39 protein-coding genes (1 of these 39 running past the window's edge) are annotated in these 57671 nt (G+C 49.1%); 16 read left to right on the top strand and 23 right to left on the bottom strand.

The features are described 5' to 3' along the window. Both menD and menF read right to left on the bottom strand, forming a co-directional pair. Positions 1-444: the beginning of a 2-succinyl-5-enolpyruvyl-6-hydroxy-3-cyclohexene-1-carboxylic-acid synthase gene (gene menD / locus PSI17_RS02395; RefSeq protein ID WP_273550425.1), read on the bottom strand. It extends 1230 nt beyond the left edge of the window; the window shows 444 of its 1674 coding nt (coding positions 1-444); the start codon lies at positions 442-444; its stop codon lies off the left edge, out of view. A 121-nt stretch (positions 445-565) separates the two neighbouring features. Continuing rightward, the gene (gene menF, locus PSI17_RS02390; RefSeq protein ID WP_443255989.1) at positions 566-1903 is read right to left on the bottom strand and encodes an isochorismate synthase MenF; all 1338 of its coding nucleotides are present in this window, start codon (positions 1901-1903) and stop codon (positions 566-568) included. 821 nt (positions 1904-2724) lie between these two features. On the opposite strand from menF, the gene pgaA reads away from it, so the two are divergent. The 8 genes from pgaA (at position 2725) to PSI17_RS02350 (ending at position 12994) form a co-directional block, all read left to right on the top strand. Then, a complete protein-coding gene (gene pgaA / locus PSI17_RS02385; RefSeq protein ID WP_273550424.1) occupies positions 2725-5223 on the top strand; it encodes a poly-beta-1,6 N-acetyl-D-glucosamine export porin PgaA in 2499 nt (832 codons plus the stop codon). Positions 5224-5264: 41 nt separating this feature from the next. Next, positions 5265-7271: a poly-beta-1,6-N-acetyl-D-glucosamine N-deacetylase PgaB gene (gene pgaB, locus PSI17_RS02380; protein ID WP_443255992.1), complete on the top strand. Its 2007-nt coding sequence runs from the start codon at positions 5265-5267 to the stop codon at positions 7269-7271. Further along, positions 7264-8595: a poly-beta-1,6-N-acetyl-D-glucosamine synthase gene (pgaC, locus tag PSI17_RS02375; protein ID WP_273550422.1), complete on the top strand. Its 1332-nt coding sequence runs from the start codon at positions 7264-7266 to the stop codon at positions 8593-8595. The genes pgaB and pgaC overlap by 8 nt, the downstream gene beginning before the upstream one ends. Beyond that, a complete protein-coding gene (gene pgaD / locus PSI17_RS02370) occupies positions 8592-9047 on the top strand; it encodes a poly-beta-1,6-N-acetyl-D-glucosamine biosynthesis protein PgaD (RefSeq protein WP_273550421.1) in 456 nt (151 codons plus the stop codon). The genes pgaC and pgaD overlap by 4 nt, the downstream gene beginning before the upstream one ends. A gap of 315 nt (positions 9048-9362) precedes the next feature. Then, positions 9363-9959: a YfiR family protein gene (locus tag PSI17_RS02365; protein WP_273550420.1), complete on the top strand. Its 597-nt coding sequence runs from the start codon at positions 9363-9365 to the stop codon at positions 9957-9959. 5 nt (positions 9960-9964) lie between these two features. Further along, positions 9965-11227, top strand: a complete 1263-nt coding sequence (locus PSI17_RS02360; protein ID WP_273550419.1) for a diguanylate cyclase domain-containing protein — start codon at positions 9965-9967, stop codon at positions 11225-11227. Continuing rightward, positions 11224-11709, top strand: a complete 486-nt coding sequence (locus PSI17_RS02355; protein WP_273550418.1) for an OmpA family protein — start codon at positions 11224-11226, stop codon at positions 11707-11709. The genes PSI17_RS02360 and PSI17_RS02355 overlap by 4 nt, the downstream gene beginning before the upstream one ends. A 361-nt stretch (positions 11710-12070) precedes the next feature. Beyond that, positions 12071-12994, top strand: coding sequence for a cyclic diguanylate phosphodiesterase (locus PSI17_RS02350; protein ID WP_273550417.1), 924 nt, complete (start codon positions 12071-12073; stop codon positions 12992-12994). 177 nt (positions 12995-13171) lie between these two features. On the opposite strand, the gene PSI17_RS02345 is transcribed toward PSI17_RS02350, so the two are convergent. The 3 genes from PSI17_RS02345 to PSI17_RS02335 all read right to left on the bottom strand — a co-directional run bounded on the left by PSI17_RS02345 (position 13172) and on the right by PSI17_RS02335 (position 15235). Continuing rightward, positions 13172-14413 carry a type II toxin-antitoxin system HipA family toxin gene (locus tag PSI17_RS02345; protein ID WP_273550416.1) on the bottom strand — a complete coding sequence of 414 codons (1242 nt, stop codon included), beginning with the start codon at positions 14411-14413 and terminating at the stop codon, positions 13172-13174. Then, complete coding sequence (locus PSI17_RS02340) at positions 14406-14681, bottom strand: helix-turn-helix domain-containing protein (protein ID WP_273550415.1); 276 nt, start codon at positions 14679-14681, stop codon at positions 14406-14408. The genes PSI17_RS02345 and PSI17_RS02340 overlap by 8 nt, the downstream gene beginning before the upstream one ends. An 89-nt stretch (positions 14682-14770) precedes the next feature. Continuing rightward, the gene (locus PSI17_RS02335; protein WP_273550414.1) at positions 14771-15235 is read right to left on the bottom strand and encodes a hypothetical protein; all 465 of its coding nucleotides are present in this window, start codon (positions 15233-15235) and stop codon (positions 14771-14773) included. 247 nt (positions 15236-15482) lie between these two features. Here PSI17_RS02335 and PSI17_RS02330 point away from each other — a divergent pair, with 247 nt between their 5' ends. Genes PSI17_RS02330 through PSI17_RS02320 form a run of 3 tightly spaced genes read left to right on the top strand, consistent with a single transcriptional unit; the run spans position 15483 to position 16713 of the window. After that, positions 15483-15842 (top strand): ArsR/SmtB family transcription factor, encoded by a 360-nt coding sequence (locus PSI17_RS02330; RefSeq protein ID WP_273550413.1) that lies wholly within the window; start codon positions 15483-15485, stop codon positions 15840-15842. A gap of 1 nt (position 15843) precedes the next feature. Next, positions 15844-16266: a YeeE/YedE family protein gene (locus tag PSI17_RS02325; protein WP_273550412.1), complete on the top strand. Its 423-nt coding sequence runs from the start codon at positions 15844-15846 to the stop codon at positions 16264-16266. A 21-nt stretch (positions 16267-16287) separates the two neighbouring features. Beyond that, on the top strand, positions 16288-16713 hold the full coding sequence (locus PSI17_RS02320) for a DUF6691 family protein (RefSeq protein WP_273550411.1): 426 nt from the start codon (positions 16288-16290) through the stop codon (positions 16711-16713). 71 nt (positions 16714-16784) lie between these two features. Here PSI17_RS02320 and betT read toward each other — a convergent pair whose 3' ends face one another. The 15 genes from betT to hexA form a co-directional block, all read right to left on the bottom strand. Beyond that, positions 16785-18779, bottom strand: coding sequence for a choline BCCT transporter BetT (betT, locus tag PSI17_RS02315; protein WP_273550410.1), 1995 nt, complete (start codon positions 18777-18779; stop codon positions 16785-16787). Positions 18780-19185: 406 nt separating this feature from the next. Next, a complete protein-coding gene (gene nuoN, locus PSI17_RS02310; protein ID WP_273550409.1) occupies positions 19186-20643 on the bottom strand; it encodes an NADH-quinone oxidoreductase subunit NuoN in 1458 nt (485 codons plus the stop codon). 6 nt (positions 20644-20649) lie between these two features. Then, positions 20650-22170 (bottom strand): NADH-quinone oxidoreductase subunit M, encoded by a 1521-nt coding sequence (gene nuoM / locus PSI17_RS02305; RefSeq protein WP_273550408.1) that lies wholly within the window; start codon positions 22168-22170, stop codon positions 20650-20652. 19 nt (positions 22171-22189) lie between these two features. Continuing rightward, a complete protein-coding gene (gene nuoL, locus PSI17_RS02300) occupies positions 22190-24034 on the bottom strand; it encodes an NADH-quinone oxidoreductase subunit L (RefSeq protein ID WP_273550407.1) in 1845 nt (614 codons plus the stop codon). Then, positions 24031-24333, bottom strand: coding sequence for an NADH-quinone oxidoreductase subunit NuoK (gene nuoK, locus PSI17_RS02295; protein ID WP_273550406.1), 303 nt, complete (start codon positions 24331-24333; stop codon positions 24031-24033). The genes nuoL and nuoK overlap by 4 nt, the downstream gene beginning before the upstream one ends. Beyond that, a complete protein-coding gene (gene nuoJ / locus PSI17_RS02290) occupies positions 24333-24863 on the bottom strand; it encodes an NADH-quinone oxidoreductase subunit J (RefSeq protein ID WP_273550405.1) in 531 nt (176 codons plus the stop codon). Before nuoJ ends, nuoK begins: the two co-directional genes overlap by 1 nt. A gap of 12 nt (positions 24864-24875) precedes the next feature. Beyond that, positions 24876-25418 carry an NADH-quinone oxidoreductase subunit NuoI gene (gene nuoI, locus PSI17_RS02285; RefSeq protein WP_045958195.1) on the bottom strand — a complete coding sequence of 181 codons (543 nt, stop codon included), beginning with the start codon at positions 25416-25418 and terminating at the stop codon, positions 24876-24878. 14 nt (positions 25419-25432) lie between these two features. Next, on the bottom strand, positions 25433-26410 hold the full coding sequence (gene nuoH / locus PSI17_RS02280; protein ID WP_273550404.1) for an NADH-quinone oxidoreductase subunit NuoH: 978 nt from the start codon (positions 26408-26410) through the stop codon (positions 25433-25435). Continuing rightward, entirely contained in the window at positions 26410-29133 is a 2724-nt protein-coding gene (nuoG, locus tag PSI17_RS02275; protein WP_273550403.1) for an NADH-quinone oxidoreductase subunit NuoG, read from the bottom strand. Before nuoG ends, nuoH begins: the two co-directional genes overlap by 1 nt. A 60-nt stretch (positions 29134-29193) precedes the next feature. After that, positions 29194-30573 (bottom strand): NADH-quinone oxidoreductase subunit NuoF, encoded by a 1380-nt coding sequence (gene nuoF / locus PSI17_RS02270; protein WP_273550402.1) that lies wholly within the window; start codon positions 30571-30573, stop codon positions 29194-29196. Continuing rightward, on the bottom strand, positions 30570-31115 hold the full coding sequence (gene nuoE, locus PSI17_RS02265) for an NADH-quinone oxidoreductase subunit NuoE (protein ID WP_273550444.1): 546 nt from the start codon (positions 31113-31115) through the stop codon (positions 30570-30572). The genes nuoF and nuoE overlap by 4 nt, the downstream gene beginning before the upstream one ends. 2 nt (positions 31116-31117) lie before the next feature. Next, on the bottom strand, positions 31118-32917 hold the full coding sequence (nuoC, locus tag PSI17_RS02260; RefSeq protein ID WP_273550401.1) for an NADH-quinone oxidoreductase subunit C/D: 1800 nt from the start codon (positions 32915-32917) through the stop codon (positions 31118-31120). A 76-nt stretch (positions 32918-32993) separates the two neighbouring features. Beyond that, positions 32994-33668, bottom strand: a complete 675-nt coding sequence (locus PSI17_RS02255; protein ID WP_273550400.1) for a NuoB/complex I 20 kDa subunit family protein — start codon at positions 33666-33668, stop codon at positions 32994-32996. Positions 33669-33683: 15 nt separating this feature from the next. After that, the gene (locus PSI17_RS02250; protein WP_273550399.1) at positions 33684-34145 is read right to left on the bottom strand and encodes an NADH-quinone oxidoreductase subunit A; all 462 of its coding nucleotides are present in this window, start codon (positions 34143-34145) and stop codon (positions 33684-33686) included. A 719-nt stretch (positions 34146-34864) separates the two neighbouring features. Next, on the bottom strand, positions 34865-35857 hold the full coding sequence (hexA, locus tag PSI17_RS02245; RefSeq protein ID WP_273550398.1) for a transcriptional regulator HexA: 993 nt from the start codon (positions 35855-35857) through the stop codon (positions 34865-34867). A 795-nt stretch (positions 35858-36652) separates the two neighbouring features. Here hexA and PSI17_RS02240 point away from each other — a divergent pair. Further along, positions 36653-37867 (top strand): pyridoxal phosphate-dependent aminotransferase, encoded by a 1215-nt coding sequence (locus PSI17_RS02240; RefSeq protein WP_273550397.1) that lies wholly within the window; start codon positions 36653-36655, stop codon positions 37865-37867. A 194-nt stretch (positions 37868-38061) separates the two neighbouring features. Then, the gene (gene yfbR, locus PSI17_RS02235) at positions 38062-38643 is read left to right on the top strand and encodes a 5'-deoxynucleotidase (RefSeq protein WP_273550396.1); all 582 of its coding nucleotides are present in this window, start codon (positions 38062-38064) and stop codon (positions 38641-38643) included. Positions 38644-38657: 14 nt separating this feature from the next. On the opposite strand, the gene PSI17_RS02230 is transcribed toward yfbR, so the two are convergent. The 3 genes from PSI17_RS02230 to yfbV form a co-directional block, all read right to left on the bottom strand. Further along, positions 38658-40487 carry an SLC13 family permease gene (locus PSI17_RS02230; RefSeq protein ID WP_273550395.1) on the bottom strand — a complete coding sequence of 610 codons (1830 nt, stop codon included), beginning with the start codon at positions 40485-40487 and terminating at the stop codon, positions 38658-38660. A gap of 109 nt (positions 40488-40596) precedes the next feature. Then, positions 40597-41256 (bottom strand): sugar phosphatase, encoded by a 660-nt coding sequence (locus tag PSI17_RS02225; RefSeq protein ID WP_273550394.1) that lies wholly within the window; start codon positions 41254-41256, stop codon positions 40597-40599. An 89-nt stretch (positions 41257-41345) separates the two neighbouring features. Beyond that, complete coding sequence (gene yfbV / locus PSI17_RS02220; protein WP_273550393.1) at positions 41346-41801, bottom strand: terminus macrodomain insulation protein YfbV; 456 nt, start codon at positions 41799-41801, stop codon at positions 41346-41348. Positions 41802-42066: 265 nt separating this feature from the next. Here yfbV and ackA point away from each other — a divergent pair, with 265 nt between their 5' ends. The 3 genes from ackA to PSI17_RS02205 all read left to right on the top strand — a co-directional run bounded on the left by ackA (position 42067) and on the right by PSI17_RS02205 (position 57519). Continuing rightward, positions 42067-43269 carry an acetate kinase gene (gene ackA, locus PSI17_RS02215; RefSeq protein ID WP_273550392.1) on the top strand — a complete coding sequence of 401 codons (1203 nt, stop codon included), beginning with the start codon at positions 42067-42069 and terminating at the stop codon, positions 43267-43269. A 76-nt stretch (positions 43270-43345) separates the two neighbouring features. Continuing rightward, positions 43346-45490 (top strand): phosphate acetyltransferase, encoded by a 2145-nt coding sequence (gene pta / locus PSI17_RS02210; RefSeq protein WP_273550391.1) that lies wholly within the window; start codon positions 43346-43348, stop codon positions 45488-45490. A gap of 311 nt (positions 45491-45801) precedes the next feature. Next, positions 45802-57519, top strand: coding sequence for a non-ribosomal peptide synthetase (locus PSI17_RS02205; RefSeq protein ID WP_273550390.1), 11718 nt, complete (start codon positions 45802-45804; stop codon positions 57517-57519). Positions 57520-57671: the final 152 nt, after the last annotated feature.

Here is a 57671-nt window from a genome sequence, read left to right as displayed (position 1 = left end):
CAACCAACTGGCCGGAATATCGGTGGTTGGCCGCGGCAATGCTAACGTTCGCGTGGGATGTGAAGCAAAAATACCTGTCTGGCGGATCGCCTGATTCGCACCACAATCCATCAGTTCGGGTGGCCTGTCTGCGGTGAGAAACACCAACCGCTCCCCCGTCAATCCCGCTTCAATCAAAGCAGGATACAAATTAGCCACGGCCGTTCCAGACGTCACAATCACCGCAACAGGCGCTTTGGCCGCTTTTGCCAGCCCCAACGCCAAATGCCCCAGTCCACGTTCATCAAAATGGGTATGACAGTGCAACTTAGGGTGTTCTGCGGCAGCCAATGTCAAGGGAGTCGAACGAGAGCCGGGGGCAATGCAGGCATGACGCAATCCGTGGCGGGTGAGTGCTTCCAATAAAAGTTCCGCCCAACGGCGGTTAAGTGCGCTGTTTGACATATCATGCCCAAAAACGTTTCTTTAAAAATGACGCCAAAGGATAAGCGATAATGATATAAGGCAGTTTTAATCTTAATGCGTGTAAAAACAATTTCCTTATCTTAGTTCAAGGAATTGTCATTTACCCATTAACCCTACTGGTCAATAAGGTTCGCAATCCTGCCGCTTTATTTTCTATTTCCAGCCACTCCTGCCCTGGATCTGACCCTGCAACAATCCCTGCACCGGCGTACAACGCCAACACGTTGTGGTGAATACAGGCACAGCGCAACGAAACCGCAAACTCGCTCTGATCCAGCCCCAAATACCCCGCAGAGCCTGCATACCAATCACGCTTGAAAGGCTCATTGTTTGCCAAAAATTGCCGTGCCGCTTCACGTGGCAGCCCGGCAACCGCAGCCGTTGGCTGTAAACGACGCAGGCAATCACTATCACAAACGTGATTCAGTACGCCACGAATCAGCCTGCGCAGGTGCTGAACTTTTCTCAGGCGGATCACATCAGGCGGGGCAACATCGACTGAAATGACACCGCCTTGCAAACGCTGGCAGATATCGTCAACAACAATGCGATTCTCATGCTGATTTTTTTTATCTTCCAGCAACCACTGCCCCAATTCAGCCGCCCGTTGATCATCTTCGGCATTTGTCACTGTCCCGGCCAGCGCTTCGGTATAAAACTGTAACTTATCCCGGTAGTAAAGCCGCTCTGGGGTCGAAGCAAGAAAGGCGTGATCGGCACTAAACGCCAGCATAAAATGATAACAACCATGATTCACGCTACGGCTGGCGGCCATTAATTGTGCCGTGTGCAATGGTGCATTCAGCGTCAATTCCGTTTTCCGTGCGATGACAACCTTTTCCATTTTGTTTTGGCTAATGGCATTGAGTGCCTGTTCCAACAAACGATGCCATTGACCACATTCAGGCGTATGCTTTGCCCTCAGGACGGCTGTCTGTAACGGCAGCAGAGGTTGACCCGGAAGAAGTTGTTGCAGGAACCGGCGGGCATTTTCGAGATCGGCGTTGCCATCCACATGGATATACAAACGATTTTCCCCACGATGGCGGCGTAATTCTAACCTCGGCAGAAACAGATAGCTTTCCCCGCAAATGACATCTTCATTTTCATGACGGGAAGGATAAAAATTGACTTTATCCCAAGCATTCAGACCCCATAAACGCATTCGTGCTGATTGACGATCTTGCTGTAGAAATGTCTCCGCGTCAGTCACCTTGTTAAACAGGCGAACTTGCCCACAAGCCACTACTTCTTCATGACCTTCTCTGTGTCGCCAGTAAAATTGTGGGTAATGGGGCTGGGCAGATAACCATTCCAACCAATGGGCGTCACTGTCAACCGGTAATGCGAAAGAGAATGATTGAATCCCCGTTTCGCTAACGCTTTCGGTATTAAGAGACTCGCAGATATCAGCGATGATATTGGTCATTTGGTTCACATCTTTCCCCATTAACGATATCGATTAACAGCATGATAAAAAACAGAATTATACGAACCACCAAGAATTATGAAAGCACTTATTATTTATGAGGTTTTTTTAGCCTTTTTGTCAGTGACGGCTTGATGGGGAGTCAAGCGCCATGCTGTTAGGCTCTGTCTTATATTGGCGCCCATTTTTTAATGTAAAACCCATTAGCTTTACATTATTCATTATAAATAGCGTTTCAAAATGATAGGAGTAAACCTTGTCCCCCGCGGCGCGGGGGACAAGGTTACAAACTCTCACTATTATGAATATTTATTTATATTAACGATAAAAATAGCATTTAATTTCGAAATATAGTCACAACACGACAAATAAACCCTATTTTTACACTGAAAAACCCCACCAATTTAACCACACCAATCCATTTCAAATAAAAAATCGCAAATAATCAATATTCCCCCTCGGCAATAAAAAATATTTATACTCAATTTAAATATTTTTTATTGAAACCAGCCACAGCACTAAATATTATTTTTTAACCCGTTAAATTCATAAGGTAATTATCTCAATACCTTGATTTTAAATAAATAAAATCATCACATAATAATAAAATAATCAATGGGTATTATATTTATAAAATACAATACCCATGTAAAACCAAATAATCGCCATTATTTTGAGAAATTTCCCCATTGATATAAATCCACACAGTACGTATTATTCTGCCTCTTCAAAAATGAAGGCTGTAAAAAATCATCTTAATCTAAATTAATTTCAATTCCGTCTGGTCCTGCTATTTGTAAAACCAATAGGCAGTATAAAAAGGGGATAGTGTGTCATATCTTTATTTCCGTCCGATGGGCTTCCATAGATATCGGTATAAACTGTTATCGTTATTTATTTCACTAAGTTGTTTAATCACAACAGAATCTGCCCAGGCAGATTACGATGCGTTAATTCAACAAGCCAGAAAGGGTAATACCACCCCCATGCTCGAATATATTCGTCAGGAAGAGAAACAATATCGTCTTTCTTCCTCGCAAATTGCTGATTGGTTGCAAGTTGCGGGCTGGGCCGGATATGACGATGAGGTCATTTCTCTCTGGCAACGCTATCGCACAATGTCCATCCCCGCCAGAGGGATCTCGGCGGTTGCCAAAGCCTATCGCAACCAACGCCAATGGCCGCAGGCAATCCAGATGTGGCGCACCGCCCTGATTTTGGAGAAACAGAACAGTGACATCAGGACCGGCCTTATCATGACGCTCGCTGATGCCAGACAAGACCAAGAGGCGCGCCGTTTGGCAAAAGAGTTACTGGCCCGCCAACCCAATGCCGCCAATTACCGTTTGATGGCTTATGTTGATCACGCTGCCGGCCGGATATGGCATGCCATGCAAATGCTTTCTATTGCGCATGACCGGTTTCCCGATGATAAAGCAGTCACCCAAGATTACCTGTCCAGCCTCAAGAACAATCGGGTCAATGGCTCTGCATGGCGTCTGGGACAACAACATTCGGCACAATTAACCTCCGGGCAACTGCGCAGGCTGGAAGCCGACGCCGCCGCAGAACTGGTCCGCCTGTCCATGATGCCGAATCATAGCGAAAAAGAGCGGTTTGATATTGCTGACCGGGCACTTGCACGTTACGAACACATCCTTAATCAGTGGCACAATTTGTCTGATGCCCGACAAGATTACCAGCAGGCACGCATTGATCGGCTTGGTGCCCTGCTTTCCCGTCATCGGATGCAACATGTCATTGATGAATATCTCGCCTTGCAACAACAAGCCGAGCAGAAAAAAGGCCAGCCTGTTCCGGAATATGCCCGGAAATGGGCAGCCGCAGCCTACCTGAATCTGCGCCAGCCAGAAAAAGCCCGGGCTATTCTGCGATCCCTGAATTATCCCCATGAAAATCTTTCGGTGCCGGGGAAAACAGCACAATCCAACATCCCGCTTGAGGATGATATTGTCCTTTTCTATGCGGATGTAGAAAGTGAGCATCTGGATGCAGCCCGACAGCTTGCTGACAATATCAAGCAGCGTAGCCCCTATATGCTCAATGTTTTTGGATCGCCCGTTCGTGTGCCTAATGATGACTGGCTACAAGGACAGCAATTTCTGGCGGAGTCTGCGCAACTGCGGGCAGATTTTCCCGCAGCAGAAAAACGCTTTACTCATTTAGCCCGCACCGCGCCCGGCAATCAGAAATTACGCACTGATCTGGCGGCTATCTGGCTGGATCGCGGTTGGCCACGCCGGGCGGAAAGCGAATTAAAGCAGATTGAAGGGCTCGATCCCCGCAATCTGTCGTTGGAAGTCCAGCAAGGCTATACCGGCCTTGCCCTGCAAGAATGGCATCAGGTGGATCTGCTGGCCGATGATGTCATGACCCGCGCACCTGAAGATATGCTCGCTAAACGCTTTAACCGCCTGCGCAATGTACACCATATGTCAGAGCTGCGTATTCAGGTCAATCAAGGCATTAATTCAGATAATCCACAAAGCGGCAAACACAGTTCAGATATTGACGCGGTACTTTATAGCCCTCCCCTTGGTGATAATTGGCGCTTATTTGCCGGCGGCGCTTACAATCGCAGCCAATTTTCCGAAGGCCGGGGCCTGAACCGTGATTTACGTGGCGGTGTGGAATGGCGTTCACGGGATCTTTGGCTGGAAGGTGAAGTTTCTGCGCGGAATTATCGTCATGGCAGCAAAATGGGCATACGGATTGCGGCTTGGTATGACATCAATGACCAGTGGCGTCTGGGTGGCTCCGCTGAACGTCTCGCCCGTCATACGCCCCTGCACGCATTAAGCAACAATATCCATGCTAATGGCGGGGCAATTTATGCACGCTGGCGATCCAGCGAACGCCGTCAATGGGCTGCGCGTTTTACCCCTTCGTTCTTCTCGGATGGCAATCATCGCTTTGAATATGCCGTTGACGGCCTGCAACGCCTATACAGCGCGCCTTATCTCAAACTGGATGCGAAGCTGGAACTGAGTACGGCTCATAATACGCATCAAAATACGCCCTATTTCAATCCCAAAAGCGACTTTACCCTCCTGCCTGAACTGGAAGCAGACCACATCCTATATCGGCATTATCAAACCGTCTGGCGTCAGCAACTGGCGGCAGGCATTGGGCAATATTGGCAACAAGGATACGGCAGTGGCCTGATCACGATGGTGGGATACGGCCAGCGCATTACGTGGAATGATGTTCTTGATGCCGGTGTAAGGCTTACGCTGGATAAACGTCCTTACGACGGTAAACGAGAAAATAATCTGCAAGCGGCTTTTGATTTAATCTATCGGTTCTAAAGGATTTTTTTATGAAATATCACCTTTTTCGTCATTGGTTGATGATCTCGACACTGCTGATTAGCCTGTTTATTCCCCCATTCGCCATGATGGCCTATGCAGAAAAACCCGATTTTGTCCCTCCCGCGCAACGTCCCCTGCCAATGAACGAACGCCCGTGGCCTAAAAACGGGTTTGTGGTTCTGGCTTACCATGATGTTGAAGATGAGGGGGCAGATCAGCGTTTTATGTCTGTCCGTACCAGCGCGTTGAACGATCAATTTGCCTGGTTGCGGGAAAATGGCTACCAGCCGATTACCGTCGATCAAATTCTTACCGCCAATCAGGGCGGGACGCCATTGCCTCCCAAGGCAGTCTTGCTGACTTTCGATGATGGCTATAGCAGTTTTTACCATCGCGTCTTTCCCCTGCTTAAAGCCTATAACTGGCCCGGCATTCTGGCACCGGTTGGGATTTGGGTTGATGTCCCCGCCGGAAAACCGGTTGATTTTGGTGGGTTGATCGTGCCGCGGGAGCGCTTTACGACTTGGGAACAAGTGGCTGAGATGTCACGATCGGGTTTAGTGGAAATAGGTTCTCATACTTATCAACACCATTATGGTGCCATCGCTAACCCACAAGGCAATACAGAGCCGGCCGCAGCCATTCGCATTTACGATCCGAAAACCGGTCAATATGAAAGCGAGCAAGCGTTTCGCCAGCGGATGGAAAAGGACATTGCCACGATTACCCAAAGAATTATCGCGGCCACAGGCAAACAGCCACGGGTTTGGATCTGGCCTTATGGCATCGATAACGGTGTTACGCTGGAAATCGCCAAACGCTATGGCTACAAAATGGCATTGACGCTGGATAATGGGCTGGCAAACGCCAACAGCCTTGATAATGTGCCGCGTATCTTGCTGACTCATAATCCTTCCCTGAAAGAGTTTGCTGAGCAAGTCATTCAGGTACAGAACAAACCGATCTTACGGATTGCCCATATTGATCTGGACTATGTTTACGATCCTGATCCCGTTCAACAGGCCGACAATCTTGACAAACTGGTACAGCGCATTGCCGATCTGCGCGTCAATACCGTTTTCCTGCAAGCCTTTGCTGATCCGCAAGGCGATGGCAATATCCGTGAACTCTATTTCCCCAACCGCTGGCTGCCGATGCGCGCCGATCTATTTAACCGTGTTGCCTGGCAACTGCACAGTCGCCTGAACATTGAAGTGTATGCGTGGATGCCCGTTCTGGCATTTGAACTGGCACCTTCACTCCCGCGGGTGATGAGCGATGACGAAAGTCACAACCAGCGGTTTGTCAACCCGACACAATATCGTCGTTTATCGCCCTATCACCCGGACAATCGCCAGAGAATCAAAGAGATTTATCAGGATTTGGCTTCCCATGCCATTTTTCAGGGTATTTTGTATCACGATGATGCCGTCATGTCCGATTTTGAAGATGCCGGCGCAGATGCCATCAAAGCTTATCAGGCGGCGGGTTTCTCTGCCTCCATTGCAGAAATTCGGCAAGATCCCGAACAATTCGCCCGTTGGACACGTTTCAAAAGCCAATACCTGATTGACTTTACCCACGAATTAACCCAAGAACTCAAGTCCATACGGGGTTATCAGATCAAAACTGCACGCAATATTTTTGCCCTGCCCATTCTGGAACCCGACAGCGAAGCATGGTTTGCCCAAAATCTGGATGATTTTCTCGCTCACTACGATTGGGTCGCGCCAATGGCAATGCCCTTAATGGAAAATGTACCCTCAGCAAAAAGTAATTCGTGGTTATCCCGATTAGTAAAAATCATTGCCCAACGCCCGGAAGCACTGGACAAAACCGTCTTTGAACTCCAGTCCGTGGATTGGCGCAAGCCACTGGATAAAAGAGCGATACCGGGCCATCAATTGGCTGAATGGATGCGTCAATTACAGCTCAATGGTGCACAGAGTTTCGGTTACTACCCGGATGATTTTCTCAATAATCAACCAGAAATGAATGAGATCCGCCCTGTTCTTTCTCCTGAATGGTATCCACTTAATGATTGATCGTATTATTGCTTTTATCGTGCTCTGCCTGGTATTGAGCATTCCTCTTGGCATCGCCGTCGCTTTTACCGGCGAAGTCATGCTGAACTTTGTCTTTTTCTGGCCTTTATTTATGTCAGCCATCTGGATTTCAGGCGGGATCTACTTCTGGCTCTATCGGGAAAGGCATTGGAAAGTGGTTGATAAAGCCGCCCCCCATCTTGAAGGTGAGCCGCTGATTTCAATTTTGATCCCTTGTTACAACGAAGGGCCGAATGTCCGCGAAACCCTGCTGGCCGCCTTAAACCAACGCTATCCCCATGTTGAAGTGATCGCAATCAATGATGGTTCAACTGACAGCACGGCGGATGAACTCAATGCCATGGCGAAACAACACCAAGCCCTGAGGGTGATACACCTGAAACAGAATCAGGGCAAAGCCACGGCGCTTCAAGCCGGTGCGGCAGCGGCAAAAAGTGATTATCTGGTCTGCATTGATGGTGATGCCCTGCTGGATCGCGATGCCGCAGTCTGGCTGGTCAAGCCCATGATTGATCATCCCCGCGTTGGTGCGGTTACCGGCAATCCCCGTGTTCGCACGCGATCCACGTTAGTGGGGCGCGTTCAGGTGGGTGAATTTTCCTCCATCATTGGCCTTATCAAACGAACCCAACGGGTTTATGGCCAAGTCTTTACCGTTTCGGGGGTGGTAGCGGCCTTTAATCGCCGGGCGCTTGCCGATGTCGGTTACTGGAGCAATGACATGATCACAGAAGATATTGACGTGAGCTGGAAACTCCAGTTGCACCATTGGTCGATCTTTTTCGAACCCCGTGCTATCTGCTGGATCCTGATGCCGGAAACCCTGCGGGGGTTATGGAAACAGCGGTTGCGCTGGGCACAGGGTGGTGCCGAGGTGTTCCTGAAAAACCTGCGTCAATTGTGGTCATGGCAATATCGCCGCATGTGGATGTTATTTGCCGAGTTCTGCTGTTCCGTTATCTGGTCATTTACCTTTGCCCTTTCCATCATTTTATTTTTTCTCGGAATGCTCATCACATTACCGGAAAACATTCGTGTCTATACCCTATTCCCCCCCGGATATACGGGATTGGTTCTGGCGGCGACCTGCCTGCTCCAGTTTACCGTCAGCCTGATGATTGAGCGACGCTATGAAAAACACGTTGCCTCATCGCTTTTCTGGGTCATTTGGTATCCTATGGTTTATTGGATGCTAAGCCTGTTTACGACCCTGATTTCTTTTCCCAAAGTGATGCTCAAAGTTCACAGAAAACGTGCCCGCTGGGAAAGCCCGGACAGGGGAATAGAGAGAATCGAATCATGAAAGATCCATTAATTTTTACTGAACAAAAATTATTGCCCCGTTTAATGGATATCCTGTTGACCGTTCTGGCTTGGGTCGGTTTTATCTATTTATTTATCGTGGGATTATTTAACGCTTCTCATCATGGCCCCAGCGCTTTTACTTCGACATTCACGTCAGCATTCACGTCAACATTCACGTCAACATTGACTTCAAAACTGGGATCTCTCGCCCTTTATATTGCCATCGCCATCTTTAATGCACTTTTGCTTATTGGCTGGGCAAAATACAACCAACGTCGATTTAAGATTGAGCGGCGTCGCCACCGACCTGCGTTAACTCACGCGGAGGTGGCACAAAGTTTTATTCTGGAACAAAAATTGTTAGAGGTCTTAAAGCAAAGCAAAGTTTCCAGTATCACTTATGACAATCATGGACATATAATAGGAATCAATAAAGATGTATCAATATAGATCTATCAACATAGAAATGAGAAATAAGAGTCTATTTGTTGATAATGAAATTATACCTTAAAGTTACCAATTAAATTATTGGGTCAGCGACAGCTTTACAACCTATCTCATTCGGTATCATTTTTGCGCAGTCACAATCATCGTGACGGTCGTTATTACAGTCGCCAGAGAAAAAATAATGGCAAAAATACCTTGATGAGATAGGTTCCGGCTAGAACCGATTTTATCAATAACGTTAACACGATTATTTACACTAGACTTTTGACACGATATGAAAGGCCAATACTGGACGAAAAGCAAATACTGGAACTCGTTATGAAAGTGATTGAACGGACTCATCATCTTTGTAAGCGTACTGTTTTTAAACATTGTCTTTCCAGATTATTTCTACGGGTACTGATGACCTTGTGCGTAATCACTGTAATAGGTAATTCAGCCGTCATGGCTGTGCCTGATACCAATGAAAAACTCATGCTTAATCAAAACGTTGTGCGGGTAGTTTCTGGCATTATCAGTTATACCCACTGGCCTATTGCACCGACTGTCCTGCATTTATGTCTGGTTCCCCCCTCCCATTACATTAGCGCCTTAACTCACATTGATATGATTTCTGATCACACAGAACTGCAAATAGAAACGCTGAATTTCAACGTAGAACAGCTCATAGAAAGATGTGATGTCATTTACTATGGTCAAGTTGATCCACAACTTCAACATCAGGTCATTAACCTGAAAGATGCGAAGCCACTGCTGACCATTGCTGAAAATAATCCGAACTGTGAAATTGGCAGCGCATTTTGCCTCAACATTAACAGCACGCAGGCAACATTCAGCCTTAACCTTGATATTCTGACGCGCAGCGGCATACGCGTACACCCGAATGTCCTGCAATTGGCTCGTAAGGTGGAATAATCTGTATGAAGAAACGTTATTCACTGATGCCATCACGCCCGACTTTACGTCAGGCTTTTCACCGTATCCATCTGATTATTACGTTTATCATATTATCCGTCGTCGGCTTATTCTTATCCCTGCTGGCACTGCTTGCCATGCAGAAATATGCCGAAAATAATTTAAAGCTGATCTCCACGACCATTGCCCATACCGCACAGGCCGCCGTGGTCTTTCAGGATAAAACCGCAGCAAACGAAATATTGGAAATGATTGCGGTTCACGATAGTTTTACCGAAGCTAAAATTTTTGATGCTAAACAACAGGTATTAGCCTGCTGGCAGGCCAATCAGGGATCTCGTACCAACAATTTCAAAAAATGGGTCGATCATTGGCTGCTTCCTGAACCGATTACTCTGCCAATTTATCACCATCAGCAGAAAGTCGGCTCAGTCTGGCTCATCGGTAACAGCAACCATATTATCAAGTTTATTTATCAGGCCCTGTTGGTCCTGTTTGCCTGCCTGTTGTTCAGCGCCGTCATTTCACTTTACCTTTCATTGCGTATGCACGATGGCATCGTCAGAGCGTTGCAAAACATTACGGTCGTCGCCCATGATGTGCGGCAGCAACGGACATTCTCACGGCGTGTGCCTTCTGCCCACATTGCTGAATTGCACAAATTAAGCCAGGTTTTCAATCACCTGCTGGAAGAACTGGAAGAGTGGCAACATCATCTGCAAACCGAAAAAGCCGCGTTAACCTGGCAAGCGCAACATGATTCCCTCACCGGTTTACCAAACCGGGCCACTTTTGAGCGTGTTCTTTCAACCGTGATGAACGATAAATTCATGCGTGAAAGTGCCGCAGTATTATTTATTGATGGTAACAGACTGAAATATGTCAACGATATTTATGGACATGCCGCCGGCGATCACGTGCTTGTCACGATAGCCGCCACGCTAAAAAGGAAGGTGAGAAAGACAGATACCGTTGCCCGGCTTGGCGGGGATGAATTCGCTATCCTATTACCCTCTGCCAATCTGGAAGATGCAGAACGCATTGCGAAAAATATCATCCATGCCATGGACACCCCGATCCTTTTGCCCAACGGACAACACCTGCGTATCACACTCAGTATTGGCATTGCCTTATCCAACGGTGAACTCACGGCGGAACAACTGCTCTCGGAAGCAGATGCGGCAATGTATCACATTAAACAACGAGGTGGCGGCTGGTATTCCGCTGATACAACCAAACTAAACTATCTATCAAGGAACCCTCTATGAGCAGAAACCGATACTGTGTATTTATCTGGGTATTTATTGGCACACTCTTTCTCAGTGCCTGCCAGAACAAAGGGGCGTTGACAGCCGCTCAAATCGCCGCACTAAAACAACAAGGATTTCAACAAACCGATGAAGGCTGGCTATTTGGCATATCTGAAAAAGTGTTATTTGGTAATAACCAATTCCGCTTGCGTCCTGAAGGTCAGGCCAAGTTAAAAGAACTCGCCAGTGTTTTATCCAAAGTGGGTATCCACCATGCACGTCTTGATGGCCATACTGACAACTACGGGGAAGTGAGTTACAACAATCAATTATCGTTAAAACGCGCCAACACCGTTGCAGAGGCACTGACACAGGGAGGAATGCAGCGTACTCATCTGACAACCCGTGGATTAGGGCCAAGCCAACCTATCGCCGATAACCGGAGTTCAAAAGGCCGGGCAGAAAACCGCCGGGTTGCCATTGTGATAACGACACCGTAAAAATGGGCCTTATATAACGCCATTTATTACCGTTAACCTTAATATATTGATATCTATAAATAATAATTTTGCCACGGATGGCAAAATTATTTCGTTATTTTGATCATCGCCACTAATTACGAAATTTTTTGATCCGATCTTGCCGTACAGCCATCTCACTATTTCCCGTCGCTAAATTCTTCCTGTAACATAGTCGGGATTGTTTTCTCAAAAAAGAACAACATTTTTTTGTGATCAATAAGTTAATGAAACTTTGCATATTTAGATAACAAGTCTACTGTTAAGTAACGGGCTTTATCAAAAAGGAGAAATGATGAGGCTGAATCTGAAATCATACCGATCCCTGTATCGGATATTTGTGATGTTATTCATCACCCTCATTGCCAGTACAGGATTTATATTCTGGAGATTATTTTCCAATTATCAGGACAATATCCAGCCAGATGTGGAATTAGCACCTGTATTTATTTTACTGTCTCTGCTTACTCTCATCTCTGCGGTGTTTTTTTACCAATACACCAAAATCATCACTCGCCCAGAATATCACCTGAAAAAAGCGATTAAAAATAAGCAATTCATTCCTTACATACAGCCTATTATTTGTAGCAAAAACAATGCAATCATGGGGTGTGAAATTCTGGTTCGCTGGCAACATCCGGCTCATGGGTTATTGACACCCAATAAATTTATCGCCCAAATTGAAAAATCAGATTTGATTATTCCCTTAACGCATCACCTCATCACCCAAGTGCGAGATTATTTTTCACCGATTGCCCATCAATTACCTGCACATTTCCATTTTAATTTCAACATCAGTGCAAGACATTATAAAGATATTCAATTAGTTGATGATTGCCGAAATTTTCTGGGATCATTTCCAAAAGATACGGTTAAACTGATTTTGGAAATGACCGAACGAGAATTATTGTTGCCAGACGATCATACAATGCGTTTATTTAATAAGTTGAATAAATTAGGTGTATTAATTGCTCTGGACGACTTCGGTACGGGTTACTCCAATTATAATTATTTACAAAAATTTAATGTTCACCTAATCAAAATCGGACATAACTTTGTCAGCAAAATGAATACCGATATGATTTCAAAACATATTGTGGAAAATATTGTTGATCTTGCCCAGCGGTTACGGCTGGAAATTGTGGCAGAAGGGGTTGAAGACCAAGAACAGATCAATCAGTTAAAGAATTATTCTGTTAATTATTTACAGGGATATTACTTCGACCGCCCAATGCCGTTGGAAGAATTTGTCAAAAAGTGGTTATGATAAAATTCCGCCCTACGAAAACAGGTAAAGAGATTTAATGGTCGCCAAATCTAACATATTAATAATGATTATTTATATTTGGATTTGGCAAAAAGCATCGACTCAACATTCTCACGTCAATACTGTTACTATAGTGGCATTTTTTGGTGTTTTTCCATCATTATTGCCACGATTGTGTCATATTTTTAGATCTGACCATTTCTGCTCCATATGTTGTGCAATGGTAGCTGCCAATGATTTATCGATTTCCAATTCATTGGCAATCGATTGAAAACGATGGGTTTCGTCATAAATCTCTTCAAGCATATTTTTCAACGGCGTAATGCCGGAAAACCCCGCCTGCCCCGCTAATTGCTCCAACGCGGAAGGAGTAATGACTTTGCCATTACCGTTAAACGAAGTCATATGTTCGTTATAAGGTGACGGCATATAAACCACATCATAAAACGGAGAAAGACGCCAATTGTCCGTATCATCGGCCAAAAAAGCAAAATTTTTAGCATGATCATCCTGATTAACCGTGAGATAGTTGAAAAAAGCACGTTTCACTAATTTTTGTGCTTCTTCTACCCCACACAAATGCCTTGTCACTCTGGCTAAGTCAATATAATCCAGAGAAGGTTCTCTGAATGGTGCATCCAGCAATCCACAAGCTGAAATCATGTGGTAGCGGCCTTGTGCCGAACAATCAAACCGGGCTTGCTGTAACCAGAAACGGCCATTTCCCGCCGCCAATAACTCGAAATCAGGTACTTCAATTCCAACATTTCTCGCCATTTTCATATAAGCATATTCAACAAGACTTTCTGAATGCTGCAAAGAAAACCGATCAGACGTCAATTTAATAATCAATTTTTCCCCAATAGCATCAGCATGGGTTGAAAATAGACCATTGGCACACTTTGTCACATTGAGTTTGGGACGAGCACCACCGGAACCACTGGCATCCATAAGAGAGTTAAGAAAAACAGATCCCATACCTTCAAATTCTTTCACTGCCTCTTTGCCGAGCGTGATAAGATCGATATCTCTCTCATTCGTTGCAGAAAAAGACATGACTGGTTCATAGTAAAGCGCGCCGGAACATCGTTCACCCATATAAGCCAACCGTTTTAAGGCCGTCACCATTTTGGGATTATAGCCATTTGCCCGAAATACACGATCCATTAAATACAGCCCCCAGCCATCGGGTAAACTGTCACCAAAAACCCCATGCAGTCCATAATGAGGCGTTTTTGGGGCTTTTTGTAATGAATTATCTGCCTTAATCAGAAACGGAGAGAGTGATTTCGGATGACTGGCAAGATATGAATCATCATATTGAAAATAAACCCCCTCTTTATTCTCCGCCAATTGCCCAACCAGCATATTGCTGCCATCAGAAAATTTCCTCTTAACATTTAATAGCGTATTAAGCATTTTTCAGTACCTCAGCAATCGTAGTTGGCTCACGCTTACGTTCCTTCGTGAGTTCATGCAGTGGATGTAACTCACCAACCGCTTCCAATAACATAAGAAACTGCCGTAATGAAATATTACCGGTGCGCTCAAATTTCCTGATGGTGCTATACGGCACGCCGGAACGTTTGGCTAAGTCTTCGACGGATGATTTTTGTTGTTTACGTTGCCGTTTGATAAAGTCTTTTAATTCATGCTGTACATCATAGGCGGTGTAGAGAGAAAACATAAGCGTCATTCCTGCTACTATTATGACAATAATTTGATGATTATAACGTAAATTTCCCACAACAATAACCGTTTAAGACAAATAAAAAATCAAATGTAGTTTATTGATTGAGTTAACATTTTCGACTTGCCATAGTCATTTAATACGATTGGCAATTGATGCAGAAATACATAACCGTTATGTTGAAACTCAATCAACGCCTTATTTAAAGGAGAGATAAAAAATGTATCACCACCAAAAAATCCACTGGCGTTCAATTCAAAATAATCCCCAACAAAATCATCAATATGGTTCGCGTCCATTAAATAGACTTTATCTTTGATATAAGAATCTTCGTTAATAATAAAAACATCGTTAGAAAGGTATTGTTTGAAATTGATAAATTTTAATATTTCAGTATCATTCATTCCATTCCTGGCTTCTATTTTTCTCAAAAACTGAAATCGACTTTCTTGTGCAAACCCAACATAATTCAGTAATATCAATTCCCCACCAATAACAGGATGTAATATCAAATCAGCTTTATCCATCGTGTAATTTTTATAGCTTTCCATACTCTTTTTCTTTTTTCCCTTTGCTGTTTTAATATTGATTAACAGTACATAAATTTATTCAATCCTGACACTTTGTTTAAAGGTCGTTTTTGGCTTTATTTAAGCCGATAGAATTCACATTTCCAACGTCATCTTCATCTTAAAGCTGTATCCGTATCTTGAGGACAAAAATCCCCCAACCAGCTTGCATTTAGTTTATAAATTTATATTATATAAAAAAGTAAATTATCAAGGTGAGAATATGGTGATGAAGACGAATAACCCTGTGCAGCAAGCGATTTTGCGGCAAACAATTTCGCAGCAAACAATGCGGGAAGCTGCTGAAGGAGCAGCAGATGTGTTACGGGCGCTTGCCAATGATGACCGTTTACTGTTGATGTGCCAACTGAGTCAGGGAGAGGCTTCTGTCGGACAGCTTGAAGACGCCGTGGGCATCCATCAGCCAACGCTGTCACAGCAATTAGGTGTCATGCGGCGGTTAAATCTGGTGCAGACGCGTCGGGAAGGGAAACAAATTTTCTACCGTATTGAAGACGAACGCATTCTGACACTGCTTCATACTCTTTATACCTTGTATTGCCCGAAGCCGGAAATAACAGGAGATTAGGATGAACATTAATTTTGCCCAGTTCACACCGGGAATGAGCTTTGGTGGAGGGATATTGATTGGTCTGGCCACAATAGCACTGGTGTTATTTTGCGGCCGGATTGCCGGTATCAGCGGTATTCTCGGTGGATTATTGCAACGTAAAACAAATGATCGCTCATGGCGGGTCGCATTTCTGGCAGGCATCATGATTGCTCCTGTGCTCTATAACCTACTGTATCCATTACCGGAAATCATCGTTACAGCATCTTGGCCTGCCATTATTATCGCGGGGCTTTTAGTGGGAATCGGAACACGGCTAGGTTCCGGCTGTACCAGCGGGCATGGCGTATGTGGACTTTCCCGCCTCTCCTTGCGTTCATTAGTCGCCACACTGATCTTTATGGCCGTGGGATTTGTCACTGCAACCATGTTGAGTGACTGATCGTTAATAGGGTGAAAAAAAATGATCGTGATACTTTCTCTTCTGTCTGGTGTCATTTTTGGTTTGGGTTTGATTATCAGTGGCATGGCAAACCCGGCCAAAGTTTTAGGTTTTTTGGATCTGGCTCGTCCGTGGGACCCGTCTTTGGCATTCGTGATGATGGGGGCTATTCTTGTCGGCCTGATCGGTTTCATGTTGGCTAATCGTCGCCAGTACGCACTTTGCGGCACACCGATGATATTGCCTGACCAACGTCAAATTGACTGGCGTTTGATGGGAGGTGCCGCACTTTTTGGACTAGGATGGGGCATTGCCGGCATTTGCCCAGGGCCAGGCTTAGTCCTGCTGGGGGCAGGCCATGCAAAAGGGTTGGCCTTTGTCGTGGCGATGATCATCGGAATGGGGTTGACGGATCGTAGTTGGCGGATCGTAGTTGGTGGATCGTAAAAAGTAACTGACAAACAACCCATCCCCAAATTGTCAGTCTGGGGATGGGCGATTTATTCACAAACGCATGATTAACGAACCAAATGCAAAAAGTGAATGTGCTTTTCGTATTGATCCAAAATATCGTGGATGATCTGTTCTTGAGTCCAGCCCATCAGATCATAATCCTGCCCACCCTCTTTGAGATAAACTTCTGCACGATAATATTTTTGCTCCTCATTTTTATCGTCATCTTCCAAACCGGCAAGGGCAAATGTCGGCTGTATATAACCCCTTAAGCGAACTTGGTAGACAAAGTTTAAGTTGTCACCAAAATCCACTTCCAGATGAATGCGGTCATTCATCTCATCATTGTTCACAACCGTTTTATTTTGTTTCTCCAGTTCGTCAGCCACCATTTCCATTGCCGGTTGGATGATTTCGTGCATAAAACGCTTCACCTGCGAACGCTTGGGATAATAGATAATATTCCGCAATCTCCGCTGCCACGGGATCGGATTGCGGCTGGCAGGAGGCGCGATCGTCGTCATTTGCTGGCTGTCTTTCTTGTAGGCATCAACCCGCAACGCCTTAAACAAGCCATAAATAGCTATCAGCAGGACGATAGAGAAAGGAAGCGCACTGGCAATCGTGACTGTCTGCAAGGCTGACAAACCTCCGGCAATCAATAATGATATGGCAACCACGCCCGTCAGCCCTGCCCAGAAGATCCGTTGCCAAACCGGGGTATGGCTGGCTCCACCGGATGCCAGTGTATCAACCACCATTGCACCTGAATCCGCTGAGGTGACAAAAAACATGATGACCATTATCATCGCAATAAATGAAAGAACGCCAGGAAATGGAAAATGTTCCAGGAAGTTAAATAACGCCAGAGAGACATCCGACTGCACTACGTGCGCCAGTTCTTCCGCCTTGTTATTGGAAATCATGTCAATGGCGCTATTACCGAATGCAGTCATCCACATTAGGGTAAAACCACTCGGTACAAACAAAACGCCCGCCACAAACTCTCTAATTGTCCGGCCACGGGAAACCCTGGCGATAAACATGCCGACAAATGGGGACCATGATAACCACCAGCCCCAATACAGCAATGTCCATCCCCCCAGCCAATGACTGGATTTGGGTTCGTAAGCATAAAGGTTAAAGGTTTTGCTAACAATTTCCGAAAGGTAGCCGCCGGTGTTTTCCACAAAAGATTTCAGCAAGAGCACGGTTGGCCCTAAAACCACAACCAGAACCAACAATAAGAAGGCCAGGCCCAAATTTAATTCAGACAGAATACGGATGCCTTTATCCAGGCCGGAAACAACGGAAAGGGTCGCCAGTGCGGTAATAACAACAATCAATATCACCTGTACAGTTCCATTGATCGGCAAACCAAACAGGTGGTTAAGGCCCGCATTAACCTGAAGAATGCCATACCCCAAAGAGGTGGCAACGCCGAATACCGTACCAATGACAGCGAATATATCCACGGCATGGCCAATCGGCCCATAAATTTTATGACCAATAATCGGATACAACGCAGAACGCAGGGTTAAAGGCAACCCATGCCGATAACTAAAAAATGCCAGAATCAAAGCGACAATGGCATAAATTGCCCAAGCGTGCAGCCCCCAATGGAAGAAAGTTAATTTCATCGCTTGTTTAGCAGCAGCAATGCTTTCAGGTGTTCCTACCGGAGGGGATAAATAATGCATGACAGGTTCAGCCACGCCAAAAAACATAAGCCCGATCCCCATCCCCGCAGAAAAGAGCATGGCAAACCAAGAAAAATAACTGAAATCTGGTTCAGCATGGTCGGGACCCAGTTTTATATTGCCGTATCTGGACAAGCCCAAATAGGTGACTGAAAGTAGAATTAAAGCAACCGTGAGGATATAAAACCAACTGGCATTAACAAAAATATCCTGCTGCAAAGCCTTAAACCATCGATCGGCAAGTTGAGGTTTCAAACCAGCGAATGTCACCAGTGCAATGACTAAAAACGCCGAGAAGAAAAAAACTGGTGGGTTAATGTAAGTTTTAGTCTTTACCTGACCAGTATTATCTTGACTCATAATTATCCTTTAAAATTAGTATACAACGCTATCTTGTATTTGCTCCAATAAGTCATATTTCATAGAGATTTAATCACATTACATACAACCCAAATAAAGGGTTATATTCCCTGAAGACGGTTTGTGCTTATCACTCATGCCGTCCACATCATGGGGAACCTTAACATAAAAATAAAAACAACTGAACTTACTGAGGGATATATAGACTGGCGTAATAATTTGTGGGGAAATTTATATCTATTTTATTAATGAAATAAGTGCTGTATTTTTTATCCATTATTTGCGCCATCATTTTCCGTTGTCTTTTTTCGGTCAATTTATTGCTTGTCAATAAACAACAATAATAATAAAAAAGACCCAGCCAATAATGACTGAGTCTTTAAAATAGCCTATTTAAATGATTATGTTACAAACTGCTGCTTGCCAGTTGGACAATATCAATTAACGGTTGCGGCCAGACACCGAGGATCAACACCAACAACCCCGAGAGCAACACAACAATCCCGCCAGAAGTCAATGCCCAATTGCGTGGTGTATCACGGTTCAGTGTTTTCGGTGCCGGCAGGTACAGGCTCACCATCACACGCAGATAGTAGTAAAGGCCGATGGCACTACCGACAACAACGGCACCCGTTAACCACCACAATCTGGCTTCAACACCTGTCGCGATGACATAGAATTTACCAATAAAGCCAAAGGTTAATGGTATTCCCGCCAGTGACAGCATCATGATAGTCATCACGGCTGACAGAATCGGTTTATGCCAGAACAGGCCGCGATATGAGAACAGTGAATCCGCATCCGGGCCTCGGTATGGGCTGGACATCAGGCTGACCACACCAAATGCCCCGATGCTGGCAAGCAAATAACCAACCAGATAAATACCCGCCGTCTCTTCGGCCAGGGTATGATCTTTGATGGCAACCAATACCACCAGCAAATATCCCAAATGGGCAATGGATGAGTAACCCAACAGTCGTTTGATATTGCTTTGTGTCAATGCCAGCAAGTTACCAAACAGGATAGAGGCAATGGCAATCACCGTCAGCACAATACGTAAGGTTTCGCTTTCGGTGACCGGCGCTTCAATAAATAAGCGCATGACCACCGCGAAGATAGCCACTTTACTTGCCGTTGCCAGAAAGGTTGATACCGGTGCCGGCGCGCCTTGATAAACATCCGGCGTCCACAGTTGGAAAGGCACCAGGGAAAGTTTAAAGCCCAGTCCCACAATCATCATTCCCAAACCCGCCAGCACCAATGGCTCATGCAGCTTACTGTCGCTCAAACTCTTGCCCAGTGATGCGAAAGACAAGTCACCGGATTCTGCATACAGCAGTGCAATACCGAATAGCAGGAATGAAGAGGCAGCCGCGGATAACAGCATATATTTGATACCCGCTTCCAGCGAACGTTTCTGGCGATACGCATAGCCCACTAAACCAAACAGCGGCAAAGTGATCAATTCAATCCCGATAAACAGTGATGCCATGTGGTTGGCAGAAGAGAGCAGGATCCCCCCAACTGCCGCGATCATCACCAACAGATAAAATTCTTCTTTATTATCGGGATAATTTTCCAGCCATGAGTAGGCAAATGTCGTTGTTGCAAGGCTCGCTATCAGCACAAGGGCTGTATAGAACATGGCAAAACGATCGACATGGATCAGTGGCGTGACATCCATTGGCTCCTGCTGTCCGACAAAATAGAGAGAGAACAGCGCCAGGTTTAAACCAATGACCGTCAAGGTGACATTAGTGAAATGATCGCGTCGCCACGCAATGGACAGCATCACAACCACCACCGTCAATCCGACGATCAATAGCGGCAACAGTGCGATCAATTGTTCAGAAGTTATTGTCATGGCGAATTACGGCCTTGTCGTTAAAAGTGAAGCTGAATACCAATTCTGGATGTTACTCATTGCTGCGGCTGAGGTATCAAGGATTGGCTGCGGGTAAACGCCCAAAATCACCAATAAGGCGACCAACAGCAGCAAAATGGAAATTTCACGCACATCCATCCGCTGTAATGGTTTATCCGTTTTTGGCGTACCGTAATAAGCTTTCTGCATCAAGTACAGTGCATAAACGGAGGCAAAAACCAGACCGAACACGGATACCGTAGTAATCAGGGTAAATTGACCAAAGCTGCCGAACAGGATCATAAATTCACCCACAAAGTTACCAGTTCCTGGCATACCTAATGTTGCGACTGCAAAAAACAGGGAGATCGCCGGCAAGAGTTGAATTCTTGCCCACAAACCGCCCATTTGACGCAGATCACGCGTGTGCAGACGTTCATATAATTGCCCGCACAGAATGAACAGGCCAGCGGCTGACAGACCGTGTGCAATCATCTGGATCACCGCGCCCTGATAAGCCAGTTGGCTACCGGTATAAATGGCGATAAGCACGAAACCCATATGGGAAACACTGGTATAGGCAATCAGGCGTTTGATGTCAGTCTGGCTGAATGCCATCCATGCACCATAGAAAATACCGATAACCCCCAACCACATGGCAATCGGGGCAAAATCCGCCGAGGCCTGCGGGAACAGGGGCAAACTGAAACGCAGCAGGCCATATGCCGCGGTTTTCAGCAAGATCCCCGCAAGGTCAACAGAACCTGCGGTTGGTGCCTGACTATGGGCATCCGGCAACCAGCCGTGCAGGGGAACAACCGGCATTTTCACGGCGAATGCGATGAAAAAGCCCAGCATCAGCAGGTATTGGATGGTGTATGACATCGGTGTATTCAACAATTTTTCATAGTTGAATGACCATTCTCCCGTTGCATCATGATAAATGAAGGCCAGCGCCAGAATCGAAATCAACATCACCAGACCGCTGGCTTGGGTATAAATGAAGAATTTCGTTGCCGCCGTGATACGGGTTTTCCCTTCCGAGCCTCTGTGTCCCCACAGGGCAATCAGGAAGTACATTGGCACCAGCATCACTTCCCAGAAGAAGAAGAACAAGAACAGGTCGATGGCAAGGAAGACCCCCATCACACCGCCAAGTATCCACAACAAATTCAGGTGGAAGAACCCTTGGTATGGCTGGTTTTCATTCCACGAACAGAGAATTGCCATCAAACCCAACAGTGCCGTCAGCACCACCATCAGCAAGGACAGACCATCCAGTGCCAGATGAATGCTAATGCCAAACCGTGGGATCCACTGAAGCAAGAATTCGGATTGCCATTGTGGAATGCCCTGTGGGTTGGTGAGTGTATAGCCCCCCTGCAACCACAGGTGCAGGGAGAGCAGCAGTGTCAGTCCCATCGCCAGAAGCGCTATCCAACGCGGCATACGGGTGCCGAAGCGCTCCGCCTGCCAACATAGCAAGCCTCCGATGAAGGGCAGAAGAATTAGCCAAGGTAGTAGCATGGCGCAATGTGTCCCTTAATTAAACCAAAAGCAGCAGAGCTAAAACCAGCACTGCACCCAACCCCATAGAGGTAGCGTACCAACGGACTTGTCCGTTCTCACTCCAACGAAGCCCTTTATTGCCCCAACGTGACAATATGGCAGGAATGTTCATCAGTGAGTTCAAAGGATCACTTTGCAGCAAGCGGGTGATGCCTTTGAATGGTTTCACAAATACCCAGTCATACAGCGCATCAAATCCCCAGGCATGGAACCACCATGTGGAGAAGAAGCGCCCCGGCATACTGTTTGCAGTCGCGTTGACCACACTGCGTTTACCAAGATACAACGCTGCCGCCAGTAAAATACCGACAACGGCAACCACACCAGAAACCATTTCCAGTGTCACTTTGCCATCATGTCCGGCATGGCTTTCCGGCAAGACGCCCGCCAATGGTGGCACAATCAGTGCACCCACAAAGGTGGAGAGCACCAGCAGGATTGACAGTGGCAAGGTATGGGTAATGCCCTTGACCGGATGAGCATGGGTATTTTCTTCACCGTGGAACACGATAAAGATCATGCGGAAGGTATACAGGGATGTCATCAATGCCCCGATAAGCCCCGCCAGCATCAGGTTCATATGACCATTTGCCAGTGCACCCCACAGGATTTCATCTTTACTGTAGAAACCTGCGGTCAGTAATGGCAGTGCTGACAATGCCGATCCCCCGATCAGGAAGCAGAGATAAACAAATGGAATACGCTTGCTCAGGCCACCCATTTTGAAGATGTTTTGTTCATGATGGCAGGCCAGGATCACTGAACCAGAAGCCAAGAACAGTAACGCCTTGAAGAACGCATGGGTCATGAGGTGGAAAATGGCGGCATCCCACGCTTGCACGCCCAATGCCAGAAACATGTAACCAATCTGGCTCATGGTGGAATAGGCCAACACGCGTTTGATATCAGTCTGTACCAGCGCGGCGAACCCCGCCAATAACAAGGTGACCGCACCAATAATGCCGACCAAGTGCAGAATATCCGGCGCCATCAGGAACAAGGCATGGCTGCGGGCGATCAGATAAACCCCTGCGGTCACCATTGTCGCGGCGTGGATCAGCGCAGAAACCGGTGTCGGGCCGGCCATCGCATCCGCCAGCCAGGTTTGCAATGGTAACTGGGCTGATTTCCCGACGGCCCCCCCCAGAATCATCAGGGTTGCCCAAGTGATGGCACTAGAACCGACTTCAATATGTTGTGGTGCCAATACTGCCAATTCGCGGAAACTCAGCGTACCGAGCTGGTCGTAAAGGATAAACATGCCAATGGCAAGGAAGACGTCGCCAACACGGGTCACAATGAAGGCTTTCATTGCCGCCGCGCCATTAGCCGGGGTTTTGTAGTAGAAACCGATCAACAGGTAGCTGCACAGGCCTACGCCTTCCCAACCGAGGTACATCAGCAGGATGTTATCTGCCAGCACCAATATCACCATGCTGGCGATAAACAGGTTGGTATAGGCGAAGAAACGGGAATATCCTTCTTCACCGCGCATGTACCAAGAAGCGTAGATGTGGATCAGGAAACCAACGCCGGTCACAACACTGAGCATCGTCAGTGACAGACCATCCAGCACCAGATTAACGGGGATGCTGAAATTACCCACCGCCATCCAGTTCCACAATGTTTGGCTGTAAACCAGCCCCCCTGCCCCATTCTGGGCAAGAAAATCCATCGCTACCCAGAATGTGACCAGTGCTGCCAGCCCAATCGAGCCAATGCCAATGGTGGCTGACACATTTTCAGACCAGCGGCCACGGGAAAATGCCAATAGCAAAAATCCCAGCAGTGGCAACAGAATTGTTAAATAGAGTAAGTTCATCCGCGCATCTCACTGACTGTATCAATATTCAGGTTTTGGCGACGACGGTGCAACTGTAGTAACAGTGCCAAACCGATGCTCGCCTCGGCGGCTGCCAGAGTAATGGCCAGAATGTACATCACCTGACCATCAGGCTGGAGCCAATAGCTGCCGGCAACGACAAACGCCAGCGCTGAGGCATTGATCATGATTTCCAGCCCAATCAGCATGAATAACAGATTGCGGCGGATAATCAGGCAAGTGAAACCCAATACAAACAAAATAGCCGCCAGAATGAGTCCATGGTGTAACGCTATCATTATTGTTGGTCCTCCGCTCGATTGCTGATCACTTCCCCTTGCCGATTTTCACGGCCGACGTGGTAAGCCACGACCAATCCGGCCAGCAACAGCAAAGATGCCAGCTCGACGGCCAAGACATAAGGGCCGAACAAGCTAATGCCCACTTCTTTGGCGCTGACCACTTCACCGCTGATTTCAGCGGATGACAGCGTACTGATGGCATAAACCAGCACAATCAACAGCACGATAGACAGGGTTGACGGGCCAATCCAAGTTCTGGGTTGTAACCATTGCCGTTCTTGCTCGACAACGGATTTGCCCAAATTCAGCATCATCACGACGAAGACGAACAACACCATAATTGCGCCCGCGTAAACGATGATCTCCAAGGCACCGGCAAAATAGGCACCCATCGAAAAAAATACGATGGACAGTGCCAACAAGGAAATAATCAGATACAGCAACGCATGTACCGGATTGGTATGGGTGATGACCCTGAGCGTGGCGAGAATAGCAACCAGCCCTGCGACATAAAATGTAAATTCCATGAATATCGCTCCTTATGGCAACAGGCTTTTAACGTCGATAGGCTTGGCTTCATTGTCGGCCTCACCTTTATCTTTGCCGTCAATCGCCATACCGGTCTTACGGTAAAAGTTATAGTCAGGATATTTACCCGGCCCGGAAATCAGCAGATCTTCTTTTTCGTACACCAGATCCTGACGCTTGAATTCACCCAGTTCAAAATCCGGCGTCAATTGAATCGCGGTCGTTGGGCACGCTTCTTCACACAGGCCGCAGAAAATGCAACGCGAGAAGTTGACACGGAAGAATTCAGGATACCAGCGACCATCTTTATGCTCGGCCTTTTGCAGTGAGATACATCCCACCGGGCATACCGCTGCACACAAGTTACACGCAACACAACGCTCTTCACCGTCAGGATCACGCGTCAGGACGATGCGCCCACGGTAACGGGGTGGCAGATAAACCGGCTCTTCCGGATACATTTTTGTTTCGCGTTTATGGAAGGCATGAAGCCCTATCATCCAAATACTGCGTACCTGGGTGGCGAAACCGACCACTAACTCTTTCAATGTCATGGTTCAATCACCCCTTATTGAGCGTTGTATAAAATCACGGCGGCAGTCGCCAGCATATTAAGCAGCGTTAACGGCAGACAGATTTTCCAGCCAAACGACATCACCTGATCATAACGGGGACGCGGCAAAGAGGCGCGGATCAAGATAAACATCATCATGAAAAATGCCGTTTTCAGCGCAAACCAGACGAAGGGAGGCAAGAGCGGGCCATTCCAGCCGCCAAAGAACAGGGTGACGATTAAAGCAGATACCGTCACGATAGCGATATATTCCCCCACAAAGAACAGGCCGAATTTCATCCCGGAATATTCAATGTGATAACCGTCGGCCAATTCTTGTTCTGCTTCCGGTTGGTCGAAGGGGTGGCGGTGACATACCGCAACACCTGCAATGGCAAAAGTCAGGAAGCCAAAGAATTGAGGAATGATATTCCACACATGTTGCTGTGAATTGACGATATCCGCCATGTTAAAGGAGCCGGCCTGGGCGACAACCCCCATCATGGACAGACCGAGGAAAACTTCATAACTCAATGTCTGCGCGGAAGCACGCATCGCGCCCAGCAAGGCATATTTGTTGTTGCTCGCCCACCCCGCAAACAGCACGGAATAAACCGCCAGTCCCGCCATCATCATAAAGAACAAGATGCCAATATTCAGGTCTGCGGCCATCCATGTCGGACTGACCGGCACGATAGCAAAGGCCAGCAGCATTGAGCAGAAGGCAATGACAGGTGCCAAGGTGAAAATGGCCCGGTCGGAAAAGCGGGGTGCCCAGTCTTCCTTAAAGAACATTTTGATCATGTCTGCAACAAGCTGCAATGAACCGCCCCAACCTACCCGATTGGGTCCATAACGGTTCTGGAACAGGCCAAGGATGCGGCGTTCAAAAAAACTCATGAAGGCCCCGCAAATCACCACGACCAACAGAATGACAGCGGCTTTCACGACAGCAATCAGGATGTCAATGACTTCGGGCGTCAACCAATTCATTATGCCACCTCCCGCAGGTTATGGACTGATTTACCCGCCAGAACCGGCGGTATACCCGGCATTCCCAGTGGCAAGCCGACTTGCCCTTGAGCCAGGTTGCCACTCAAGCGCACGGCCAAACGCAGTTGCTGCCCCTCACATTCAAATGCCATCACGGCACCTTCTTGCACCTTCAAATACTCCGCATCTTTATGATTGATCATCACATACGGCTCAGACATGCGCGCCTGCATCACCTCAGAACGCTGCGACAGCTCTTCACTGCCGAACAGGTGGAAATAAGGCGCAATATGCCATTGATCTTTTTGCGCAGCGAATGCGGCCGGAATGGCATCAAAATAGTTCAACCCGCCATCAACCGCTTCAATCAGACGAATTCCCGGATCGCCGAAACGCAGCTTGCCACCGACTTCGGCCTGAAATTTATTCCACGCTTGGGGTGAGTTCCAGCCCGGTGCCCATGCAAAGGGGATTTGCTGACGTGGTGCATAGGGGCTGTTGTTCCCTTCCATTGAGAAAGCAAATGCGGTATCGATATCCTGTGGCTGGCGCTGCTCATGCACACTGACATCCGCCAGCATCGCGGTACGGCCACTGTAACGATGAGGAGAACGCGCCAATTTTTGCCCGCGAATACGGAATGTCGCATCCGGTGCCGCATTGACGATGCCTTTGAATTGCGGCATCGCCTTGACACAGGCGGCAATCACATGATCAAGCTGCGTCCAGTCGGTCTGGCACTGGGTATAGGTGGTATACAGGGAGTGCATCCAGCGCCAGCTTTCTAACATCACGATGGATTTGTCATAGAATGCAGGTTCGTAAACCTGAAAATAGCGTTGGGCACGGCCTTCCTGATTCACCAACGTACCATCGCTTTCAGCAAAGCTGGAAGCTGACAGAATCAAATGTGCCTTATCCATGATGGCGGTGCGCTGGTGATCAACGACGATCAGATTTTTCAGGCTGTCCAGTGCACGATCAACTTTATCCGCCGGGGCATGACGATAGAGATCATTTTCCATCACGATGGCGGTATCTGAATTGCCTTTGGCGATACGCTGCAAAGCCGCATCCAATGGCTGCGCTTCCATCATCGCCAGCCCGATGCTGTTGGCATACGCGGCAACATAGGAGAGGCCAACATCCGAGCCTTTATCTTTCAGTGCCCATGCGATATTGGCTGCGGCCTGAATCAAGGCATCACTGCCTGAATTGCTGCCACTGATAATCAAGGGTTTTTTCGCCTCACGTAATGCCTGGGCAATGATTTCCACCTTCGATTTCAATTCATCCGGCAGATCACTAACGGCAGGCGCAATACTGTTCAGGGCGTGTGCCACGGCGAAACCCAAGCGAGCCTGATCATCAACGGGCGCACGGTAGTTCCATGCGGCAACATCATCCAATCGGGTATCATCGATGCTGGTCAAGAAGAGAGGATACTTGGCGTGTTGGCCGATATTCATCACCGCCGCAATTTGCCAGTCTGCCACTTTCTGGGCCGCGGCCATTTCACGCGCTTTCCCCTTCACCGCCTGACGCACAGATAATGCCATGCGAGCCGCCGTTTGAGTGAGGTCTTCCCCTAACACAAATACCGCATCATAGCCCTCAATTTCACGCAGGGATGGCGTATACACCCCGCCTTGCTGGAGAATCTCCAGCATCGTATCAAGGCGATGTTGTTCTTCTGCTGAAATACCGCTGTAGAAATTTTCCGCCCCCACCAATTCACGCAAGGCAAAGTTACTTTCAATGCTGGCACGCGGTGAACCGATACCAATGGCATTTTTTGCCTGACGCAAAATATCGGCCCCCCCCTGCATAACTTGGCCGGCATTCAATGAAATCCATTGATCACCCCGCAGTTGTTGCGGCTGGCGGGGCCGATCGTCACGGTTGACGTAGCCATAACCGAAGCGCCCGCGGTCACACATAAAGTAGTGGTTGACGGTGCCGTTGTAGCGGTTTTCTATCCGGCGCAATTCACCGTAGCGTTCACCGGGACTGGTGTTACAGCCAATACTGCACTGCTGGCAGATGCTTGGCGCAAACTGCATGTCCCACTTACGGTTATAGCGTTCAGAATGGGTTTTGTCGGTAAATACCCCGGTTGGGCAAATTTCAACGAGGTTACCGGAAAATTCACTTTCCAGTGTGCCACTTTCAGGACGGCCAAAATAGACGTTGTCATGGGCGCCATAAACGCCAAAATCCGTGCCATCCGCATAGTCTTTGTAGTAGCGGACACAGCGGTAACAGGCGATGCAGCGGTTCATTTCATGCGCAATGAATGGCCCCAGTTCCTGATTTTTGTGAGTCCGTTTGGTAAAACGGTATTTTCGGAATGAATGCCCCGTCATTACCGTCATATCCTGCAAGTGGCAGTTGCCCCCTTCTTCACAAACGGGGCAATCGTGGGGATGGTTGGTCATTAACCACTCCACAACACTTGCACGGAACTGTTTAGCTTCATCATCATCAATGGATATATACGAGCCATCTGACGCCGGTGTCATACAGGACATCACCAGGCGACCGCGCGTATCTTCCGCGTTTTGATATTGCTTCACCGCACACTGGCGGCAAGCGCCAACGCTTCCCAGCGCCGGATGCCAGCAAAAATAAGGTATATCAAGCCCCAATGAGAGGCAGGCTTGTAACAGGTTATCAGCCCCGTTTACATCATATTCTTTGCCGTCTACATGTATCGTAGCCATAGTCAGCATGCTTCCCAATGGCCTGCCGTGGCAGGCGTTAATCAAAAATGAAAACCAACCTTACCAACGCTGCTTAAGCAAATTTGGCTGAATGCCCGCAATCAGGCTGGTATTGCCATAGTCGTTGAAGGCGTGGTCTTTGGTGACAATGCCCGCTTCAAATTCTTCACGGAAGTATTTGATCGCACTCTGCAAAGGCTCCACGGCACCCGGCGCATGAGCGCAGAACGTTTTGCCCGGGCCAAGGAAACGACAGAGTTGTTCCAATGTTTCAATGTCACCCTGCTGGCCTTTGCCACTCTCAATGGCGCGGAGGATTTTGACACTCCACGGCAAGCCGTCACGGCATGGTGTACACCAGCCACAAGATTCGCGGGCAAAGAATTCTTCAAGATTGCGGGTCAGGGAAACCATATTGATCTCATGATCCACCGCCATTGCCAGTGCGGTTCCCAAACGGCTACCCGCTTTGGCGATATGTTCAAAATCCATCGGCAGATCCAAATGATCTGCGGTCAGGAAATCGGTTCCTGCCCCGCCGGGTTGCCATGCCTTGAATTTCAGGCCATCACGCATTCCCCCTGCGTAATCTTCAAGAATTTCACGGGCTGTTGTGCCAAACGGCAGTTCCCAGACCCCCGGATTCCTGACCCGGCCAGAAAAGCCCATCAGTTTGGTGCCGGCATCTTTACTTTTGCCCTCACTCAGACCGATATACCACGCTTTCCCATGTTCAAGAATGGCAGGCACGTTGCACAACGTTTCGACGTTGTTAACACAGGTGGGTTTGCCCCATACGCCGGCAGTCGCCGGAAATGGCGGTTTTGAACGTGGATTTGCCCGGCGCCCTTCAAGGGAGTTAATCAACGCGGTTTCTTCACCACAGATATAACGACCCGCGCCGGTATGCACAAACAGTTCAAAATCAAAACCACTGCCCAAAATATTCTTGCCAAGCAACCCTGCGGCTTTGGCTTCCCCGATGGCTTGACGTAAATGAACCGCCGCCTCGACATATTCACCACGCAGGAAGATGTAGCCCCGATAAGCTTTCAGTGCAAAGGCACTGATCAGCATGCCTTCCACCAACAGGTGAGGCAGTTGCTCCATCAGTAAGCGGTCTTTGTATGTGCCCGGCTCCATCTCATCCGCATTGCACAGCAAGTAGCGGATATTCATGCTCTCATCTTTTGGCATCAGGCTCCATTTCAAGCCTGTTGAGAAGCCCGCACCGCCACGACCTTTTAAGCCGGCATCTTTTACCAACGCGATAATGTCATCAGGTGCCATGCCCTTCAGGGCTTTTTCGGCACCTTTGTAACCATTTTGGCTTCGGTATTCATCCAGCCAGACAGGTTGTTGATCATCCCGCAACCGCCATGTCAGGGGATGATTTTCCGCTGTGCGGATAATTTCTTTCACTCCTGAATGCGTTGTCATGGATATTGCTCCAGTAATTTTTCAATTTCTTCGGGTTTCACGTAACTGTGGGTGTCGTCATCAATCATCATGGTTGGCCCCTTGTCACAGTTACCCAAGCAACAGGTTGGCAACAGTGTAAAGCGCCCATCTGCCGTGGTTTGCCCCGGAAGAATGTTCAGGTGCGACTCTATCGCTGACTGAACGCCCTGATAGCCCGTGATGTGGCATACAACACTGTCACAATAACGGATAATGTGACGCCCGACGGGTTGTCGGTAAATCTGGCTGTAAAACGTCGCCACGCCTTCCACGTCACTGGCCGGGATCCCCAGGACCCCGGCAATGGCATAAATCGCACCGTCTGGCACCCAACCACGCTGCTTTTGCACAATTTTCAGTGCTTCGATTGACGCAGCACGCGGGTCTTCGTAGTGGTGTTTTTCCTGCTCAATGGCATGACGTTCGTCAGCACTCAATACAAACTCATCCGGTGCCTGAGCGTCCGTTACGTTAACCACATCAAGGCGTGCCTGCTTGTTTGCGTTAAATTCACTTTGCATCATTAGCGATCCACATCAGACATAACAAAATCGATACTGCCCAGATAGACGATCAGGTCAGAAACCAGACTGCCGCGTATCACCGATGGAATTTGCTGCAAGTGGGCAAAACTGGGTGTACGAATGCGGGTACGGTAGCTCATGGTGCTACCATCACTGGTCAGGTAATAACTGTTGATACCTTTCGTCGCTTCGATCATCTGGAACGATTCATTGGCAGGCATGACCGGCCCCCATGACACTTGCAGGAAATGGTTAATCATGGTTTCGATGTGCTGCAAAGTCCGTTCCCTTGGCGGCGGCGTGGTCAGCGGGTGATCCGCCTTGAATGGCCCTTCCGGCATGTTTTTCAGGCACTGCTCAAGGATGCGCAGGCTCTGGCGGATTTCTTCCACTTTCAGCATGACCCGATCATAGCAATCACCGTTGTAGCCGGTTGGGACGTCAAAATCGAAATTTTCATAGCCGGAATAAGGGCGCCATTTACGCACGTCAAAGCTAATGCCGGTTGCACGCAGCCCTGCACCGGTAACTCCCCAGTCCAAAGCCTGTTTCGCATTGTAGGCAGCCACGCCGACAGAACGCCCTTTCAGCACACTGTTTTTCAGCGCGGCCTTGACGTAAGAATTCAACCGTTTCGGTAGCCAGTTGAGCAATTCACGCAGAAGTTTGTCCCAACCCCGTGGCAAGTCATGGGCAACCCCACCGATCCGGAACCAAGCCGGATGCATACGGAACCCGGTAATCGCCTCAACGATATCGTAGACTTTCTGTCGGTCAGTAAAGGCAAAGAAAACCGGGGTCATCGCACCCACGTCTTGGATGAATGTACTGATATAAAGCAGGTGGCTATTAATGCGGAACAGTTCGGACAGCATGACACGAATGGTTTTCACCCGATCCGGAACCTCAATGCCCGCCAGTTTCTCAACCGCCAGCACATAAGGCATTTCGTTCACACATCCCCCCAGATACTCAATGCGATCGGTATAAGGGATATAGCTATGCCATGACTGACGTTCACCCATCTTTTCGGCACCACGATGGTGATAGCCAATATCGGGAACACAATCGACGATTTCTTCGCCGTCAAGTTGCAGGATAATGCGGAATGCGCCGTGGGCAGAAGGATGGTTTGGCCCGAGGTTGAGGAACATGAAGTCTTCATTGTCAGTACTGCGCTTCATGCCCCACTCTTCGGGTTTGAAAGTCAGGGCTTCCATTTCCAGATCTTCTTTCTGCTTGGTCAGTATGAAAGGATCGAATTCCGTGGCACGCGCAGAATATTCCTTACGCAACGGATGCCCTTCCCATGTCGGCGGCATCAAGATACGGCGCAAATTCGGGTGGCCGTTAAAGGTAATGCCAAACATTTCCCATGTTTCACGTTCATACCAATTGGCATTCTGGAAAATTGACGTGATAGTCGGGATATTCAGGTCTTGTTCAGCGAGCGCAACTTTCAGCATGATGTCACGGTTACGCTCAATGGAAATCAGGTGATAAAACACCGAAAAATCAGCCGCAGGCAAACCTGTCCGATGGGAGCGCTGGCGCTCATCGACACCATGCAAGTCAAACAGCATGACATAAGGTTTGGGCAACTTTTTCAGGAAAGTTATTACTTCCAGTAACTGTCTCCGCTTGACCCAAACAACAGGTATACCTGTCCGGGTCGGTTGGAGGGTAAAGGCATCCGGGCCAAATTGACGATTAAGCTCGTTCACAACAGGATCATCAAGATGATCGCGTGTTGCCCAAGCAGGCCGGACGCTTTCTTGCGCTATCTGATCTGTCATCATTCTTCACCACAACGCTTGATCAGGGTTTTTGTGATCGCAACACATTGCTCTTGGTTACGCTATATGGCTAAAAGCCTTAAATTTCATCTGGTGTACGCAGATTTTTCACTGCAATACGTTCACCACGCTTCCGTTCTCTTTCTGATTGCATATTGGCGCGGTAAACCCCCTGATCGCCAACGACCCATGACAGTGGGCGTCGTTCTTTGCCTATGGACTCCTGCAACAGCAGCAGTGCCTGCATATAGGCTTCTGGACGGGGAGGACAGCCAGGAATATAAACATCGACAGGGATAAACTTATCGACCCCCTGAACGACGGAGTAAATGTCGTACATACCCCCGGAATTGGCACAGGCACCCATTGAAATGACCCACTTCGGTTCCAGCATTTGGTCGTACAGACGTTGAATGACGGGCGCCATTTTGACGAAACAGGTTCCGGAAATCACCATGAAGTCAGCCTGACGGGGAGAGGCCCGCAAGACTTCTGCACCAAAGCGTGCAACATCGTGAACGGCGGTAAATGACGTCACCATCTCCACGTAGCAACAAGAAAGCCCGAAGTTATAAGGCCACAGGGAATTTTTCCTTCCCCAATTCACCATATCGTGCAGGGCATGTTCCAATTTTCCCATATAGACACTACGGTGAACGTGTTGCTCTAAGGGATCGCTGACAGTTTCCTGTTTTTGCAGGGGATAACGGTCATTCTCACCGTCCGGATCGATGCGGGTGAGTGTATAATCCATCTTTATGCCTCGCTATTACTGCATGTGACTGTTGTTGGTATAAGTGCCAGTATTGCTATAAGTGTCTGCACTCGGTTTACTGACCTGACGTTTTGAACGCGCGGGTGTCCAATCCAACGCCCCAATGCGCGCCAGATAAATCAAACCTGCCAATAACACCAAAATGAAAATACTTGCCTCGGCAAAGCCTAGCCAACCGCTCTCTTTGATTGAGACGGCCCATGCATATAAATAAAGGACTTCAACATCGAAGATAACAAAGAACATGGCAACCAGATAAAACTTGGCCGACAAACGCAAGCGCGCACTGCCGACAGAATCGATACCTGATTCATAAGGGACGTGTTTCGCCCTGGCTTTTGCCCTGCCGCCCATGAAATACCCGCCCAATAACATGAGCGCGCACAAACCAAGGGCACCTATTAGAAAAACCGCGAATGCCCAGTGATGGGCTAAAATTCCAGTGGATGTAGACATACTCGTTGCTTACTCATCAAAAGTGGTGTCAAGGTGTCTGCTCTTTTTACCGGCAGTGTTGCACCACATCGATTCATGGGAAGGGATAACAACCAAATCTGAAACAAAACTAATTAATACATCTTAATAGCTTGAATCATCTTGGTTTTTATTCCTCTCAACAATAATTTGCCATCACAGCAAATTCACTCACACATTTATTTACAAGCCAAAAACGATTAATTAACAGATTGTGCTAGTATACCGCTAAAACGTGTCAGTCGTATAAAAAAACCTCTTCCTGACATCATTAGTCTAACCGATAACTCGACTTTACTACATCATTATCGCAGGAAAAACCTGTCTTTCCACTGCGTTATCGGGGGTATTTTTATGATCAAGTGCACAATTTCATTGAAAAACATTCAACACTTGAACGTAATTTATTCAACCATTAATGAATTGTTTCTAAAAAGAACGATTAAAGTGTGATAAGTGAGCCATTTCTAAAAGCGGTTTTATTTTATCAAGTTAGAAAAATGAAATTTGTTAACAAAGCAACATTATTTTAACTAAAATTCGAAAGGTATAGGAAATTTAGTGGGGTATATTTCTTATTAGAAATATCAGAAATGGAAATGAAAATCAGGGGAGATGATTAATAAGATAATAGAAAATTAGCAACAGGCTAATATCTCCACTAATAAAATGGAAATATTAGCCTATAAAACACATAATACTTATTCGTCTATATTTTCAACGGAATTTGCATCAACTGTTTCAGTTGATTTGGCAGGTTCAATGGTGTCAATAGATTCATTCGTTTCGTCGGATCCATCAGATTCAACGGCCGTTACGGTATAAGGTGTTTTCTTATTTTCAATTGCATCGAAGACAGTCAGAACAGATTCATTCTGTTCGTTACTATTACGATATAAAAAGAATTGGATTTCCGGCAGGCGTGGTAAGCCTTCAATTTCACCTAAAATTCTCAGATCTGCATTATGCATTTCTAGTGGGCGAGCGGTAATACCGACTTCCGCATTGACCGCCGCGCGAACCGCAGACAAGGAAGCTGCTTCATACGCAATGCGCCATGAAATGTTGGCCATATCCAGCGTATCCAAGGCTATCTGGCGGAAAGGGTTAGTTTCATCCATCACAACTAACGGTACAGGTTCGTTCGTCTGTAATTGGAAATCTGGTGCACAGTGCCATAAAACCGGCGAGGAACGTAAGATCGTTTTGGGATGGTGGTTAATTTTTGCTGTGGTTAATGCTAAGTCGATCTCATGGTTATCCAACATGCTTTCGATAAATTGAGCACGCTTAATGCGTACATCAACGGCCACACGCGGATAGACAGAGGCAATACGGTTCAGCAAGAAAGGGAGAAGTGTATCAACAGCGTCATCTGATACGCCTATTCTCAATTCACCGTCAGCATCATTGTAGGTTAATGATGCGGTTGCATCGTCATTGGCACGAAGGATCTGGCGTGCGTAACCAAGAAGTTGAAGCCCGTGCTCGGTCAGAAGTTTATTGCGGCCGTGGCGAGCAAATAATTCTCTCCCCACGAGATGTTCCAACCGCTGCATTTGCTGACTTACAGCTGACTGCGTTCTAGAAACAGCTGCGGCTGCTGCTGCAAAAGTATTTAAGTCAGCAACGGCAACAAAAGTTCTTAGCAGATCGAGATCGAGGTTTATTATCTGACGATTTGCATTTATCATTGTTTATTCATCACTTTTTTTTGATTTTAATTACTAACTAACCTGGTGTTTTTACTTCAGCAGTATCAAATAAAATAATACCGATTGTGACATTACTCTACTCTATTAAATAGGGCAAAGGTTTACTGCGTTTTTTTTTACTATTTAGATCATCATGGGTTTTATTTTCTCCTTTCTTAACAAAATTTATGCAATCGCAAAATAAAATAGAGATAAAACCCTATTTACATCACATAACCACCAATTTCCAGTACAGATATCCTTTTTCTGACTTGCTTCAAAGAATAACCTAACCTGAATTAGAAACACTTAACATCACCAAATAATATTAGTATTTTTAATGAATTAACGTTTTCATTGAATAAGCCTGAAAATGTCATGGGTAAAAATTCAAAAAATTTGTCGAAGTATCTGTGATAAAAACCTAAATTAACGTTACCTCAATAAAGATAAATTATAAGAATACATTATACAAACCTTCTTACTTTTATTGACAATTGAGGTTCCCTAAACAAATGGATTAAAAATCCTCTGCCAAAATGGCATCTCCTGCCTGCCCTGTCAACTAAAAACAAGCTATTATGCAAAATTTAATTCCAACTTATCGCGCATATTAAAAATAAAACACCAATAAAAGAGGATAATTCAGAGAGCATACTTATTCATCTCTTCTTAAAACAACCGTTTTAACCAAAGATATCAAAGTCTCTTCAAAATACGGATCGAGAAGAGTACATTGATCATCACACTTTTATGCGGGTAGTATCCATTTTCGCCAAGAGGTCAAGGCTCCCTATGTTTTCCATTAATAAATCCAGTAAATTAGATAATGTCTGCTACGACATTCGGGGGAATACCCTCAAAGAAGCCAAGCGACTCGAAGAAGAAGGTAATAAGGTACTGAAATTAAACATTGGTAATCCGGCACCATTCGGGTTTGAAGCACCGGATGAAATTTTAGTCGATGTTATCCGCAATCTGTCAACCGCCCAAGGGTACTCTGATTCAAAAGGGCTGTATTCTGCGCGCAAGGCCATCATGCAGCATTATCAGGCCAGAAATATGCTGGATATTACCGTTGAAGATATCTTTATTGGTAATGGTGTTTCTGAACTTATCGTTCAATCCATGCAGGCCCTGTTAAATACCGGGGATGAAATGTTGGTTCCTGCGCCGGACTACCCGCTTTGGACAGCGGCAGTCTCACTCTCCAGCGGTAATGCCGTTCACTATCTCTGTGATGAACAACAAGGCTGGTTTCCCGATTTAGACGATATCCGCCGTAAAATCACGCCACGTACCCGTGGTATTGTGATTATTAACCCGAATAACCCAACCGGCGCGGTCTACAGCAAAGATTTGTTGCTGGAAATCGTCGAAATCGCCCGTCAGCATAATCTGATTATTTTTGCCGATGAGATTTATGACAAGATCCTGTACGACGATGCCCAGCACCACTCCATCGCAGCATTAGCGCCTGATCTGTTTACCGTGACGTTTAACGGCTTGTCCAAAACCTACCGTGTTGCGGGTTTCCGTCAGGGTTGGATGGTACTGAACGGCCCCAAAAAACAGGCCAAGGATTATATTGAAGGGTTAGAAATGCTGGCATCCATGCGCCTTTGTGCCAATGTGCCAATGCAGCATGCCATTCAAACCGCATTAGGTGGCTATCAAAGCATCAGTGAATTTATTTTCCCCGGTGGCAGGCTCTATGAACAGCGCAACCGTGCATGGGAGTTGATCAACCAGATCCCGGGCATTTCCTGCGTGAAACCCATGGGTGCGCTCTATATGTTCCCGAAAATAGACACCAAACGTTTCAATATTCATGATGACCAGAAAATGGTATTAGATCTCTTGCTACAGGAAAAAGTCTTGCTGGTTCAAGGCACGGCGTTTAACTGGCCACACCCTGACCATTTCCGCATTGTGACACTGCCGCATGTCATTGACTTACAAGTAGCAATTGAAAAATTCGCCCGCTTTATTGGTCACTATCGCCAATAACCCTGATATCCTCATTTAACGCCTGTCCCAGAAAATATTCATCAATTAATGGGATGGGCTTTCTCTGGGATAACTGCTTATTTCTGACTTACCGCCTTACCGCTATTTTTGCCATAAATGAATTGTCCAAAAATAAATATTCCCGTTATTCTTCAAGTTAAATAGTCATTGTTATTCGGCTAAAGGAGGAAATTATGAGTCATTTTTTCGCCCAATTATCCCGCCTGAAATTAATCAGCCGTTGGCCGCTGATGCGAAATGTGCGGACAGAAAATGTGTCAGAGCACAGTTTGCAGGTTGCTTTTGTCGCACACGCCCTGGCGATAATCAAAAACCGTAAATTCAACGGCACGGTTAACCCTGAACGGATCGCCCTATTGGCCATGTATCACGATGCCAGCGAAGTCATTACCGGCGATTTGCCGACCCCGATTAAGTACTACAATCCGCAAATTGCCCATGAATATAAGAAAATCGAAAAAATAGCCCAACAAAAATTATTGGCGATGCTGCCAACTGAATTACAGGATGATTTTCGGCCGATTCTGGATGAACACCTCCACGATGAAGAAGAAACCCGCATTATCAAGCAAGCTGACGCGTTATGTGCTTATTTGAAATGTCTGGAAGAGCTTTCAGCAGGCAATACGGAATTCAATCAAGCCAAAAGCCGGCTGGACAAGACACTGACCGAGCGCCGCAGCGAAGAAATGGATTATTTCATCGAAGTGTTTGTGCCCAGTTTCAGCCTCTCCCTTGATGAAATCAGCCTATGAGAGAGGCTGAGACATTAGAATGGGAACAGTATCGGGATAATCGCGACGCTGATTCCCATCACAATCAACGTAAAAGGCACACCGAGTTTCAGGAAATCAGCAAATCGATACCCGCCAGGCCCCAGTACCAAGGTATTCACGGGAGATGAAACCGGTGTCATAAAGGCGGCTGAAGCCGCCACGCCAATCACCATCGCAAAGGGTAAAGGAGAAACCGCCATCTCATTTGCCGCAGCAATCGCAATCGGTGCCATTAACACCGCCGTCGCCGTGTTGGAAATAAACAAGCCGATCACGGCACAAAGCACAAACAGGCACACCAGCATCACCCGTGGCCCCTGATTACCGGCAATATCCATCAATCCACGGACAATCAGGTCGATGCCGCCGGTTTTCTGCAATGCCAGTGCAAAAGGCATCATGCCGACAATCAAGATAATGCTCGGCCAGTGAATCGCACGATAAGCACTTTCCATATCAATACAGCGGAATTTCCCCATCAGCAAGCAGGCAATTAATGCAGCAACAAAGTTCGGGATTTCATTGGTCAGCATCATGGCAACCATCAGGGCAAGGCAGAATAAAGCATGAGGAGCCTGTGAAGCCGCAGGGGCGGCGTTTTCCTCTTCAATAGGCAGGTTCAGGACAATAAAATCAGGGGTTTTTGTTTTTAATGCGCGGATCAGTTTCCAATCGCCAATCACCAGCAACGTGTCCCCCAGCAGCAAAGGCTCATCCACTAATTTCCCTTCCAACGCTTTTCCCCCGCGCCGGATGCCCACGACATTAAGACCATAACGTGTGCGAAATTTCATCCCACGCAATGATTGTCCCAATAGTTGGGATTCCGGGAGCACGGAAACCTCCGCCATACCAACATCACGGGATTGCGCAGAAAAATATTCCCCCCGCAATACCATCGGTTCCAGTTGTTGATCGCGGCAAAACTCGCGCAAATCAACATCACTGTCCGACATATCCACCAGCAAGGCATCCTTCACCTTCAATTCCCTATCCCCCGTGGCAGCGATCATGACCCGCCGGAATTTGCGCCAGCGTTCAATGCCGATGACATTGGCACCATAACGGGCGCGCAGCCCCAGTTCATCCAATGTGTGCCCAACCAAAGGCGAATCCGGGCGGATAGAAAAACGGCGGGCACGGCCAGACAATTTATAGTCACGTATCAAATCACGGAATGTCCGCTGATAACGCTCGTCCGCTGTCTGGCGGTTTTTCCCGCCCAGCCAACGACGGGCAACCAGCATGTAAACCACGCCAGCCACCAACACTAACAGGCCAATCGGCGTAATGGAGAAGAAACCAAACCCCCGCAGGCCTTCTCGCACCAGCTCACTATTGACGACCATATTGGGCGGCGTTGCCACCAAGGTCATCATGCCACTGATCAAACCGGCAAACCCCAATGGCATCATCAGTCGCCCCGGCGAGGTTTTCATTCTGGTCGCCACGCTCAAGACAACCGGAATAAAGATGGCGACGACCCCGGTCGAACTCATGAACGCGCCCAATCCGGCAACTGATAACATCAGCCAGGCCAACATTTTGGTTTCACTGTTACCCGCGACACGAACCAACCAATCTCCCATCTGATAGGCCACCCCGGTTCTCACCAGCCCCTCGCCGATGACAAACAGGGCAGCAATCAACAACACATTGGGATCACTAAAACCGACAGTCGCTTCACTTAGCGTCAGTGTGTCACTCAAGACAAATGCGATGATCACCAATAAAGCCACCACATCCATTCTGACTTTATTGGTGGTGAAAAGCACGATGGCTATCAATAGCAGGGTCAATACCCACAACAATTCGCTACTCAATCTGAGCCCCTATCAACGATATCTTTCAATTAAACGTCAACAAGTTAAGTAGAGCACTTTTCTCAGGGAAAATCCCTCATTGGGATCAAGGAACCGGCCAAAACGAAATCTATTGGGAATAAATCGAGACATAACCGCCCGATTTAACAATCTCGATATCTTCCAGATTGTTAATCGTCAAATGGATTTCATCACGGCGCGGAGTGTCCGGCGAATCGTGGACAACAACAACCTGACAGCCCGCATCCAGTCCGGCATGAATTCCCGCCGCAGCATCTTCAAAAACCACGCACTCCCCTGGCAAGAGTCCGAGTTTTTTTGCGCCCAGCAAATAAGGCTCAGGATTCGGCTTGCCATTGGTGACCGACTCTGCCGTCACCCAGTGAGCCGGTTCCGGTAACTCCGCCACTTTATGCCGTGCCGACGCAAGAGGCACCGTCCCCGATGTCACAATCGCCCACGGAATATCCAGCGCATTCAACTTATCAATCAGGGCGATAGCGCCGGGCAACGCCGCAATGCCCCGCGTATCTTCTGTTTCAATTTTTTCAATCCATTTGAATGTGCGGGTGATCTCTTCTTCACCGGCATCTGGCATAAAATGCCGCAGTGATAATATCGCCGGCGTGCCATGAACATAGTTCAACACTTCATCCCTGTCGATCCCCATTTTGTCGGCAAACTGCGCCCATGCTCGTTCAACCGCAGGCAATGAATCGATCAGCGTGCCATCCAAATCGAATAAAAAACCTCTGCATCTCAGAACCAAACCCGACTCCTTTAAACGCGGTTATGCGTTACGTTAATCATCTCAATGAAAGATACATTTCTATAATATTCATTATTGATTAGAAGGGATTAAATATCATCAAGAAAAGAGTTATCCAATTGCTTAAATGCCCGTTTAAGCAATTCAGCCAGTGAGAAGTAAGTCGGGGCGTTTTCCACCGGGGACATGGCAATGCCTGCCTGAGTAAATTTTTCCCGAATTTCATAAAACCAGTTCAGCAATCTTTCCGGTAACGGGGTTGCCGCTCGTTTTCCCAGCCACCACACCCCCTGTAACGGCAAACTACAGGCAAACAGCGCTGTCGCCACGGAAGGCCCCAATTGACCACCGAGGGCAATTTGCCATGTCAACGTAAAAATGGCCAATGGCGGCATAAACCGAATACCAAAACGCGTCGCCTTAATCACACGATTTTCAGGAAAAACCGGGGCAAGCTGCTTTTCCAGTGGCCAGGTTTTCAAATATTGCTGTCCTAATTGCATTCGCTTAAACCAACCCTGGCTGACAGGCGGTGTCGTGTTCATCATGACCTCAATCAATTAAAGATATAGTTTTTAAAAAATCCATACAAAAGATAAAATCTTTTTTGTAGTATTAATACTATTAAGTATATTTTGTCTTTATTGCTGGCAAACGGTATCCTACACAGACTTTTATGTTGTTGCAGTAACAAAACAGGAATTTTGACCTTTTTCGCAACAATTAGGCGCGGTTTGTTAACAAATTATTTTTATTTTTTAACACTGTTCTTTTTAAAGATTAGATCACAACAAGATAATAGGTATTTCCATGTCAAGTAAGCTGGTACTGGTTCTTAATTGCGGTAGTTCCTCCCTGAAATTCGCTATCATCGATCCTACCAATGGTGAAGAATATCTTTCGGGTTTAGCAGAGTGCTTTAACCTGCCTGAAGCTCGTCTTAAATGGAAAATGGATGGCGCGAAAAACGAAGCTGCTTTAGGTGCCGGCGCAGCACACAGCGAAGCACTGAACTTCATTGTTAATACTATTTTGGCTGAAAAACCAGAACTTTCTGCCCAAATTTCAGCCATCGGTCACCGTATTGTGCATGGTGGTGAGAAGTTCACTTCTTCCGTGGTGATCACCGATGAAGTTATCGAAGGCATTGAAGCCGCGATTCCATTCGCACCACTGCACAACCCAGCTCACCTGATCGGTATTGCAGAAGCGAAAAAAGCCTTCCCTCATCTGCTTGAGAAGAATATTGCCGTATTTGACACTGCCTTCCACCAGACGATGCCTGAAGAAGCGTACCTGTACGCACTGCCTTACAACCTGTATAAAGAGCATGGCATCCGCCGTTACGGCGCACACGGCACCAGCCATTTCTACGTTTCCCGTGAAGCCGCCAAGATGCTGAACAAACCGGTTGAAGAGCTGAATGTCATCACCTGCCATTTGGGCAACGGTGGCTCTGTGTCTGCCATTGTTAACGGTCAGTGTGTTGATACTTCCATGGGCCTGACGCCACTGGAAGGTCTGGTGATGGGAACCCGCAGTGGTGACATCGATCCCGCTATCGTATTCCACCTGCACGATGCAATGGGCATGAGCGTCGCCCAGATCAACACCCTGCTGACCAAAGAGTCCGGCTTCCAGGGCCTGACCGAAGTGACCAGCGACTGCCGTTATGTCGAAGACAACTACGCAACCAAAGCTGATGCTAAACGTGCCATGGATGTTTACTGCCACCGCCTGGCGAAATACATCGGCGCATACAGTGCACTGATGGAAGGCCGTCTGGACGCGATTATCTTCACCGGCGGCATCGGTGAAAACTCCGCGCTGGTGCGTGAACTGACCATGAAGAAAGTGGCCCTGCTGGGCTTCGAATATGATCACGAGCGTAACCTTGCCGCTCGCTTCGGCAAATCAGGTGTTATCACGACCGATAACGGCCGTCCTGCCCTGGTTATCCCAACCAATGAAGAATTGGTCATTGCTCAGGATTCAGCACGCCTGACTGCATAACATCAGCAGTCATGATTTTCAGAACCGCCGGCATCGCTGGCGGTTCTCTATTCATGAGTAACATAAAGAGGTTTCCGTGTCCCGTACAATTATGTTAATTCCTACTGGCACCAGCGTTGGTTTAACCAGTGTCAGTCTGGGTGTTATTCGCTCCATGGAGCAAAAAGGCGTTCGCCTGAGCGTTTTCAAACCTATCGCACAACCCCGTCACACGGGTTCTCAGGATCAAACCACTGCCATTATCCGTTCACACTCCAGCATCCATGCGGCTGAACCGCTGGATATGGCGCATGTGGAATCATGGCTGACCACCAATAAAAAAGACGTCTTAATGGAAGAGATCGTGGCGCGTTACCACGAAAACGCCAAAGATGCAGAAGTGGTGCTGATTGAAGGTCTGGTGCCGACGCGCAAACATCCGTTTGCCCAATCCCTGAACTATGAAATCGCCAAGACACTGAACGCTGAGATCGTGTTTGTGACGGCACAGGGAACCAACACACCGGAGCAACTGAAAGAGAGCATTGAACTGACCCGTGCTGAATACGGCGGCAGCAAGAACCAAAACATTATCGGTGTCATTGTCAATAAACTGAATGCCCCGGTTGATGATCAGGGCCGCACCCGCCCGGATTTGTCTGAAATCTTTGATGAATCCACGAAAGCAACGATTGCGCACATTGATCCCAACGCCATCGCCAAAAACAGCCCGCTGCCTATTCTCGGCTGTATTCCGTGGAGCTTCGACCTGATCGCGACCCGTGCGATTGATATGGCCAAGCACCTGAAAGCGGACATCATCAATGAAGGCGCTGTCGAAAGCCGCCGCATCAAGTCCGTGACGTTCTGTGCCCGCAGCATTCCTAACATGCTGGAGTACTTCCGTCCGGGTTCCCTGCTGGTGACTTCCGCTGACCGTCCTGATGTCCTGATCACGGCTTGTCTGGCCGCCATGAATGGCATTGAAATTGGTGCCGTCCTGCTGACCGGGGGTTACTCCATTGATGATTCTATCCGTGAGCTGTGTGAACGTGCATTCAACACCGGCCTGCCAGTGTTCACGGTGAAAACCAACACATGGCAGACTTCCCTGAACCTGCAAAGTTTCAGTCTGGAAGTTCCGGCTGATGACCACGAGCGTATCGAAAAAGTTCAAAACTACGTGGCACAACACATCAGCAGCGCGTGGATCGATTCTCTGGCAGCCGCATCAGAACGCCCAAATCTCCTGTCTCCGCCGGCATTCCGCTATCAGTTGACCGAACTGGCGCGTCAGGCCGGCAAGCGTATCGTTCTGCCGGAAGGCGACGAACCGCGTACCGTCAAAGCAGCCGCTATCTGTGCTGAACGTGGCATTGCCGAATGTATCCTGTTGGGTGATCCCGAAGAAATCCGCCGTGTCGCTGCGGCGCAGGGCGTTGAGTTGGGTGCCGGGATTGAAATAGTGGATCCGGCGGCAGTCCGTGAACGCTATGTTCCGCGTCTGGTTGAACTGCGCAAGAACAAAGGCATGACCGAAGTGGTTGCCCGCGAACAACTGGAAGACAACGTGGTTCTGGGCACCCTGATGCTGGAGCAAAACGAAGTTGACGGGCTGGTTTCCGGTGCGGTTCACACCACGGCCAACACCATTCGTCCGCCATTGCAGTTAATTAAAACGGCACCAAACAGCTCACTGGTTTCTTCTGTCTTCTTTATGTTGCTGCCAGAGCAAGTGCTGGTTTACGGTGACTGTGCAATCAACCCCGATCCAACCGCAGAACAACTGTCTGAAATCGCCATCCAATCGGCAGATTCTGCGAAAGCGTTTGGTATCGAACCTCGCGTTGCAATGATCTCTTACTCCACCGGTAATTCTGGTGCAGGCAGCGATGTTGAAAAAGTGCGTGAGGCAACCCGTTTGGCACAAGAAAAACGCCCGGACCTGATCATCGACGGCCCATTGCAGTACGACGCGGCTATCATGGCCGATGTGGCGAAATCCAAGGCACCAAATTCACCGGTTGCCGGTCAGGCAACCGTGTTTATCTTCCCTGATCTGAACACCGGTAACACCACTTACAAAGCGGTACAGCGTTCAGCGGATCTGGTTTCCATCGGGCCAATGCTGCAAGGTATGCGCAAGCCGGTTAACGACCTGTCCCGTGGCGCACTGGTGGATGATATTGTTTATACCGTTGCACTGACTGCCATTCAGTCAACTCAGCAAGAAAACGCATAAGCAAGACCATCAAGACCCTGTAGAAGAAACAACCCCATGCTTTGGCTGGGGTTGTTTAGTCCGTGATATCCCCTTCATCTCCCCCCAATCCAACCGTTTTCTTTGATAATCATATCACTAGCGCTCATGCGCCACGGTGCCGACTCTCACCATGCCGGTACGGACAACAAAAAGCATCGACACTACATTATTTTTTGGCTAATTTATCCAAAATTACTCTTAATGAGAATAGTTTTTAGTTTAAAACTCTAATTTTTAACAATCCATCAGTTCATTTTTTACCAGCGCACAGCTACACAGGGAGAATGAATATGACACACCCACTAAGTTCGCCTCAGCAAGTTATCTGGCTCGATCAGGTTATCCATGCCGATTCGCCCAAATATAATATTGGCCTTTTTGCCTGCATCGTCGGGGAATTGAATGAAACGTTGTTCGTTAATGCCTTTAAAACGATTGTTTCCCGTCGCGATACATTGCGTTTGCAGCTTATCGACACCCACGCATTACCCCGCCAACAGGTTGATGATACGCGCCCTGTCCCCGTGACCTTCCGCGATTTTTCGTCGCATTCAGACGCAGAAACCCAAGCCAGACAACATATTGATGCCGAATTCATGCGCCCCTTCAGGCTGAATGGTGAGTTGTGGCGATCCGAGATACTGCGGGTAAGCAAGACACGCCGATACTGGCAATTTTGCTGTCATCATTTGATCATGGATGGGATTAGTTTGTTCATGCTCCTTGACGATGTTATTGATACCTATAATGACCTGATAAAAAACAATCTGATAAAAAACAATCTGATAAAAAATCACCCGATAAGGCAAGAAACCCCAAATGAAGCGGCGCACTCTTATCTGGATTTTATTGGGGATGACCAGACTTATTTTATGTCCCCACGCCACTCACACGATGTGCAATTTTGGCAAGAACGCTATAAAAACCTGCCACAACCCCTGCTTGTGCCTGCTGATGCTAAAAAAACAGCAAACCGGGCGCAGCACGCCAAGCCTATTTTTTGGCAAATGGACAAGGCGCTTTTTCAACGTATTGAAACGACCGTTACCCAACAAGGGTTATCCGTCCTGCATTTTATGTATGCTGTTCTGGCCGGCTATTTCACACGGATCACGGAGGCAGATGAGATTGTCATTGGCATCCCCGTGCACAACCGCAAAAATGCCCGACAAAAAAACACCATGGGGATGTTCGCCTCCGTTATTCCGATTGGTGTGGCAATCTCACCAGAGGACACCTTCCTTGAGGTCATGCACAAAGCCGCAGCAGAATTGCGGCGTTGTTATAAGCACCAACGTTTACCCATTGCAGAGATCAACCGACAGACCCACATCCAGCAGACAACGGGACGGACGCAATTATTTGACATCACCTTATCACTCGAACCGTTTACCGCTCACCTGCACATGGAAGGAGAAGATACCGGTATCGAACACGTTGACCTGTATCATGGCTTCCCCTATCCCTTGTCGGTTGTTATCAAGCAGTACACAGACACCGCCTGTCTTGACGATAATCGCCCCCCCGTCACGATTGAGTTTAATTTTTCTACTGACACCCTGGGTACCACAGAGGTCATGACCCTCCAGTCCCGCCTTGCCGTCTTGCTTGACGCCGCCGTCACCGCACCGGAGACGCCAATCGCCGATTTGCCCATCTTGCCAGAGGCAGAGCGCCAACAAGTCTTGGTGGATTTCAACGCCACGCAGGTCGATTTCCCACAAAATACCTTGATTCATCAACTGTTCGAGGAGCAGGTACAACAGCACCCGAATACCATTGCGGTGGTCTTTGACGATCACTGCCTGAGTTATGGCGAGCTGAACCGCCGCGCTAATCGCCTCGCGCATTATCTGATTGCGCTGGGCGTGCGGCCGGACGATCGGGTGGCGATTTGCGTCGAACGCAGTCTGGATCTGGTGGTCGGTTTATGGGGCATCCTCAAGGCAGGCGGGGCCTATATGCCTCTCGATCCGACTTATCCGGCCGAACGGCTGGCATATATGTTCCATGATTCAGCATCAGTGGTACTGATTACTCAGGCGGCGATGGTTGACATGCTGGGCAATAACCTGTCACTCCATGACTTACCGATCCCCATCATCGTGCTGGATGCCCAACAACGCGATGCTTTGGCTGCAAGGCCGGAAGAAAATCCGGATACCCAAGCGCTGGGGCTGACCTCACACCATCTGGCTTATGTCATTTATACCTCCGGTTCCACCGGACAACCCAAAGGGGTGATGGTCGAACATCACAGCCTGTGTAACCTGATTACCACTCAGCAAGACACATTGTCCCTTACCCCGGACAGCCGCGTCTTGCAGTTTGTCTCAAACAGTTTTGATGTTTATATCTGGGAATGCTGCATGGCACTCTTGGCAGGAGCCAGTCTCTATCTTGCCAAACGTGCCAATATCCTGCCCGGTGCCGCCCTGTCCGGTTACTTAAAAAACCATGCCATTACCCACACTTTCTTGTCCCCCACGGCCTTGGCAGCAATGGATGACATACCCGACACGTTGCAAACATTGATCGTCGGCAGCGAGACGTGTTCGTCAACGCTGGTCAAACGCTGGGCGCAAGGGCGGCAGATGATCAATGGCTACGGGCCGACGGAAATCACCATCTGCGCGACCCTTTATTCCTGTGACAGTCAGGAAAAAAATGCGCCGCCGATTGGCCGCCCCATCGCCAATAGCCAAATTTATCTGCTTGATGCCCATGCCCAGCCCGTCCCGATCGGTGTCAAAGGCGAGATCTATATCGGCGGTGTGGGTGTCACCCGTGGCTACCTTAACCGCCCAGCACTGACGGCGGAACGCTTTCTGCCCGATCCTTTCTCGACGGTCGCCGGCTCCCGCATGTACAAAACCGGCGATCTGGCGCGCTGGCGGCCTGACGGCAATCTTGAATACCTCGGCCGCAACGATTTTCAAATCAAGCTGCGCGGCTTCCGCATTGAACTGGGGGAAATCGAAGCCCGCCTTACCCAGTGCCACGGGGTGCGCGAAGCGGTTGTGATTGCCCGCGGGGATATTGCCGATCAGAAACGCCTGATCGCTTACCTGCTCGCCGAACCCGATGCAGAATTGGCACCGGCGGAACTGCGCCAGCAACTGATGCAGCAACTTGCCGAGTATATGATCCCCAGCGCCTTTGTGACGCTCGATACTTTCCCGCGAACCCCCAATGGCAAACTCGACCGGCAGGCGCTGCCGGAGCCGGATCAGGCGGCAATCGCAACACGCGGCTATCAAGCGCCGGTGAATGAAGCAGAAACGGTATTGGCCGGGATTTGGCAAACCTTGCTGAGATTGGACAATATCGGCCGCCATGACCACTTTTTCGAGCTTGGCGGACATTCACTGATGGCGGTCAGCCTGAGCGAGCGGCTGTACAGTCTGGGTTGGTTGCTGGATATTCATACGGTGTTCACCACCCCCGTGCTGAACGAGATGGCGAAAGCGATGCGGGCAGTTCAGGACAATATGATGGCGACGTTTGCCGTCCCACCCAATCTTATCCCTGATGGCTGTACCGCCATCACACCTGATATGTTGACGTTGCTCTCCCTGTCCCAACCCGAAATTGCTGCCATCGCTGCCGCGACCCCCGGTGGCACCGCCAATATTCAGGATATCTATCCGCTCGCCCCCCTTCAGGAAGGCATTCTGTTCCATTACCTGCTACAGGCACAAGGTGACACTTATCTGTTACGCAACGTGTTTGCCTTCGACACCCGTGAACGCCTTGATACCTTTCTGGTTGCCCTGCAACAGGTCATTGACCGCCATGATATTTTGCGCACCGCCGCCTGCTGGCAGGGCTTGGCAAAGCCGGTACAGGTTGTCTGGCGCCGGGCCGTCCTGTGCATTAACACGTTTTTACCGGACAGTGAGCAAGACGTCCCTTCTCAATTGCTGGCGCATACCGATCCGCACCATCGCCGCCTTGATGTGAGTCAGGCTCCGCTTTTCTCAGCCGATATTGCCCATGATCCGCAACAGGATGAGTGGTTGCTGGCGCTGAGCTTCCACCATCTGGTCAGTGACCACATGACGCTGGAATTTATCATGGCTGAAATCAACCAACGCCTGCACGATCATGCTGAAAACTCAGGCTGCGGGAAATGGCCTGCGGCCTTACCTTACCGCAACTTTGTCGCCCAATTCCTTCATGTGAAAGATTCAGGGCACGAGACTTACTTCCGTGAAGTGCTCGCCGGGATTAATGAACCGACTGCCCCCTTCGGCATACTGGATATTCTCAGCGGGGACAGACTGGTCAGGGAGGACACTCAAGCCATTGACCCGGTGCTGGCCAAGGCGATCCGCATACAAGCCCGCCGTCAGGGAGTCAGCCCCAGTGTGCTGTTTCATGTCGCATGGGCACAGGTACTGGCACAGACCAGTGGACGGGATGATGTGGTTTTCGGCACAGTCTTGCTGGGACGAATGCAGGGGAACGCCGACATCAACCGGATGCTGGGGCTGTTTATTAATACCCTGCCCGTGCGGATCCGGCTGGCAGGAAACAGCGCACAAGCGACCGTGCAAGCCGCTTACCGCAGCCTGATGGCGTTGCTGGAGCATGAGCAGGCTCCCCTGGCACTGGCACAGCGCTGTAGCGGTGTGGCACCGTCCTTGCCGCTATTCAGCGCGCTACTCAATTATCGTCATAGTCAACCGGGGGCAATCCATATCGCGTGGGAAGGTATCCGCCTGCTGGCGGTACAGGAGCGAACCCATTATCCGCTCACCTTATCCGTGGATGATTTGGGTGAAGGATTCAATTTGGTTGCCCAAGCGGTTTCAGGTATCGATCCGACCCGCCTGCTCGCCTATGTGACCACCGCCCTGACCGGTCTGGTGGAAGCATTGGACACTGAGTCTCAAAAGCCGATCATGCACATCCCCATTCTGCCCCCGACAGAGCGCCGGCAATTGCTGGTTGATTTCAACGCCACCCAGACTGACTTCCCGCAAGATGCGTTAATCCATCAACTGTTCGAAGCACAGGTGCAACGCAGTCCCGACGCCATTGCCGTCACCTTTGCGGATCAATCCCTCAGCTACGATGCACTGAACCGCCGCGCCAATCGTCTGGCGCATCACCTGATTGGGCTTGGTGTGCGCCCGGACGATCGGGTGGCCATTTGTGTCGAACGCACTCTGGCGATGGTGGTCGGTTTATTGGCCATCTTGAAAGCGGGGGGAGCCTATGTGCCGCTCGATCCGGCTTATCCCGCCGAACGGCTGGCGTATATGCTGGAAGATGCGACACCAAGGATACTGCTTACCCAGACAACGTTGGCCGGCCAGCTAGCCTGTCCGGTGCCCACGATACCATCCGAAACAGTACCATTCGAAACAGTATTACTCGACACCGTGTTACTCGATAACCCCGTGCCGTTGCTTGATGACATGCCGCCCGATAATCCTGATCCGCAGGCACAGGGGCTGACATCACGCCATCTGGCCTATGTGATCTACACCTCTGGTTCTACCGGCCTGCCCAAAGGGGTTGCGATCGAACACCGCAATACCGTGAATTTCCTCACTTGGGCGCGGCAAACGTTCCATCCTGAGGAATTCGCCCACACCCTGTTCACAACCTCGCTGAATTTTGATCTGGCCGTGTACGAATGTTTTGCCCCGCTCATTTCAGGTGGCACCGTACATCTTGTTCCTGATGCGCTTTCATTAGTGACCCAACAGCCGGACACCCAAAAGACAGCCATCAGTCTGATCAATACCGTGCCATCGGCTATCGCTCATTTGCTCGACACTGATGTGATCCCTGCGACTGCGATCCCTGCAACAACCAGAACAATCAATCTGGCCGGTGAGGCACTGAAACCCCATCTCGTTGCACAGTTATTCACGCGAACGGCGGTACAGGACGTATGCAACTTGTACGGCCCCTCGGAGACGACAACATATTCAACTTGGGTACGCATGAACCGGCCAACGGGTTTTGCCGCCCATATTGGCCGCCCGATTGCCAATACCCAAATCTATCTCCTCAACACCAATGGTCAGCCAGTCCCGTTCGGCGTTGCGGGAGAAATTCATATCGCCGGAGCGGGTGTCGCCCGCGGTTACCTGAACCGCCCGGAACTGACGGCAGAACGCTTCCTGCCCGATCCGTTCTCCGACATACAGCACGCCCGCATGTACAAAACCGGCGATCTGGGGCGTTGGCGGCCTGACGGCAATATCGAATATCTCGGTCGCAACGATTTTCAGGTCAAAATCCGCGGGTTTCGTATCGAACCGGGGGAAATCGAGGCTCAATTAGTCCAATGCCACGGGGTACGCGAAGCCGTGGTGCTGGCGTGTGAAAACGGTTCAGGGCAGAAACAATTGGTTGCCTACCTGCTGCCCCGGGCGGGGATTGAACTGGAGCCAGCCGAACTGCGCCGGCAGCTCGCGCAACACCTTGCCGACTATATGCTGCCCAGTGCCTTTGTCACGCTCGATGCCTTCCCGCTGACGCCTAACGGTAAACTCGACCGTCAGGCATTGCCCGCACCGGATCAGTCTGCCATTGCGACACGCGGCTATGAAGCCCCCGTCGGTCACACTGAAGAGGCACTGGCCAAGATCTGGCAAACCCTGCTGAAAATAGAAAAGGTCGGTCGCCATGATCATTTCTTTGAACTCGGCGGCCATTCCCTGCTCGCGGTTCAGCTCACCGCACGGGTACGCCAGAAGCTGGCACTGGAACTCACCTTGCCGCAACTTTTTGCCCATCCCGTCCTCACGGATCTGGCTGCCGTGCTCACCGACACTTTCATGGTTACACAAACAGCGGTAACGCCAACAATAGCAACGCAAACGCTGATCCCTGCCGCCGATCGCCGCCAACCGTTGCCGCTCGCTTTCGCCCAGCAACGCCTGTGGTTCCTCGCCCGGCTCAATCCCGCCGCCAGTCTGGCCTATCATATTCCGGCACGCCTGCACCTGTGCGGACAACTTGACCATTGCGCATTTGCGGCGGCCCTTGATCGCCTTGTCGCGCGGCATGAAAGCCTGCGAACCCGTTTTGTGCTGGCGGATGAACAGCCTTACCAGCACATCGCTGCCGCAGAGAGCGGATTTAAGCTGACTTATCAGGATCTGCGCGGATTAGACAACACCGCCCGCCTGAACCGTATTGACGAACTCACGGAACGCGAAGCCCGAACCCCGTTCGATTTCGCCCACGAATTACTGATCCGGGGTCAATTGCTGCAACTGGCGGCCGGAGAACATGTGTTGATCCTCACCCAGCACCATATGATCAGCGACGGCTGGTCGGCGGGGGTCTTAATCCGCGAACTGGGGGTACTTTACCGTGCTGCGCTCGAAGGACAGGCTGATCCGCTGCCACCCTTGCCGATTCAATATGCCGACTATGCCGTCTGGCAACGCGAGTGGCTGCGGGGTGACATGCTCACCGCGCAACAGAATTTCTGGCAACAGCAACTGCAAGGCGCACCGGCACGGCTGGATCTCCCCACCGATCGGCCACGTCCACCCGAACAACGTTATACCGGCAACCACGTACCCGTTCATCTGAATGCTGACTTATTGTCCGCACTCAGGGCGCTCGGCTTGCGTCAGGGCACCACGTTATTTATGACCCTGCTGGCCGGCTGGGGGATCGTGCTTGCCCGCCTGAGCGGTCAGGATGATATCGTCATCGGCACCCCCGTCGCTAACCGCCAGCGCAGTGAACTGGAAGGGTTAATCGGACTTTTCGTCAATACCCTGCCATTGCGTGTCGAACTGGCGCATTGCCCCACCGTGGCGGAACTGCTCGCTCACGTCCGTGAACGGGCGCTGGCAGCCTATGCACATCAAGACCTGCCTTTTGAACAGTTGGTGGAAACGCTGCAACCTGAACGCAGCCTGAGTTACAGCCCGATCTTTCAGGTCATGCTGGCGCTGAACAATACGCCCGCCCAAACCTTCGAATTACCCGGTTTGTCCGTTTCGTTGCTGGAACAGCCACACCGCAGCGCACACTTTGACCTGACGCTATCACTGAATGAAACGTCACTGAATGAAACGTCATTGAATGAAAGCCGGGATGGACTCGGGGGTTATCTGGAATATGCCTCGGATCTGTTCGACCGTGCGACCGTTGAGCGCATGGTCGGTTATCTCACCAACGTGCTGACCGCGATGGCGGCCGACGAAACACAGGCCATTGCCCACCTGCCGATGTTATCCGTTTCGGAGCGCCGGCAGTTACTGGTCGATTTCAACACCGCTCAGGTTGATTTCCCGCCAAATGCGCTGACTCATCACCGGTTTATTCATCAACAGTACATTCATCAACAGCTTGAAGCACAAGTCCAGCGCACGCCGGACGCAACCGCCGTGGTCTTTGAGGGGCAATCACTGAGTTATCACGAGCTGAACTGCCGTGCCAATCAACTGGCACACAGCCTGATTGCTTCTGGCGTGCACCCTGATGATCGGGTGGCGATTTATGTTGAACGGGGGTTGGACATGATCACCGGCCTGTTCGGGATCTTAAAAGCCGGTGCTGGTTATGTCCCGCTTGATCCCGAATACCCCACCGAACGGTTGGCCTATCAATTATCGGACAGCCAACCGGTCACCTTGCTGACCCAAAAGCGATTACAGCGACGTTTACCCATCGATTTGCCGCAGCAAGGCATCCCTGTCTGGCTGCTGGACGATGAAACGCAGCAAGGCAGGATGGCAAAACAGCCGGAACATAACCCGGACAGCAAGCAAATAGGGCTACAGCCCCATCATTTGGCCTATATCATCTACACTTCCGGCTCCACCGGACACCCAAAAGGCGTCATGCTGGAACATCACAATGTCGCGAGCCTGATCCATGCCCACTGTCAGATCAGTCAGCCCCGATTGGGCGACCGTATTCTGCAATTTGTCACCGTGGCGTTTGATATTTCGGTATCGGATATTTTCCCCACGCTGGCATCAGGTGCGACGCTGGTGCTGCGCCCGTCCCACATCAAAATACCGGATCGCACGTTTGTCGATTTCTTGCGTGAACAAAAAGTCACTATCCTCAATATACCAACCGCCTTCTGGCACCACTGGGTGCAGGAGATCGTCGCCGGACGCGGGGGTTTCAGTCCTTATCTGCACACGGTGATTGTGGGTGGTGATAAAGTGGAATACCGCTACTTAATGGACTGGCTATCGCGCCCGGAGACACAATCCTGCCGTTGGTTCAACGCCTATGGCCCCACCGAAGTGACCGTCACCGCCACGACCATGCGGATAGATAACAAAACAGCGTCAACGATTATCGACAACATTACCGACAACATTCCTATTGGCCGCCCGTTATCCAATACCCGCATCTATATTTTGGATACCTTCGGTCAGCCCGTGCCCATCGGCGTGAGTGGGGAAATTTATATCGGTGGCATGGGGGTCGCCCGTGGTTATTCGAACCAACCGGCACTGACGGCAGAGAAATTTGTCACCGATCCCTTCAGCGATCAGCCCAATGCCCGTATGTATAAAACCGGTGATTTGGGGCGCTGGCGGCCTGACGGCAATATCGAGTACCTCGGCCGCAATGATTTTCAGGTCAAAATCCGCGGTTACCGCATTGAACCGGGGGAAATTGAAGCCAAGCTGGGACAATGCCACGGCGTGCGTGAAGCCATCGTGCTTGCCCGTGAACTGGCTCCCCAAAAACTGTCTTCCCAAAAACGGTCTAGCCAAAAACGGTCTAGCCAAGAAAACATGCCGGCTGAAAAACGGCTGGTGGCCTATCTGCTCGCTGAACCCAATGTGAAACTGGTGCCGATGGAACTGCGCAAACAACTTGCGCAACACCTTGCTGATTTTATGCTGCCCAGCGCCTTTGTGATCCTCGACGCTTTCCCGCTGGCACCCAATGGCAAACTCGACCGTAAAGCCCTGCCGATGCCGGATCAGTCGGCGATCGTGACCCGCGCTTATGCCGCCCCCACCGGCGCGGTGGAAATCGCACTGGCCGAGATTTGGCAGGCATTATTAGGATTAGAAAAGGTCAGCCGTTATGACCATTTCTTTGAGCTGGGCGGTCATTCCCTGATGGTGGTCAATCTGATTGAACGGCTGCGTAATCAGGGTCATGGCCTTGATATCCGCACGGTATTTTCCGCTCCCGTGCTGGCTGAAATGGCGAAAGCCGTGTGGTCAGTTCAGGACAACGCGACCCCATTCACGGTGCCGCCTAATCTTATCCCGGAGGGTTGTACCACCATCACGCCGGACATGTTGCCGTTAGTTTCCTTAACCCAACATGAGATTGATACCGTCGCGGCAACGATCCCCGGCGGGGCTGCCAATATCCAAGATATTTATCCCCTCGCGCCATTACAGGAAGGCATGCTGTTTCACCACCTGTTGCAGACCGAAGGGGATATTTATCTGTTACACATTTTACTGGCTTTCGATACCCGTGAACGTCTCGATATCTTTCTGGCGGCTTTGCAGCAACTGATTGACCGCCATGATATTTGGCGTACCGCCGTCTGCTGGCAGGGATTGAAACAACCGGTACAAGTTGTCTGCCGTCAGGCACCCCTGCGCATCGACACGTTTATACCGGACAATATGCCGGACAGCGACAAGGACATTCCGTCTCAATTACAGGCGCATACTGATCCCGGCCAGCGCCGCCTTGATGTGAGTCAGGCACCACTGTTATCCGCCGATATCGCCCATGATCCACAGCGGGGAGAATGGTTGTTGGCCTTGTGCTGCCACCATATGCTCAATGACCACATGTCGCTGGACGTTATCATGGCGGAAATCAACCAGCGACTGCACCCGCGTCCCAAACACCGATCCCCGCCGCCTCTTCCGGTACTGCCTTACCGTCAGTTTATTACCCAATCCTTGCGGGTGCCCATGTCAACCCATGAAGCCTATTTCCGTGAGATCCTCGCCGATGTGGACACACCGACTGCGCCTTTCGGGATACTGGCGATCAACCGTGGAGAGAAAACCGTGACAGAAGCCGTACAGCCCCTGAGTGCTGCCTTGTCCAAGGCGATCCGCACGCAGGCACGCCGTCAGGGAGTCAGCCCCGGCGTGCTGTTCCATGTTGCGTGGGCATTAGTATTGGCAAACGTCGAGTTGGCAAAAGCAAGTGCAAGGAATGATGTGGTTTTCGGCACCGTCTTACTGGGACGTATGCAGGGCGGGATAGGCCTTGATCAGATCTTGGGGCTGTTTATCAATACCCTTCCGGTCAGGATACGGCTGGCGGGAAACAGCGTACAAGAAACCGTGCAAACTACCTACCGCAGTCTGACCCGGCTTCTGGAACATGAGCAAGCCCCACTGGCATTGGCTCAACGCTGTAGCGGTGTCACTCCGCCCCTGCCACTCTTCAACGCCCTGCTCAACTATCGCCACAGCCGACCGGGTTCAACCCGCAACACATGGGAAGGCATACGCCTGCTAACGGCACAAGAGAGGACTCACTATCCCCTTTACTTGGCGGTGGATGACCGGGGTAAAGGCTTCCGATTAGCAGCCCAAACCGTGGCCGGCATTGATCCCGCCCGCCTGAACACGGGTATGATCAACGCCCTGACGGAACTGGTTGACGCATTGAACACCGCGCCCCACCAGCCAATCGAGAACCTCCCCATTCTGCCCGCCGCCGAGTTTCGGCAGTTGTCGGGTAACGTCACGGGCACCCCCGAACACCCGGCACTACCTGTCTCTGCCCCGTCTGCTGTGGCGACACTCGGCGATGAAGCCCCTATCGGCGACGTGGAAATCGCACTGGCTGAGATCTGGCAGGCGTTGCTGAAAACTGAACAGGTCAGTCGCCATGATAATTTCTTCAAGCTGGGGGGTCATTCACTGGTCGCGATACAACTGCTGTCCCGGATGTATGCGCAAGGTATGCCAGTTCCGCTGGCGGCGTTATTCACTCACCCAACCCTGTGTGAATTGGCGTTGGTTGTGCGGGAGACTTGTGCGGGATATAAGTCACAGGATTGAAATGGTCAGGCACTGCCTTATTCCTCGCAACGCGGAGAATAAGGCGTTTTCAAATTTAAATGTTTCACTCTATCCACCACACTTAAAACGATAGCATCCATTTTGATATTCCCACTGACCATTGCCTGCCGGTCGTAATGCCATAAATCGCC

The organism is Xenorhabdus sp. IM139775, assembly GCF_028598745.1.
GTDB lineage: Bacteria > Pseudomonadota > Gammaproteobacteria > Enterobacterales > Enterobacteriaceae > Xenorhabdus.
Note: the sequence above shows the minus strand (reverse complement) of the source record. Positions and strands in the feature narration are given on the sequence as shown.

Excerpts from the sequence above, each read along its gene's own strand:
- nuoJ (WP_273550405.1), bottom strand. The coding sequence starts at position 24,863 with ATGGAATTTACATTTTATGTCGCAGGGCTGGTTGCTATTCTCGCCACG.
- nuoH (WP_273550404.1), bottom strand. The coding sequence starts at position 26,410 with ATGAATTGGTTGACGCCCGAAGTCATTGACATCCTGATTGCTGTCGTG.
- nuoC (WP_273550401.1), bottom strand. The coding sequence starts at position 32,917 with ATGATGACAGATCAGATAGCGCAAGAAAGCGTCCGGCCTGCTTGGGCA.
- nuoK (WP_273550406.1), bottom strand. The coding sequence starts at position 24,333 with ATGATAGCGTTACACCATGGACTCATTCTGGCGGCTATTTTGTTTGTA.
- PSI17_RS02205 (WP_273550390.1), top strand. The coding sequence starts at position 45,802 with ATGACACACCCACTAAGTTCGCCTCAGCAAGTTATCTGGCTCGATCAG.
- PSI17_RS02320 (WP_273550411.1), top strand. The coding sequence starts at position 16,288 with ATGATCGTGATACTTTCTCTTCTGTCTGGTGTCATTTTTGGTTTGGGT.
- pgaD (WP_273550421.1), top strand. The coding sequence starts at position 8,592 with ATGAAAGATCCATTAATTTTTACTGAACAAAAATTATTGCCCCGTTTA.
- PSI17_RS02340 (WP_273550415.1), bottom strand. The coding sequence starts at position 14,681 with ATGTTTTCTCTCTACACCGCCTATGATGTACAGCATGAATTAAAAGAC.
- PSI17_RS02255 (WP_273550400.1), bottom strand. The coding sequence starts at position 33,668 with ATGGATTATACACTCACCCGCATCGATCCGGACGGTGAGAATGACCGT.
- PSI17_RS02355 (WP_273550418.1), top strand. The coding sequence starts at position 11,224 with ATGAGCAGAAACCGATACTGTGTATTTATCTGGGTATTTATTGGCACA.
- PSI17_RS02350 (WP_273550417.1), top strand. The coding sequence starts at position 12,071 with ATGTTATTCATCACCCTCATTGCCAGTACAGGATTTATATTCTGGAGA.
- yfbR (WP_273550396.1), top strand. The coding sequence starts at position 38,062 with ATGAGTCATTTTTTCGCCCAATTATCCCGCCTGAAATTAATCAGCCGT.
- pgaB (WP_443255992.1), top strand. The coding sequence starts at position 5,265 with ATGATCTCGACACTGCTGATTAGCCTGTTTATTCCCCCATTCGCCATG.
- PSI17_RS02365 (WP_273550420.1), top strand. The coding sequence starts at position 9,363 with ATGAAAGTGATTGAACGGACTCATCATCTTTGTAAGCGTACTGTTTTT.
- PSI17_RS02325 (WP_273550412.1), top strand. The coding sequence starts at position 15,844 with ATGAACATTAATTTTGCCCAGTTCACACCGGGAATGAGCTTTGGTGGA.
- PSI17_RS02345 (WP_273550416.1), bottom strand. The coding sequence starts at position 14,413 with ATGCTTAATACGCTATTAAATGTTAAGAGGAAATTTTCTGATGGCAGC.
- pgaC (WP_273550422.1), top strand. The coding sequence starts at position 7,264 with ATGATTGATCGTATTATTGCTTTTATCGTGCTCTGCCTGGTATTGAGC.
- PSI17_RS02250 (WP_273550399.1), bottom strand. The coding sequence starts at position 34,145 with ATGTCTACATCCACTGGAATTTTAGCCCATCACTGGGCATTCGCGGTT.
- ackA (WP_273550392.1), top strand. The coding sequence starts at position 42,067 with ATGTCAAGTAAGCTGGTACTGGTTCTTAATTGCGGTAGTTCCTCCCTG.
- PSI17_RS02360 (WP_273550419.1), top strand. The coding sequence starts at position 9,965 with ATGAAGAAACGTTATTCACTGATGCCATCACGCCCGACTTTACGTCAG.
- nuoE (WP_273550444.1), bottom strand. The coding sequence starts at position 31,115 with ATGCAAAGTGAATTTAACGCAAACAAGCAGGCACGCCTTGATGTGGTT.
- betT (WP_273550410.1), bottom strand. The coding sequence starts at position 18,779 with ATGAGTCAAGATAATACTGGTCAGGTAAAGACTAAAACTTACATTAAC.
- yfbV (WP_273550393.1), bottom strand. The coding sequence starts at position 41,801 with ATGAACACGACACCGCCTGTCAGCCAGGGTTGGTTTAAGCGAATGCAA.
- PSI17_RS02335 (WP_273550414.1), bottom strand. The coding sequence starts at position 15,235 with ATGGAAAGCTATAAAAATTACACGATGGATAAAGCTGATTTGATATTA.
- nuoL (WP_273550407.1), bottom strand. The coding sequence starts at position 24,034 with ATGAACTTACTCTATTTAACAATTCTGTTGCCACTGCTGGGATTTTTG.
- hexA (WP_273550398.1), bottom strand. The coding sequence starts at position 35,857 with ATGATAAATGCAAATCGTCAGATAATAAACCTCGATCTCGATCTGCTA.
- nuoM (WP_273550408.1), bottom strand. The coding sequence starts at position 22,170 with ATGCTACTACCTTGGCTAATTCTTCTGCCCTTCATCGGAGGCTTGCTA.
- PSI17_RS02330 (WP_273550413.1), top strand. The coding sequence starts at position 15,483 with ATGAAGACGAATAACCCTGTGCAGCAAGCGATTTTGCGGCAAACAATT.
- nuoN (WP_273550409.1), bottom strand. The coding sequence starts at position 20,643 with ATGACAATAACTTCTGAACAATTGATCGCACTGTTGCCGCTATTGATC.
- nuoF (WP_273550402.1), bottom strand. The coding sequence starts at position 30,573 with ATGACAACGCATTCAGGAGTGAAAGAAATTATCCGCACAGCGGAAAAT.
- PSI17_RS02240 (WP_273550397.1), top strand. The coding sequence starts at position 36,653 with ATGTTTTCCATTAATAAATCCAGTAAATTAGATAATGTCTGCTACGAC.
- nuoG (WP_273550403.1), bottom strand. The coding sequence starts at position 29,133 with ATGGCTACGATACATGTAGACGGCAAAGAATATGATGTAAACGGGGCT.
- nuoI (WP_045958195.1), bottom strand. The coding sequence starts at position 25,418 with ATGACATTGAAAGAGTTAGTGGTCGGTTTCGCCACCCAGGTACGCAGT.